The organism is Arthrobacter sp. 147(2020) (genome assembly GCF_013116715.1).
Taxonomy (GTDB): domain Bacteria; phylum Actinomycetota; class Actinomycetes; order Actinomycetales; family Micrococcaceae; genus Arthrobacter_D.
Genome location: NZ_JABFOM010000002.1, coordinates 114120 through 170695 on the forward strand (window position 1 = coordinate 114120; position 56576 = coordinate 170695).

56 protein-coding genes, 1 other RNA gene and 1 riboswitch (2 of these 58 cut by a window edge) are annotated in these 56576 nt (G+C 64.9%); of the genes, 21 read left to right on the top strand and 36 right to left on the bottom strand.

Going from position 1 to position 56576, the window contains the following annotated elements:
- The 4 genes from HMI58_RS02770 to HMI58_RS02785 all read right to left on the bottom strand — a co-directional run.
- On the bottom strand, positions 1–744 hold the 5' portion of the coding sequence (locus tag HMI58_RS02770) for a zinc ABC transporter substrate-binding protein (RefSeq protein WP_171584179.1). 243 nt of this gene lie to the left of the window's left edge; the window shows 744 of its 987 coding nt (coding positions 1–744); it begins with the start codon at positions 742–744; its stop codon lies beyond the left edge, outside the window.
- Between the two features lie 93 nt (positions 745–837).
- The gene (locus HMI58_RS02775) at positions 838–1932 is read right to left on the bottom strand and encodes a hemolysin family protein (RefSeq protein ID WP_171584178.1); all 1095 of its coding nucleotides are present in this window, start codon (positions 1930–1932) and stop codon (positions 838–840) included.
- A complete protein-coding gene (locus HMI58_RS02780) occupies positions 1929–3275 on the bottom strand; it encodes a hemolysin family protein (protein ID WP_171618071.1) in 1347 nt (448 codons plus the stop codon). The genes HMI58_RS02775 and HMI58_RS02780 overlap by 4 nt, the downstream gene beginning before the upstream one ends.
- Before the next feature lie 310 nt (positions 3276–3585).
- Positions 3586–5049 (bottom strand): GuaB1 family IMP dehydrogenase-related protein, encoded by a 1464-nt coding sequence (locus HMI58_RS02785; protein WP_171618072.1) that lies wholly within the window; start codon positions 5047–5049, stop codon positions 3586–3588.
- Positions 5050–5248: 199 nt separating this feature from the next.
- Here HMI58_RS02785 and HMI58_RS02790 point away from each other — a divergent pair, with 199 nt between their 5' ends.
- A complete protein-coding gene (locus HMI58_RS02790; protein ID WP_171618073.1) occupies positions 5249–9154 on the top strand; it encodes a multifunctional oxoglutarate decarboxylase/oxoglutarate dehydrogenase thiamine pyrophosphate-binding subunit/dihydrolipoyllysine-residue succinyltransferase subunit in 3906 nt (1301 codons plus the stop codon).
- A 145-nt stretch (positions 9155–9299) separates the two neighbouring features.
- The gene (locus tag HMI58_RS02795) at positions 9300–9899 is read left to right on the top strand and encodes a GDSL-type esterase/lipase family protein (RefSeq protein ID WP_171584174.1); all 600 of its coding nucleotides are present in this window, start codon (positions 9300–9302) and stop codon (positions 9897–9899) included.
- A 22-nt stretch (positions 9900–9921) separates the two neighbouring features.
- On the opposite strand, the gene HMI58_RS02800 is transcribed toward HMI58_RS02795, so the two are convergent.
- Positions 9922–10344 carry a DUF1810 domain-containing protein gene (locus tag HMI58_RS02800; protein WP_171618074.1) on the bottom strand — a complete coding sequence of 141 codons (423 nt, stop codon included), beginning with the start codon at positions 10342–10344 and terminating at the stop codon, positions 9922–9924.
- 162 nt (positions 10345–10506) lie between these two features.
- On the opposite strand from HMI58_RS02800, the gene HMI58_RS02805 reads away from it, so the two are divergent.
- The 3 genes from HMI58_RS02805 to HMI58_RS02815 all read left to right on the top strand — a co-directional run bounded on the left by HMI58_RS02805 (position 10507) and on the right by HMI58_RS02815 (position 12335).
- On the top strand, positions 10507–11367 hold the full coding sequence (locus tag HMI58_RS02805) for a hypothetical protein (protein ID WP_171618075.1): 861 nt from the start codon (positions 10507–10509) through the stop codon (positions 11365–11367).
- Positions 11367–12008 (top strand): PadR family transcriptional regulator, encoded by a 642-nt coding sequence (locus HMI58_RS02810; RefSeq protein ID WP_171584171.1) that lies wholly within the window; start codon positions 11367–11369, stop codon positions 12006–12008. Before HMI58_RS02805 ends, HMI58_RS02810 begins: the two co-directional genes overlap by 1 nt.
- A 108-nt stretch (positions 12009–12116) precedes the next feature.
- On the top strand, positions 12117–12335 hold the full coding sequence (locus HMI58_RS02815; protein WP_171618076.1) for a hypothetical protein: 219 nt from the start codon (positions 12117–12119) through the stop codon (positions 12333–12335).
- 54 nt (positions 12336–12389) lie between these two features.
- Here HMI58_RS02815 and HMI58_RS02820 read toward each other — a convergent pair whose 3' ends face one another.
- The 3 genes from HMI58_RS02820 to HMI58_RS02830 form a co-directional block, all read right to left on the bottom strand.
- Positions 12390–13358 (bottom strand): zinc-binding dehydrogenase, encoded by a 969-nt coding sequence (locus tag HMI58_RS02820; RefSeq protein ID WP_171584169.1) that lies wholly within the window; start codon positions 13356–13358, stop codon positions 12390–12392.
- Positions 13359–13660: 302 nt separating this feature from the next.
- Positions 13661–13921: a mycothiol system anti-sigma-R factor gene (gene rsrA / locus HMI58_RS02825; protein ID WP_019483104.1), complete on the bottom strand. Its 261-nt coding sequence runs from the start codon at positions 13919–13921 to the stop codon at positions 13661–13663.
- The gene (locus HMI58_RS02830) at positions 13918–14697 is read right to left on the bottom strand and encodes a sigma-70 family RNA polymerase sigma factor (protein WP_171584327.1); all 780 of its coding nucleotides are present in this window, start codon (positions 14695–14697) and stop codon (positions 13918–13920) included. The genes rsrA and HMI58_RS02830 overlap by 4 nt, the downstream gene beginning before the upstream one ends.
- Positions 14698–14925: 228 nt before the next feature.
- On the opposite strand from HMI58_RS02830, the gene HMI58_RS02835 reads away from it, so the two are divergent.
- The 10 genes from HMI58_RS02835 to HMI58_RS02880 all read left to right on the top strand — a co-directional run bounded on the left by HMI58_RS02835 (position 14926) and on the right by HMI58_RS02880 (position 23446).
- Positions 14926–15504, top strand: a complete 579-nt coding sequence (locus HMI58_RS02835) for a DoxX family membrane protein (protein ID WP_171584168.1) — start codon at positions 14926–14928, stop codon at positions 15502–15504.
- A gap of 7 nt (positions 15505–15511) precedes the next feature.
- On the top strand, positions 15512–16852 hold the full coding sequence (aroA, locus tag HMI58_RS02840; RefSeq protein WP_171618077.1) for a 3-phosphoshikimate 1-carboxyvinyltransferase: 1341 nt from the start codon (positions 15512–15514) through the stop codon (positions 16850–16852).
- Between the two features lies 1 nt (position 16853).
- On the top strand, positions 16854–17987 hold the full coding sequence (locus HMI58_RS02845; protein WP_171618078.1) for a ribosome small subunit-dependent GTPase A: 1134 nt from the start codon (positions 16854–16856) through the stop codon (positions 17985–17987).
- Positions 17988–18089: 102 nt separating this feature from the next.
- A complete protein-coding gene (locus HMI58_RS02850; RefSeq protein ID WP_019483099.1) occupies positions 18090–18293 on the top strand; it encodes a cold-shock protein in 204 nt (67 codons plus the stop codon).
- Positions 18294–18428: 135 nt separating this feature from the next.
- Positions 18429–19238: a histidinol-phosphatase gene (gene hisN / locus HMI58_RS02855; protein ID WP_171584165.1), complete on the top strand. Its 810-nt coding sequence runs from the start codon at positions 18429–18431 to the stop codon at positions 19236–19238.
- Positions 19239–19251: 13 nt separating this feature from the next.
- A complete protein-coding gene (locus tag HMI58_RS02860) occupies positions 19252–20010 on the top strand; it encodes a class I SAM-dependent methyltransferase (protein ID WP_171618163.1) in 759 nt (252 codons plus the stop codon).
- A gap of 48 nt (positions 20011–20058) precedes the next feature.
- Positions 20059–20967 (top strand): metal ABC transporter substrate-binding protein, encoded by a 909-nt coding sequence (locus HMI58_RS02865; protein ID WP_171618079.1) that lies wholly within the window; start codon positions 20059–20061, stop codon positions 20965–20967.
- Positions 20964–21791, top strand: coding sequence for a metal ABC transporter ATP-binding protein (locus HMI58_RS02870; RefSeq protein WP_171618080.1), 828 nt, complete (start codon positions 20964–20966; stop codon positions 21789–21791). The genes HMI58_RS02865 and HMI58_RS02870 overlap by 4 nt, the downstream gene beginning before the upstream one ends.
- Positions 21791–22705, top strand: coding sequence for a metal ABC transporter permease (locus HMI58_RS02875; RefSeq protein ID WP_171584162.1), 915 nt, complete (start codon positions 21791–21793; stop codon positions 22703–22705). Before HMI58_RS02870 ends, HMI58_RS02875 begins: the two co-directional genes overlap by 1 nt.
- A gap of 3 nt (positions 22706–22708) precedes the next feature.
- Positions 22709–23446, top strand: coding sequence for a metal-dependent transcriptional regulator (locus HMI58_RS02880; protein ID WP_171584161.1), 738 nt, complete (start codon positions 22709–22711; stop codon positions 23444–23446).
- 18 nt (positions 23447–23464) lie between these two features.
- Here HMI58_RS02880 and HMI58_RS02885 read toward each other — a convergent pair whose 3' ends face one another.
- The 3 genes from HMI58_RS02885 to HMI58_RS02895 are packed head-to-tail and all read right to left on the bottom strand — an operon-like array spanning position 23465 to position 24836.
- Complete coding sequence (locus tag HMI58_RS02885) at positions 23465–23851, bottom strand: CrcB family protein (RefSeq protein WP_171584160.1); 387 nt, start codon at positions 23849–23851, stop codon at positions 23465–23467.
- Positions 23848–24345, bottom strand: coding sequence for a fluoride efflux transporter CrcB (crcB, locus tag HMI58_RS02890; RefSeq protein WP_171618081.1), 498 nt, complete (start codon positions 24343–24345; stop codon positions 23848–23850). Before crcB ends, HMI58_RS02885 begins: the two co-directional genes overlap by 4 nt.
- On the bottom strand, positions 24345–24836 hold the full coding sequence (locus HMI58_RS02895; RefSeq protein ID WP_171618082.1) for a universal stress protein: 492 nt from the start codon (positions 24834–24836) through the stop codon (positions 24345–24347). Before HMI58_RS02895 ends, crcB begins: the two co-directional genes overlap by 1 nt.
- Positions 24837–24858: 22 nt before the next feature.
- Positions 24859–24930, bottom strand: a riboswitch (Fluoride riboswitch).
- An 86-nt stretch (positions 24931–25016) separates the two neighbouring features.
- Here HMI58_RS02895 and HMI58_RS02900 point away from each other — a divergent pair.
- The gene (locus HMI58_RS02900; RefSeq protein WP_171618083.1) at positions 25017–26117 is read left to right on the top strand and encodes a glutamate--cysteine ligase; all 1101 of its coding nucleotides are present in this window, start codon (positions 25017–25019) and stop codon (positions 26115–26117) included.
- Here the strand turns inward: HMI58_RS02900 and HMI58_RS02905 are convergent.
- Genes HMI58_RS02905 through HMI58_RS02915 form a run of 3 tightly spaced genes read right to left on the bottom strand, consistent with a single transcriptional unit; the run spans position 26114 to position 30489 of the window.
- Complete coding sequence (locus HMI58_RS02905; protein ID WP_171584156.1) at positions 26114–26605, bottom strand: YdeI/OmpD-associated family protein; 492 nt, start codon at positions 26603–26605, stop codon at positions 26114–26116. The genes HMI58_RS02900 and HMI58_RS02905 overlap by 4 nt on opposite strands.
- Positions 26606–26627: 22 nt before the next feature.
- Positions 26628–28337, bottom strand: a complete 1710-nt coding sequence (locus HMI58_RS02910; protein WP_171618084.1) for an alpha-glucosidase — start codon at positions 28335–28337, stop codon at positions 26628–26630.
- Between the two features lie 13 nt (positions 28338–28350).
- Positions 28351–30489: an alpha-galactosidase gene (locus HMI58_RS02915; RefSeq protein WP_171618085.1), complete on the bottom strand. Its 2139-nt coding sequence runs from the start codon at positions 30487–30489 to the stop codon at positions 28351–28353.
- Positions 30490–30577: 88 nt separating this feature from the next.
- Between HMI58_RS02915 and HMI58_RS02920 the strand changes: the two genes are divergently transcribed.
- On the top strand, positions 30578–31726 hold the full coding sequence (locus tag HMI58_RS02920) for an ROK family transcriptional regulator (protein ID WP_171618086.1): 1149 nt from the start codon (positions 30578–30580) through the stop codon (positions 31724–31726).
- Between the two features lie 3 nt (positions 31727–31729).
- Here HMI58_RS02920 and HMI58_RS02925 read toward each other — a convergent pair whose 3' ends face one another.
- The 9 genes from HMI58_RS02925 to HMI58_RS02965 form a co-directional block, all read right to left on the bottom strand.
- Positions 31730–31954 carry a hypothetical protein gene (locus HMI58_RS02925; RefSeq protein WP_171618087.1) on the bottom strand — a complete coding sequence of 75 codons (225 nt, stop codon included), beginning with the start codon at positions 31952–31954 and terminating at the stop codon, positions 31730–31732.
- A 136-nt stretch (positions 31955–32090) separates the two neighbouring features.
- Positions 32091–32461: a transfer-messenger RNA gene (gene ssrA / locus HMI58_RS02930) on the bottom strand.
- A 90-nt stretch (positions 32462–32551) separates the two neighbouring features.
- On the bottom strand, positions 32552–32923 hold the full coding sequence (locus HMI58_RS02935) for a hypothetical protein (RefSeq protein WP_171584151.1): 372 nt from the start codon (positions 32921–32923) through the stop codon (positions 32552–32554).
- Positions 32924–32926: 3 nt separating this feature from the next.
- On the bottom strand, positions 32927–33400 hold the full coding sequence (smpB, locus tag HMI58_RS02940) for an SsrA-binding protein SmpB (RefSeq protein WP_171584150.1): 474 nt from the start codon (positions 33398–33400) through the stop codon (positions 32927–32929).
- An 84-nt stretch (positions 33401–33484) separates the two neighbouring features.
- Positions 33485–34996 carry a M23 family metallopeptidase gene (locus tag HMI58_RS02945; protein ID WP_171618088.1) on the bottom strand — a complete coding sequence of 504 codons (1512 nt, stop codon included), beginning with the start codon at positions 34994–34996 and terminating at the stop codon, positions 33485–33487.
- Positions 34997–35024: 28 nt separating this feature from the next.
- Positions 35025–35939: a permease-like cell division protein FtsX gene (gene ftsX / locus HMI58_RS02950; RefSeq protein WP_171618089.1), complete on the bottom strand. Its 915-nt coding sequence runs from the start codon at positions 35937–35939 to the stop codon at positions 35025–35027.
- Positions 35936–36640, bottom strand: a complete 705-nt coding sequence (gene ftsE, locus HMI58_RS02955; protein WP_171618090.1) for a cell division ATP-binding protein FtsE — start codon at positions 36638–36640, stop codon at positions 35936–35938. Before ftsE ends, ftsX begins: the two co-directional genes overlap by 4 nt.
- A gap of 132 nt (positions 36641–36772) precedes the next feature.
- Entirely contained in the window at positions 36773–37891 is a 1119-nt protein-coding gene (gene prfB, locus HMI58_RS02960) for a peptide chain release factor 2 (protein WP_171584146.1), read from the bottom strand.
- A gap of 12 nt (positions 37892–37903) precedes the next feature.
- The gene (locus HMI58_RS02965; RefSeq protein ID WP_171618091.1) at positions 37904–39031 is read right to left on the bottom strand and encodes a glutamate--cysteine ligase; all 1128 of its coding nucleotides are present in this window, start codon (positions 39029–39031) and stop codon (positions 37904–37906) included.
- Between the two features lie 162 nt (positions 39032–39193).
- On the opposite strand from HMI58_RS02965, the gene HMI58_RS02970 reads away from it, so the two are divergent.
- A complete protein-coding gene (locus tag HMI58_RS02970) occupies positions 39194–40258 on the top strand; it encodes an NAD(P)-binding domain-containing protein (protein ID WP_171618092.1) in 1065 nt (354 codons plus the stop codon).
- Positions 40259–40273: 15 nt separating this feature from the next.
- Here HMI58_RS02970 and HMI58_RS02975 read toward each other — a convergent pair whose 3' ends face one another.
- From HMI58_RS02975 to HMI58_RS03010, 8 genes are all read right to left on the bottom strand, one after another.
- A complete protein-coding gene (locus tag HMI58_RS02975; protein ID WP_171618164.1) occupies positions 40274–41860 on the bottom strand; it encodes an FG-GAP-like repeat-containing protein in 1587 nt (528 codons plus the stop codon).
- 87 nt (positions 41861–41947) lie between these two features.
- On the bottom strand, positions 41948–42358 hold the full coding sequence (locus tag HMI58_RS02980; RefSeq protein WP_171584143.1) for a pilus assembly protein TadG-related protein: 411 nt from the start codon (positions 42356–42358) through the stop codon (positions 41948–41950).
- Between the two features lie 62 nt (positions 42359–42420).
- A complete protein-coding gene (locus tag HMI58_RS02985) occupies positions 42421–42864 on the bottom strand; it encodes a hypothetical protein (protein WP_171618093.1) in 444 nt (147 codons plus the stop codon).
- Positions 42830–43264, bottom strand: a complete 435-nt coding sequence (locus HMI58_RS02990; protein WP_171618094.1) for a TadE family protein — start codon at positions 43262–43264, stop codon at positions 42830–42832. Before HMI58_RS02990 ends, HMI58_RS02985 begins: the two co-directional genes overlap by 35 nt.
- A gap of 28 nt (positions 43265–43292) precedes the next feature.
- The gene (locus tag HMI58_RS02995; protein WP_171618095.1) at positions 43293–43535 is read right to left on the bottom strand and encodes a hypothetical protein; all 243 of its coding nucleotides are present in this window, start codon (positions 43533–43535) and stop codon (positions 43293–43295) included.
- A 41-nt stretch (positions 43536–43576) separates the two neighbouring features.
- Positions 43577–44515, bottom strand: coding sequence for a type II secretion system F family protein (locus tag HMI58_RS03000; RefSeq protein WP_171618096.1), 939 nt, complete (start codon positions 44513–44515; stop codon positions 43577–43579).
- Positions 44515–45372 (bottom strand): type II secretion system F family protein, encoded by an 858-nt coding sequence (locus HMI58_RS03005; RefSeq protein WP_171618097.1) that lies wholly within the window; start codon positions 45370–45372, stop codon positions 44515–44517. The genes HMI58_RS03000 and HMI58_RS03005 overlap by 1 nt, the downstream gene beginning before the upstream one ends.
- Positions 45369–46595: an ATPase, T2SS/T4P/T4SS family gene (locus tag HMI58_RS03010; RefSeq protein WP_171618098.1), complete on the bottom strand. Its 1227-nt coding sequence runs from the start codon at positions 46593–46595 to the stop codon at positions 45369–45371. Before HMI58_RS03010 ends, HMI58_RS03005 begins: the two co-directional genes overlap by 4 nt.
- Positions 46596–46842: 247 nt before the next feature.
- Between HMI58_RS03010 and HMI58_RS03015 the strand changes: the two genes are divergently transcribed.
- On the top strand, positions 46843–48786 hold the full coding sequence (locus tag HMI58_RS03015) for a GH25 family lysozyme (RefSeq protein WP_171618099.1): 1944 nt from the start codon (positions 46843–46845) through the stop codon (positions 48784–48786).
- A 95-nt stretch (positions 48787–48881) separates the two neighbouring features.
- Here HMI58_RS03015 and HMI58_RS03020 read toward each other — a convergent pair whose 3' ends face one another.
- Genes HMI58_RS03020 through HMI58_RS03035 form a run of 4 tightly spaced genes read right to left on the bottom strand, consistent with a single transcriptional unit; the run spans position 48882 to position 52979 of the window.
- Positions 48882–50066, bottom strand: a complete 1185-nt coding sequence (locus HMI58_RS03020; RefSeq protein ID WP_171618100.1) for a glycosyltransferase family 1 protein — start codon at positions 50064–50066, stop codon at positions 48882–48884.
- Between the two features lie 48 nt (positions 50067–50114).
- Positions 50115–51914, bottom strand: a complete 1800-nt coding sequence (locus HMI58_RS03025) for an ABC transporter ATP-binding protein (protein ID WP_171618101.1) — start codon at positions 51912–51914, stop codon at positions 50115–50117.
- Between the two features lie 13 nt (positions 51915–51927).
- A complete protein-coding gene (locus tag HMI58_RS03030; protein ID WP_171584135.1) occupies positions 51928–52335 on the bottom strand; it encodes a DUF2304 domain-containing protein in 408 nt (135 codons plus the stop codon).
- Positions 52336–52340: 5 nt separating this feature from the next.
- Positions 52341–52979 (bottom strand): glycosyltransferase family 2 protein, encoded by a 639-nt coding sequence (locus HMI58_RS03035; RefSeq protein WP_171584134.1) that lies wholly within the window; start codon positions 52977–52979, stop codon positions 52341–52343.
- Positions 52980–53113: 134 nt separating this feature from the next.
- On the opposite strand from HMI58_RS03035, the gene HMI58_RS03040 reads away from it, so the two are divergent.
- A complete protein-coding gene (locus HMI58_RS03040) occupies positions 53114–54259 on the top strand; it encodes a glycosyltransferase (protein WP_171618102.1) in 1146 nt (381 codons plus the stop codon).
- A gap of 31 nt (positions 54260–54290) precedes the next feature.
- Positions 54291–56252 (top strand): DUF6541 family protein, encoded by a 1962-nt coding sequence (locus HMI58_RS03045; protein WP_171618103.1) that lies wholly within the window; start codon positions 54291–54293, stop codon positions 56250–56252.
- A gap of 46 nt (positions 56253–56298) precedes the next feature.
- Here HMI58_RS03045 and HMI58_RS03050 read toward each other — a convergent pair whose 3' ends face one another.
- Positions 56299–56576, bottom strand: partial view of an ABC transporter ATP-binding protein gene (locus tag HMI58_RS03050; RefSeq protein ID WP_171584131.1) — the final stretch only. 448 nt of this gene lie beyond the right edge of the window; 278 of the gene's 726 nt are visible here — the last part of the coding sequence; its start codon lies beyond the right edge, outside the window; it ends in the stop codon at positions 56299–56301.

Sequence of the window (56576 nt, forward strand, 5' to 3'; positions counted from 1 at the left end):
TTCGATGGCCTCGCTATAGCCTTCGGGGGTGACGTTCTGAAGTCCTGCCGCCTCCAGGAGGTAGACCGGGACGGGTTCGGTAATCGCGACGGTCTGCCCGTCGGCGGTGCTGCTGAGGTCAGCCAGCCGGTCGGTCAGTGCGCTGATCCCGGTGGTGAAGTCCTCGACGTTGCTCTGGTACGTTTCGGCGTTGTCCGGGTCGAGGCTGGACAGCTTCGACCCGATGTCCTCAGCGACTGTTGCCATCGCCGCAAGGTCGTACCAGACGTGCTCGTTCACGGATCCGTGGGAGTGATCCGAGTGGTCATCCTCGGCGTGGTCGCCGGACTCATCAGCATGGTCGGCGTGTTCCTCCTCGGACTCTTCGTAACCGGACACGGCGACCGCCGAGACAATGTAGTCGTGGTCCATTTCCACTTCGTCTGCCAGCTGGTGGAGGAACGGGTCATACCCTCCACCATTCTCGATCAGCAGCTCCGCCTCGGACACGGCCAGTTTGTCCTGCACCGTTGCCTCGTAGGAGTGCGGGTCCTGTGAGAGCGAGTTCACGATCGAGGTCACCGTGACGAACTCCCCGCCAATGGTCTCGGCAATGTCTCCGTAGACGTTGGTGGAGGACACTACCTGGATGCCTTCGGCGGAGGAGTCAGCAGCGGCCGGGTCACCTGACTGGCCGCACCCGGTCAGGGCAAGTGCCGCCGCTGCTACTCCGACGAAAGCTGTCGATGTGGAAAGACGTCGCATTGTTCCTCGATCTTCAGGGGGTGGGGCCTCGGATGACTACCCGGTGAATTCGAGTCTAACGCAAACGCGAATCATTCGCATATTCTGATGGGGCTACCTGAGACCTCGGTCCACCGTCAGCTCGACGACGCCCTCCCCCGTTCGGCGATGTCCCTGGTTCTGGGTGGCATCGCGGATCTCACCGATCAGCTGCTCAATCACATCCTCGAGGAACAGCACTCCGTGGGTCTCGCCGTCGGGACCGAGCACCCGAGCGAGGTGTGACCCGGTACGCTGCATGGTGCTCAACGCGGTCTCGATTTCGTCATCCAGGAACAGGTTTGCAAGAGTCCGGACCTTGTTCTCAGTGATCGGCTTGGAGTACATCTCCTCCGAGATCGACATGATGTCCTTGAGGTGCATGTAACCGGTGAGGACATCGTTCTCGTCCATCAGCACGAACCGGGAGAACCCTGTCCTGCCGACCGTCTTCTCAAACTCGGCGGGCGTGGAATCGGTCCGAACACTGACCAGTTCATCCAGTGGCACCATGACGGTGCCTGCTGTCTGGCCAGAGAACTCGAGCGCACCGGAGATCAGCCCTGAGCCGTCGTCGACCAACCCGTGCCGGGTGGACTCCTGGACGATTGATTGCACCTCCTCCAGGGTGAAGGACGAGGTCACCTCGTCCTTCGGCTCCACCCTCATGGCGCGCAGGATGTGGTTGGCCAGCCAGTTCAGCGAGCCGATGATCGGGTTCACGATGCGTGCGATCATGACCAGTGGCGGGGCCAGCAGCAAAGCTGCCTTGTCGGCGACCGACACCGAAATGTTCTTCGGAACCATCTCGCCGAACGTCACGTGCAGGAAGGTCACGACGAGCAGGGCAATCGCAAACGCGATGATGTCAGCCGGGCCCGCAGGGATTCCCACCGTCTCCAGGGGAACCACCAGGAGATGATGAATGGCAGGTTCAGCTACCTGGAGGATGAGCAGCGAGCAGACGGTGATACCGAGCTGCGCGCACGCCAGCATCAGGGAGACGTGTTCCATTGCCCACAGCGTGGTTTTCGCCCGCTTGGAGCCCGCATCGGCCAGCGGTTCGATCTGGCTGCGGCGGGCAGACATCACAGCGAATTCGGCGCCGACAAAAAAGGCGTTGCCGATCAGCAGGACAACCAGCCATATGATTCCGGCCCAGTCGCTCATCGTTGGCCTTCCGTTGCTGCGGCGTTTGCAACGCCTGTCTCATCTGCTGGTTGCAGGGGGATGAAACTGACCCGGTCGATCCGGCGGCCATCCATGCGCTCCACTTCGAGGAGCCCACCGGGGACGTCGACCCGGTCGCCAGGAACCGCTATCCGTCCCAGCTCGGCCATGATGTATCCGGCGACTGTCTCGTACCCTGCCTCGTCCGGCACCGCGAGGTTTGGGATCTGGTCGGTAACCTCGTCGGGACGCATGAGTCCGGGGAAGAACCAGTTGCCCGACGCGCTTTGCAGCACTCCTGGCTTCAGCTTGTCGTGTTCGTCGGCGACCTCGCCGACAATTTCCTCGACAAGGTCCTCCAGGGTGACCACGCCAGCGGTTCCACCGTATTCATCCAGCACCACCGCAAGCTGGAGGTTCGCCTCGCGCAGCTCGGCGAGAAGCGAATCCAGGTGGACTGTCTCCGGCACCCGCAGCACCTCGGTCATGATGGTTCCGGCCGGGAGCCCTGCCCGTTTGTTCCGGGGGACGGCAACTGCCTTCTTGACGTGCACCACACCCCTGATGTCGTCGGGTGAGTCGGCAATCAGCGGAAACCGCGAGAACCCGGTCCGACGGGCGAGGTCGACGACGTCGGCAACGCTCTGATCGGAGTCGATGGTTTCCATCCGGATCCGTGGGGTCATGACGTCTGCCGCGGTGCGTTCAGAGAAACTGAAGGTCCGCGCCAGGAAGTTTGCGGTACCGGCGTCGAGGGTCCCCATCTCGGCAGACCGGCGGACCAGCGAGGACAGCTCCGAAGGGGTGCGGGCGCCGGAGATCTCCTCCTTCGCCTCCAGTCCAAAAAGGTTCAGCACGCGGTTCGAGAAGCCGTTGAGGACAATGATCGCGGGTTTGAACACACCGGTGAAGATCAGCTGCGGCCGTGCCAGCAGTTTGCCGATCTTGAAAGGGAGTGCGATCGCGAGATTCTTCGGGACCAGCTCGCCGATCAGCATCGACAACAAGGTGGCGAGGGTCATCGCGATCACCAGGGAAACGGTGCCCAGTACTGCGTCGGGGACGCCGATCGAGGTGAGCGGACCCTGAATCAGTCGCCCGACCGAGGGTTCCATCACATACCCGGTTAACAGGGTGGTGAGGGTGATGCCCAGCTGGCAGCTGGACAGCTGGGTCGAAAGGGACTTCAGGCACTTGAGCAGGGGCACTGCACCCTTGTCTCCGTTGTCCACAGCGCGCTGAACATACGTTTGATCCAGGGCGACCAGGGAGAATTCCACGGCAACGAAGAACCCGGTGCCCAGGATGAGCAGCATGCCAGCTATCAGGAAATAGATCTCCATGGTGCCGTCACCGCCGCCCGGGCGGTATGGCCCTGATCGCTAGGGGAACACAGTGAATAGCCGGGTGACCCCGGTCTAGAAGGCTCCGAAAGCGGCTCGGTGGAACGTGCTGCCGCGATGCCGGACCCATTGGGGTCGGGCTCAGTGGGGCTCAGAGGTGCCGGTAGGTGATGGGCGTAAGTGCGGGGGCTGCCGGCGCAAGTCGATCGTGCTGCGGAGATTCGCTGCGCACGCATCGCGGGCCGGCCCCTAGAGGAACTGTCCATAAGAGCTTCAGTTTACATCAGGGACCGGACCGCACCAGTCCCTGCTACCAGCTCTGTGGCAGCGGCCTGCCTTCTTCATAGCCCGCCGCCGACTGGACGCCCACCACTGCGTTTTCCCGGAACTCGGCGAGGCTGCGCGCACCCGCGTAGGTCATCGAGCTGCGCAAACCGGCGGTGATCATATCCAGGAGATCCTCCACGCCCGGGCGGGCCGGGTCAAGGTACATTTTGGACGTCGAGATTCCCTCTTCGAAAAGTCCCTTCCGTGCCCGTGCGAACACGTCGTCGCGCTGGGTCCGGTTCTGGACGGCGCGTGCCGAAGCCATGCCGAAGCTCTCCTTGTACTGCCGGCCGCTGCTGTCGGTCTGCAGATCACCCGGGCTCTCATACGTGCCAGCGAACCACGAGCCGATCATCACCTGACTGGCACCAGCCGCCAGGGCCAGGGCGACGTCGCGCGGGTACCGGACCCCGCCGTCGGCCCAGACCTGGGCACCGAGGGCTCGCGCCGCCTCGGCGCACTCCTGGACAGCTGAGAACTGGGGACGTCCGACGGCGGTCATCATCCGGGTGGTGCACATGGCACCTGGCCCCACCCCGACCTTCACGATGTTGGCGCCAGCCTCCACCAGGTCCCGGACACCGCCAGCACTCACAACGTTCCCGGCGACGATCGGGACTGGCCGGGCGAGCCCGTTGGCAACGCTGCGGACCACCTTCAGGGCGTCGAGCATCTTGCGCTGGTGCCCGTGGGCGGTATCCACCACCAGGACGTCCACCCCGGCGTCGAGCAGCGCCGAGGCTTTGGCCTCTACATCACCGTTGATTCCGACGGCCGCCGCGACCCGGAGGGCGCCCTTCGCATCCAGTGCCGGCCGGTAGATCGTGGAGCGGAGCGCACCCTTGCGGGTCAGCACGCCCAGGAGTTCACCATCGCGCAGCACGGGGGCCAGGTTGGTGCTGGATGCGTCGAGTTCCTCAAACGCCCGCTGCAGTCCCGCCGCGGGATCTCCCTCGAACCGGGTGGACTCGAAACTGATGAAGCTGGTGCGCATCACCGATTCCAGCGACGCGAACCGGTCGACTCCCTCGCAGTCGGCGGACCGGACCACCCCGACACAGCGGTTCTGTTCATCCACCACCATCACTGCCCCATGAGAGCGCTTGTTGATCAGGTGCAGTGCGTCGATGACGGTGTTGCCCGGCTTCAACCGCAGCGGTGTCTCGTAGACAGCATCGCGGCTCTTCACCCACTGGGTGACCTCCGCGATCACCTCGGACGGGATGTCCTGCGGCAGCACCGCCAGCCCACCGCGGCGGGCGACAGTTTCCACCATCCGCCGTCCCGTCACCGCTGTCATGTTCGCGACGACGAGGGGAATGGTGGTGCCCGAGGAATCGTCACTGGACAGGTCCACATCGAATCTGGAGACCACTTCGGACGCTGACGGGACCAAAAACACGTCCGAATAGGTGAGGTCAGTGGCGGGCTGGTTGATAAAACGCATGGGTGTTGCTCCTGGCTCGGCTTCCCTAAAAGTCTAGGCGGTTCACGCGTCGGCGCGTGATTGCCCCGGTGATTGGCTTGTTACCTCAGACTGTCATTAGACTGGCAGCGGGTCTGTATACAGTTTTATCTAGCGACGAAAAAGCTGCAGGCTGTTCCCACCGGGCTCAGGGCAAACTTACGGAAGAGGCGTATTACTAGTGCCAGAACAACCCAACCACCGTCTACCTGAAGAATTCGGCGGAAACGAGTGGCTTGTCGACGAGTTATACGAGCAGTTCCAGAAGGACCGGAACTCGGTGGACAAGAAGTGGTGGACATTGTTCGACTCCTTTGCCGCCGATGACTCCAAGTCCGGAAACGGGCGCCCCGCACCGAGCAACAGCGGCTCGAAGGACAGCGGCGTCAATAACAGCAGTGGCGAACTCGGCCACAACCCGGCCACCCGCGAACTGCCCGTGGTGAACGCGGAAAGCAGCACCCCCAAAGCATCTGGCGAGTCCCCCGCGAGCTTCGAGGAGTCGGCAAAGCCGCCGGTTCCTAAGGAGACGCACACCAAAGCCGAGATCAAGGCCGAGGACAACGCTGATAAGGCCATGGATAAGGCAGCCAAGGAAAGAGCCGAGAAGCCTGTGTCCAAGCAGTCCGAGAGCGCCAAGGCAGAGAAGCCGGCGACGACGCCCATTCCCGCCCAGTTGCCCAAGTCTGATCGCAGCACCGACATGGACGAGGACACGGTAAAGGTTCTCCGGGGCCCGGCCAAGGCCATCGCTACGAACATGGATGCCAGCCTGACCGTCCCGACCGCGACAAGCGTCCGCGCCATCCCGGCGAAGCTGCTCATCGACAACCGGGTTGTGATCAACAACCATCTGGCGCGCGCCCGCGGCGGGAAGGTGTCCTTCACCCACCTCATCGGCTACGCCATCATCCGCGCGCTGGCCCAGTTCCCTTCCCAGAACGTGTACTACGACGTCGTCGACGGCAAGCCCTCAGCGGTGCAGCCCGCACACGTGAACTTCGGCCTGGCCATCGACATGCCGAAGCCGGACGGCACCCGCCTGCTGGTGGTTCCGAACATCAAGAAGGCCGAGCAGATGAACTTCTCGGACTTCTGGCACGCCTACGAGGACCTGGTCAAGAAGGCCCGCGGCGGCAAGCTGGGTGCGGACGACTACGCGGGGACGACTGTTTCCCTGACCAACCCCGGCGGGATCGGTACCGTCCACTCGGTGCCCCGCCTGTCCAAGGGCCAGGCCTGCATCATCGGCGCCGGTGCCCTGGAGTACCCTGCCGAGTTCCAGGGTTCCAGCGAGAAAACCCTCGCCCAGCACGCCATCAGCAAGACCATCACCCTGACGTCCACCTACGATCACCGCGTGATCCAGGGCGCAGGAAGTGGCGAGTTCCTGCGGATCATCCACCAGCTCCTGCTCGGTGAGCAGAACTTCTACGACGAGATCTTCGAGGCCCTGCGGATCCCCTACGAGCCGGTCCGGTGGAGCGCCGACATCCAGGTTGATCCGATGGATGAGATCAACAAGGTTGCCCGCATCCAGCAGCTGATTCACGCCTACCGGGTACGCGGCCACCTGATGGCCGACACCAACCCGCTGGAGTACGTGCAGCGCAAGCACGCCGACCTCGACGTGCGCACCCACGGACTGACCCTGTGGGACCTGGACCGCGAGTGGCCCACCGGGGGCTTCGGTGGCAAGCCGATGCTCAAGTTCCGGACCATACTCGGAGTGCTGCGTGACGCCTACTGCCGCACCACCGGCATCGAGTACATGCACATCCAGGATCCCGAGGAGCGTCAGTGGTTCCAGGATGAGCTGGAGCACTCTTACTCCAAGCCCAGCCGCGAAGAGCAGATGCGGGTGCTGCATCAGCTCAACGCAGCCGAGGCTTTCGAGACCTTCCTGCAGACGAAGTTCGTCGGCCAGAAGCGGTTCTCCCTTGAGGGTGGCGAATCACTGATTCCGCTGCTGGACTCGATCATTTCCAACGCCGCCGACGACGGCCTCGACGAGGTAGCGATCGGCATGGCACACCGTGGCCGGCTGAACGTCCTGACCAACATTGCCGGCAAGACCTACGGCCAGGTCTTCCGCGAGTTCGAGGGCACCCAGGATCCGCGGTCGGTGCAGGGCTCCGGAGACGTGAAGTACCACCTGGGCACCGAGGGCACCTTCACATCGGACAGCGGCAACGAGACGAAGATCTACCTCGCCGCGAACCCGTCACACCTTGAAGCGGTGGACTCGGTCCTCGAGGGCATCGTCCGGGCCAAGCAGGACCGGCTCGACATGGGCAACGCGTTCCCCGTGCTGCCCATCCAGATCCACGGCGACGCGGCCTTCGCTGGCCAGGGCGTCGTTGCTGAGACACTGAACCTGTCCCAGCTCCGCGGGTACCGCACGGGTGGCACCATCCACATCATCGTGAACAACCAGGTCGGCTTCACCACCTCCCCCACCTCGTCGCGCTCCTCGGTCTACTCGACCGACGTCGCGAAAATGGTGCAGGCGCCGATCTTCCACGTCAACGGTGATGACCCCGAAGCCGTGGTCCGGGTCGGACAGCTGGCGTACCAGTTCCGCCAGAAGTTCAACAAGGATGTTGTGATCGACATGGTGTGCTACCGCCGCCGTGGCCACAACGAGGGCGACGACCCGTCGATGACCCAGCCCATGATGTACAACCTCATCGAAGCGAAGCGGTCCGTCCGCAAGCTGTACACCGAGGCCCTGATCGGCCGCGGCGACATCAGCCAGGACGAGGCCGAGCAGGCGCTGAAGGACTACCAGGAGCGCCTGGAACGGGTGTTCGCCGAGACACACGCAGCCCAGACGTCACCGATCCCAATCGTGACCAAGGATGCGGCTGCCGTGTCGGATATCGAGCGGCCGATTGCGCAGCAGTCCGATACCGGCGTCGGGGTACCCGCCAGCACCGCCATCACCGCTGAGACCCTTGCCCACATTGGCAAGGTGCATACCGCAATTCCCGAGAACTTCACTGTGCATCCGAAGCTGAAGGCGCTGCTGGACAAGCGGGAGCAGATGTCCCGCGAGGGTGGCATCGACTGGGGATTCGGCGAGCTCGCCGCGTTCGGGTCGTTGCTGATGGAGGGTGTCCCCGTCCGCCTGGCAGGCCAGGACTCCCGCCGTGGCACGTTTGTGCAGCGGCACGCGGTGTTCCACGATCGGGCCACCGGCGAGGAATGGCTGCCGCTCGATGATCTCAGTGAGGGCCAGGCCAAGTTCTGGATCTACGATTCGCTGTTGTCCGAATACGCGGCAATGGGCTTCGAGTACGGCTACTCGGTCGAGCGCCCCGATGCGCTCGTCCTATGGGAGGCCCAGTTCGGCGACTTCGTCAACGGCGCCCAGACGATCATTGACGAGTTCATCAGCTCCGCTGAGCAGAAGTGGGGACAGCGCTCTTCCCTGGTCCTGATGCTGCCGCATGGGTACGAGGGCCAGGGCCCCGACCACTCGTCGGCCCGCATTGAACGGTTCCTGCAGATGTGTGCCGAGGACAACATGGTGGTGGCCAACCCCACCACCGCCGCGTCGCACTTCCACCTGCTCCGCCGTCAGGCCTACACCCGGCCGCGCAAGCCGCTGATCATCTTCACCCCGAAGCAGCTGCTTCGGCTGAAGGCCGCCGCAAGCTCGGTGGAGGACTTCACCACCGGCAGCTTCCTGCCCGTCATCCCGGACAAGCAGGAACTCACCGCGAACGACGTCGACCACGTCATCCTCGTCTCCGGACGCCTGTACTACGATCTGCTGGCCGCCCGCCAGAAGACCGGTGACCAGAAGACAGCGATCATCCGGGTGGAGCAGCTGGCGCCGCTCCCGGTGGATGACATCCTCGCCGCCATCGGCAAGTACCCGAACGCCGACCTGGTCTGGGCACAGGATGAACCAGCAAACCAGGGTCCGTGGCCGTTCATTGGCCTGAACCTGCCCGAGCACCTGGACCGCCCCCTGCGGCTGGCATCCCGTCCGGCTTCGGCCTCCACCGCGACAGGCTCGGCCAAGCGTCACGCCGTGGAGCAGGAGATCCTGGTCAAGAAGGCGTTCGAACGCAACTAGCAGGTAACCAACTGCCGGGTACGTATGATGTTGGGTGGGGTGCCAGGCACCCCACCCAACACCAGTTTCAGACTGGATTTTTATACTGGGTTCGAAACGCGGACCGCAGTAGTGCAATCGATGAGCGGACAAAGGTAACCAACCAGTGGAACAACGCAGAATCCGGCTCGCAGCCGTAGGTGACGAACTGCTCGCAGGCCTGGGCGACCCTCGTGCGCTTGGCTGGTTCGGCCGCGTTCTGGCCCGGACCTCTCCCGACGGCGTCTCGCTCCAGGCCTTTACTCTTGCCGCACCCCAGGAGGGTACCGAGGCACTGGCCAACCGCTGGCAGCAGGAAACCGGGCGGAGGTTCGACAACGGGTTCGAGAACCGGCTGGTGATTGGCCTCTCCGACCGGGACCTTGACCTGGACCTGTCCACTGCACGCAGCCGCCTCAATCTTGCCAACATCCTGGATGGCGCAGCCCAGATGAGCATCAAGGTGCTCGTGGTCGGCCCTCCCCCCGGTCTCGACCCCGAACGGAACCGCCGGCTCGCAGACCTGTCGGCTGCCTACGCGGATGTGACCACACGCCGGAAACACGTCTACGTGGATACCTTCACCCCGTTGCAGGCCCATGAGCAATGGCGCAGCGATCTGGCAGCGAACGGCGGCGGACCCGGGCAGGCTGGCTACGGCCTGATGGCCTGGCTTGTCCTCCACCGTGGCTGGTTCCAGTGGCTGGATGTACCTGCGCCTGAGTAGCGCCCGTGGCCGGCACTGACTCCTAAAGGAGCCGATCCGTCAGCGGGTCCGGCTCGCCGTCGAAGTACCGCTCCAGCACCTGGTCAAAGACCCGCTGCTCGGGATCCGCCCGCGAAAACAGTGTCATTGAGGATCGTAGCTTCTGCGCGTCCACTGAGCCGAAAATCCGTTGCGCGCTGGTCCCGCTGAGCGACAGCAGTCGCTGGGCGGCAGCCACCAGCCTCGGACCCAGGACGGGGTGCCCCAGGTAGGCCCTGGCCTCGGCAATAGACATCACCGCGTACCGCTGCGCCGTCGGGCTCCTGCCCAGTCCGGCAAGCTGGGGGAAGACAAACCACATCCAGTGGGACTCTTTGCGCCCCGCAGCCAGTTCCTCCATCGCCCGCTCGTAGATTCCCTCGCTGTCCTGGGCCGAGACGAAACGTTGCAGCTCACCAGTGGTCATCGGACATCTCCCTGCTCGGTACCTGGAACCTTCACATCGACTGAGGGTTGCGGACCCAGTCTATTGCGCTCTTTCATAACGCGATATATCGTGTTCCTCAACGCGATATATCGCATCCGGATAATCGCATCAGCTGGAGCAGGACCGGGAAAGGACAGGAAGATGGAAAACCAACAGTGGAGCGTTAACTCCCCGCAAACCATCGAAATCGACGGGGTACAGCGGCTTCGCGCCGGAATCGTCGCCGGGAGGGTGGACATCCTGGTGCACGACGAACCCAGCACCCTGGTGGAGGTGTCGGAGGTGGACGGACAACCCCTGGAACTGACGCTGACGAATGGGCTCCTTGAACTGCGGCACCAGAGTGCCGCGGGCCGCGGCCTGGGATGGCTGGGCTTCCAGGGCCAGATCATGACCGGGCGCACCAGGGAAACCGCTGTCATCAGTATCGCGGTGCCCGCCGGCACCCAGGTGGTACTTCACACAGTGACCGGCGATGGCATGGCCTGCGGCACCCAGGACACCAGACTGGACACCGTCTCCGGCTCGATTCTCGCCGACGACACCACCGGCACCCTCACGGTCAGCACCGTCTCCGGTGAGGCAATTGTCCGCCATCACACGGGCACGCTCGCGGCAAAGAGCGTGTCGGGTGAGGTCACTATCTCCGGCTACCTTGAGTCAGCTACAGCCAACACGGTCAGCGGTGGAATGAGCCTTGACCTCCTCGGCACGCCGCGGGAACTGAACGCAAAGACCGTGTCCGGCGAACTCACGGTCAGGGTGCCGGAGGAAGTGGGGATTGACCTCACCTTCAGCTCGGTCTCCGGCGGGGTCACCGTCAACGACCAGTCCCTGAAGGGCAAGGGAAAGACCTTCCACGGTGAGCCCGGCACCACCGGGCAGCGCATGGTCATGCGCACCCGCTCGGTGTCCGGTTCAGTAGCAATCTTCCACCGCACACCGGATACCGGGCGGTTGCGCTCACCGCAGGCCAACGGCCTGAATGATGAGGCTCACTGATGCCGCCAGTCTTTGCCCACGGAGCGCTTCGGCTCTACCTCTTGGCACTCCTGCAGGACGGCCCCAAACACGGTTACGAGGTCATCAAGGCCCTCAGCGACCGGTTCGGCGGCACCTACTCCCCCAGCGCCGGCACGGTCTATCCCCGGCTCACCAAGCTTGAGGGTGAAGGACTGGTGACCACTGAGACCGACGGGCGCCGAACGATCTATCGCATCACCGATGCCGGGAGGCTGGAACTGTCCCGGCGCGCCGATGACCTCGCCGATGTGGAGGAGGACATCTCGGCCTCGGTACGCCGCCTGGCGGACGATCTCCGGGGCGACATCCGCCAGAACATGCGCGGGCTCCGCGCCGAGCTGGCGGCGACCGCGGAGGCGGCCAAACGTTCCGCCCGTCACGCACCCCAGCGCGGCGACGTCCTCGGACAACGTGCCGTCAAGGAACTCGAGCACCTGATCAATGAGTTCCGCGACGATGTGCGGATGGATCTAAGGCGCCACGCGGCCGGACGGCTCGGCGCCCCGGGGGTCAGCGACCTCACCGCCCAGACCATCAGAACGGTGCTGGACCAGGCGCGCATCTCGATTCGCGCCTCTCTGGTGACCGGCGAGCAACCACGGCCCGAGCCCCCCGAATAACCAGCCCGGCCCAGCTCATCGTCCTCTCATGTTCCCTGTGTACGGTGGGGCACTGACCAATAGACCGATCACGCACGACTGATTCATCAGGGAACGGACGTATCCGCCATGAAGACCACCCTTTCGAAAAAAGCCTCGGCAGCCGCTTTCATCCTCGCCGCACTCTTCCTCGTCGGTTGTGACGACACCAACGGTGACAACCAGGAACAGCAGCAGGAAGACAGCGGATCAAACTTCAACAACAACGACAACAATTCAGGTGATGGCGACTCCGACGACGATTCTGACGACGACGGCGACGATGATTCAGACGGCGACGACGACTAGGGCACGATACAGCGGGGACTCAGCCCCGACGCCTCCCGTTCGGTGTCCGGGCGGCTAATGCCTGAAAACGATCTTTCCAAAGACGTCACCGTCGGCCATCTTGCGGAAGCCCTTCTCCGCATCATCGAGCGGCAACACCTCGTCAATTTCCGGACGGACGCCGGTCGCGACCAGGAACCGGGTGAGCCGGAGCAGTTCCTCCCGCGTGCCCATGGTGGACCCCAGCACCTTCAGCTGGAGGAAGAACACCCGGTTCAGGTCCGCGCTGGGTGCCGGACCGCTGGTGGCGCCGCAGGTCACCACAGCACCGCCGGGCTTCAAGGCCTTGAGCGAGTGACTCCAGGTGGCCTCGCCCACTGAATCGAAGACGACGTCCACGCGTTCGGGGAGGCGCGCGCCGTCGTCGAACACTGCCGCTGCACCGAGCGCGAGCGCGCGCTCCTGCTTGGCCTTGCTCCGGCTGGTGGCCCAGACCCTGAATCCGGCCGCGCTTGCCATCGCGATGAGCGCCGTCGCGACCCCGCCTCCAGCCCCCTGCACCAGAAGAGTGGATCCCGGCGCTGCGGGGGAAACGGTGAACAGCATCCGGTAGGCGGTGAGCCATGACGTGGGCAGGCAGGCTGCCTCCTCGAAGCTGAGCTCGGCAGGCTTGGGGACCAGGTTGCGTGCCGGGACCCACACCACATCAGCCATGGCGCCAGGCAACTTCTCGGACAATAGGGTCCGGCGGGGATCGAGGGTTTCGTCGCCCTCCCAGCCTGGCGAGGAAATGACCCCATGCACGATGACCTCGTTGCCGTCGTCGTCGACGCCCGCTGCGTCACAGCCGAGAATCATCGGTAGCTTGTCCTCGCCCAGGCCCACCCCACGGAGGGACCACAGGTCGTGGTGGTTCAGCGCGGAGGCACGAACGGTGACCCGCCGGTACCCCTCGGGGGGCTCGCTGACCGGCCGGTCGCCGATCACCAGCCCAGCCAGCGGGTCGTCAGCGGAAAATGACTCAACGTATACGGCGCGGGTCACGTGATGCTCCTTTGGATCGACAGTCCTTCCATCCTAGGACTCCCGGCACCGGGGATGGCGGAATTGACGGTTGGCCTCTGTGAAGTGTGGGAGACTGGATGGTAGTCCACATACTTAAGAAGCAAGGAGGCAGCCATGAGCAAGCGAGCACGCAAGAAGCGCGACCGCAAGAAGGGCGGCGCTAACCACGGTAAGCGCCCCAACGCCTGAGCAGTCGGGCTAGCACCATAAAGAGAGCCCCCGCGCCGATCATCGGCTGCGGGGGCTCTCTTTTTGTCTGGTGCAGACTGTGCTCCTGTGAGCTAGTGCTCAGCGGTCTTGATCTGGCTGATCCGGTCCAGGATGCTGGTCTTGAGAGTGGTGGGTGCCACCTCGGTGCAGGACCTCTTCACCACTGAGCGGATGACGCACTCCAGGTCGTGCTCTTCCGCGCACTCGGGGCAGTCTTCAAGGTGGTTCTTGATTTCCACCAGATCGTCGTGGGACAGTGCCCCATCTAGGTAGTCGTACAGGCGCTCGATCCGGGAATCGGCGCAGTCGCCAAGGCTCTGACAATCGCTCATTTTCCACCCTCCTGTGTCTTTGCCGTGCCGCTACCCGCCGCCATCTTCGCGGCCCCCAGGCCGCGTTCGTGAGCATATTCGGCAAGCAGTTCACGCAACAGCTTGCGCCCACGGTGCAGCCGCGACATTACGGTGCCAATGGGCGTGTTCATGATTTCTGAAATTTCCTTGTACGCGTACCCCTCCACATCGGAGAAGTAGACGGCCAGCCGGAACTCTTCCGGGATGGCCTGCAGCGCCTGTTTCACGTCCGAATCCGGAAGGTGGTCAAGCGCCTCCACCTCGGCAGACCGCAGGCCCGTGGGAGTGTGCTCGGCGGCCTTCGCCAGCTGCCAGTCCTCGATCGTGTCCGAGTGGGACTGCAACGGTTCGCGCTGACGCTTCCGGTACAGGTTGATATACGTGTTCGTCAGAATGCGGTACAGCCACGCCTTCAGGTTGGTCCCGGGCTTGTACTGGTGGAACGCCGAAAAAGCCTTCGTGTAGGCCTCCTGCACCAGGTCCTCGGCATCAGCGGGATTGCGGGCCATACGCATCGCAGCTGAGTACAGCTGATCCACGTACTGCATGGCATCCCGCTCGAAGCGGATCTTCCGATCCGCATCCGACTCGGTCGACACATCCAGTTGGGCGTCTTCGGCTGGGACACTGCCCGCCGCGGCTGTTGTATTCATTGATGAAAAGTCTACGCGCCCGGCCCTAGCCGGCCGGACGGGATCCACCGTCAGCTGGAAATCGGGCGTTTGACTGACTGTCGCGGCTGGTGCCGTCATTATCCGCCTCTCGTGAGCTTGCAGTTGGTTCTGCCGTACCTATTCGGTCTCTGCTGGACATAACCGCTACCCCCAGGTGGTTATTCCTCACTGATCGTTCGTTCCCGATCGGCGCAGGGCGCCGCCGTCGCGCCTTTGGGCGCCACCCGCCGATACCCATGTCGCCTTACCAATTTAAAAGTGCAAAACTAGAACCCAAGTGCCCGATCAGTCCACTGCCAGGAGGCAATCATGACCCTTGTTCGCGTAGTAGCCCGCCCAATGCTTGCAAGTTCGTTCGTGGTGGCCGGTATTGACCGGCTGCGGAACGCCGAAGCAGCAGGCACGCAGCTCCGTCCCACCCTTGACCGGATCACCAAGGCTGTCCCTTCAGCCTCGTCGGTCACCGCCAACGAAAAGGTAGTGGCGCAGGCCCTCGGCGCAGCGCAGGTCGGTGCTGCGGCACTGCTGGGCATCGGACGGTTCTCCCGGGTTGCTGCGCTGGTACTCGTCGGCACCGCAGGCCTGAACACCCTCGTTGACTACAAGTCAGCCGACTCCTCCACCTCCGAGGCGCGCAAGGCCCGCCGCAACCAGCTCCTGAAGAACGTCTCGCTGCTGGGCGCCGTCCTGCTGGCCTCCGTGGACACGAACGGTCGCCCGGGCCTCGCCTGGCGCGCCGAGCACTTCGCGTCCGACGCGAAGCGCAACGCGAAGGCCCTCAGCCACGACACGCGCAAGAGCGCCAAGTCCATTGCCAAGGACACCGAGAAGCAGCTGAAGAAGGCCAACAAGTCTGTTCGCAAGACCGCCACCGATCTGGTGGGCTAGCAAAAACGTGACCCACGTGGAACTGTCGCATTGGCCCGCACCCTTCGCTACCTCGCCGGTCGATGCGACAGTTCAGGTTCCCGGCTCCAAATCACTCACCAACCGGTTCCTCGTCCTTGCCGCACTGGCCGACGGCCCGTCACGGCTGCGCGCCCCGCTGATCTCCCGCGACTCCGCGCTGATGGTGCAGGCTCTGACCGCTCTGGGCGCAGGGTTCACCGAGGTGGCCGGGGACGGTGCCTTCGGCCCGGATCTTCTCGTCACACCGCTGGATCCTGCCGCCACGGGCGACGTGTCCATTGACTGCGGCCTGGCAGGGACAGTCATGCGGTTCGTTCCACCCCTGGCCGCGCTGCGCACCGGGTCCGCCTCCTTCGACGGTGATCCGCATGCCCGTCAGCGCCCGATGGGTGCTGTTATCCAGGCCCTAAGGGGTCTGGGGATCGCTGTCGACGACGACGGCGACGGGCAGCTCCCGTTCACCGTCGCCGGTACCGGCTCAGTCCCCGGAGGAAAGCTGGTGGTGGACGCCAGCGCCTCGTCCCAGTTCATTTCCGCGCTACTCCTGGTCGGCGCCCGGTTCACCGATGGACTGCACTTGGAGCACGTGGGGCCGCCCGTTCCGAGCCTCGACCACATCGCCATGACGGTGCGGGTGCTGCGCGAGGTGGGCGTTGACGTCGACGATTCACTTCCAAACCAGTGGCGGGTCTCCCCCGGCAGCATCAGCGCCTTCGACGTCCGGATCGAACAAGACCTCTCCAATGCTGGCCCCTTCCTCGCGGCAGCCCTGGTCACCGGCGGCACTGTGAGGATTCCCAACTGGCCCTTGGGCACCACCCAGGTCGGCGATCAGTGGCGGGACATCCTGACACAGCTCGGTGCCAAGGTGGATCTGGCCGAGGGGACTCTCACGGTGACCGGTGGGGCCCGCATCCGCGGAGCACACCTGGCCGACACCAGTGAACTCGCCCCCACCGTCGCGGCACTTTGCGCGCTGGCCGACTCGCCGTCGACCCTGAGCGGGATTGCCCACCTGCGTGGCCACGAGACCGACCGGCTCAAGGCATTGGCGACTGAGATCAACCGGCTGGGTGGCGACGTGACTGAGACAGACGACGGGCTGTCGATCAGCCCGGCACCACTGCACGGCGGCGTATTCATGACCTATGAGGACCACCGGATGGCGACCGCCGGGGCGATCATCGGGTTGGCCACTGAGGGCGTCGAGGTGGAGAACATCGGGACCACCGCCAAGACCATGCCCCAGTTCCCCGAACTCTGGGCGGACCTCGCGGCGACCGGGCGCACCACTGCAGCCGAACCCGTCCCCGGCGGCGGGCGCTGACGTGGCCACCGGAGGAAATCGCGGCGGCGCACGGTCCTGGGACGAATCCGACATCAGGGTACGACCCAACAAGAAGGGCACCCGTCCCCGCACCAAGGACCGGCCGGCCTATGACGACGCTGTCACCGGACGGATCGTCACCGTCGACCGCGGACGCTACACCGCCGTCGTCGACGAGGATGGCGCCGACGAGCGAATTGTTATTGCCGCCCGGGCCCGGGAGCTGCGGCGCACCCCCGTCGTTGCCGGGGACCTGGTGGCCCTGGTGGGTGACCTCACCGGCGGACCCGACGCACTCGCCAGGCTGGTTCGGGTCGAAGAGCGGCGGACGCTGCTCCGGCGCAGCGCCGACGATACCGATCCGGTGGAGCGTGCCGTCGTCGCCAACGCCGACCAGCTGGTGATCGTCGTTGCCGCCGCCAACCCGGAGCCGCGCACCGGGTTCATTGACCGGGCACTGGTGGCAGCATACGACTCAGGTATTCAGCCCATCCTCTGTGTGACCAAAGCAGACCTGAAGGACCCATCCGAGCTGCTCGATAACTACCGGCATCTTGATCTTCCGGTCATCATCAGCCGGACCGCGGCCGACGACGACGGGGTGGACAGCACGTCCGACGACGGGTTATCCGCCCGGTTGCTCGGTGACGCGGTCAACCAGCTTCGGTCGCACCTCGACGGGAAGGTCAGCGTGCTGTTGGGACACTCAGGGGTGGGTAAATCCACGATGGTCAACGCGTTGACCGGATCAAACCGGGCAACCGGCGGCGTGAACGCCGTGACCGGCCGGGGCAGGCATACGTCGTCGTCGGCAATCGCGCTGAAAGCCGGGGATTCCCTGCCTGGCACCTGGATCATCGACACCCCCGGGATCCGTTCGTTCGGGCTGGCCCATGTGGACCCCGACCGGATCCTTCAGGCGTTCCCGGACCTGGAACCCGGGACGGCAGACTGCGCGAAGGGCTGCCGCCACGACCGGACGGCAGTGAAGTGCGGGTTGGACCCCTGGGTGCGCGATGGGCTGGCTGGCACCTCGGGGCCGGTGCGGCTCGCGTCCCTCCGACGGTTGCTTGGCTCCAGTATTCCTGAGGCGAAAGGAAATACTCAGGAAGCCAAAGAGCTGGGCGAACAGTAGACCTGATAGGCTTAAACCAGTTGTGGCGTTGCGCACGTTGTAGCACTGCAACGAGAACCCCGAAGCACGGGGGGATTCTCACACACAAGGAATATGAAAAAAATGGCAACAGGTACAGTCAAATGGTTCAACGCTGAAAAGGGCTTTGGATTCATTGCTCCTGACGACGGCGGCGCGGATGTATTCGCCCACTTCTCGGCAATCAACTCCAGCGGGTTCCGCGCGCTCGAAGAGAACCAGAAGGTCAACTTCGAGACCACGCAGGGCCCCAAGGGACCGCAGGCCGAGAACATCACCGTTATCTAGTAACCCAGATACGTAGGCCGCCCCACTGGGCGGCTCCCCCACAGGACACTGACGCGGCACTATGCCGCCGGTGTCCTGTGGTGTTTAACGGCAGGGCCTCCCGCACTCTGCGAGGGAAGGCGATAGGTTGAAGGTATGAACCACCGCCAAAGTTATAACGATGATCTGCGCCTTGCCCACGTGATGGCCGATTCTGTTGACGACCAGACCATGTCGCGATTCAAGGCTTTGGATCTGGTGGTGGAAACGAAACCTGACCTCACTCCGGTGACCGATGCTGACAAGGCCGCCGAGGAATCGATCCGCGGCCAGCTCTCCCGTGCACGCCCCCGCGACGCAGTGCTGGGCGAGGAATTCGGTAGCACCGGCGCCGGATCGCGACGCTGGATCATCGACCCCATTGACGGCACCAAAAGCTTTGTCCGCGGCGTCCCGGTCTGGGCCACCCTGATCGCCCTCGTCGACGAGGGACAGCCCGTAGTGGGCCTGGTCAGTGCGCCGGCCCTGGGGAAACGCTGGTGGGCGGCCACCGGAACCGGCGCCTACATGGGCAAATCGCTCGCCGCGGCGAGCCGGTTGAAAGTCTCGAACGTCTCCCGGCTTGAGGACGCTTCCCTGTCCTACTCGAGCCTCTCCGGCTGGAAGGAGCGCGGGAACCTGCCCGAGTTCATGTCGCTGACCGAAAAGGTCTGGCGTAGCCGGGCGTACGGCGATTTCTGGTCCTACTGCATGGTCGCCGAGGGTGCTGTCGACATCGCCTGCGAACCTGTTCTGAACCTCTATGACATGGCCGCACTGGTGCCGATCATCACCGAGGCTGGCGGACGTTTCACCTCCCTCGAAGGCACCGATGGGCCTTTCGGTGGCAACGCCCTCGCCACCAACAGCACGCTCCACAACGATGTGCTCCAGATCCTCAACCCCGATGTGGATGACCTCCTGTAGGAATCCGATGACCATGCCCCGCGGCGGCCCGCGCCTGTACCAGAACCGACGAGTCCATCTCGCGGGTGGCTATCTCGCCGGCGGCGAACAGTATGACCGGGTCAGACCCGGGTATCCGTCCGAAAGCGTCGACTGGTCGGTGCCGGACGGTGCGGGAGCCGCAGTCGATCTGGGAGCGGGTACCGGCCTCTTCACCGCCGAGCTGGTGAAGCGCGGGCTCCGGGTGACCGCCGTCGACCCGTCCAGCGACATGCTGGGGGTGCTCAGCGCGAAGCTCCCCCAGGTCACCACTGTGGTGGGGACCGCCGAGTCGACCGGCCTCGCCGCCGCCTCCACCGACCTTGTGACGATCGCACAGGCCTGGCACTGGCTGGATCCGGTCGCGGCATCGGCGGAAGTGGCCCGCATCCTGGTTCCCGGCGGCCGGATCGCCCTGCTCTGGAACCAGCTCGACGTGTCGGTCCCCTGGGTACACCGGCTCAGCCGCATCATGCATGCCGGGGATGTGTATACCCCCGAGTACCGGCCGGGGATCGGCCCCGGGTTCGGGGTAGCCGAGCACCTGACAACCCGGTGGAACCAGCAGTTGGGCACGTCCGACATCGTTGAACTGGCAAAGTCCCGCAGCTACTATCGTCGCGCCAGCCCTGCCATCCGCCTCAAGGTGGAGACCAATCTGGACTGGTACCTGCACGAGCATCTGGGGTTTGACTCCGACGCAGCGGTGGACCTGCCCTACTTCACCCATTCCTGGCGGGCAGCCCGCAACTGATCGGACCTTTTCATACTGTTAAGGCATGCCTATGAGTTAGATTTAGGTATGCCGAAATATTGTCTTCCGCTGGTGCTGGCGACGCTGCTGGCGGTCGCTGGCTGTGGCGCCAGTCCGGCGGCCCAGGCGCGGCCGGCCGGCGACGATGAACGCCCCATGGTGCTGACCACCTTTACCGTTCTCGCCGATCTCGCCGACCAGGTCGGTGGAGGGCACGTCCGGGTCGAGTCCATCACCAAGGTCGGCGCGGAGATCCACGGCTACGATCCCACCCCTTCGGACCTCGTGAATGCGCAGGATGCCGACCTGATCCTGGACAACGGCCTCGGTCTTGAACGGTGGTTCGAGCGGTTCCTACTCTCCGTTGACGCTCCACACGCCGTGCTGTCCGAGGGCGTGGAACCGGTCGATATCCGGTCCGGCAACTACAGTGGGCTGGCCAACCCGCACGCCTGGATGTCGCCCCGCGCCGCACAGACCTATGTGGACAACATCGTTGCGGCGCTCACCGACCTCGATCCCGCCCACGCCAGGGACTTCGAGGCGAACGGTGGGCGGATCAAGGCCGAGCTGCAGGGAATGCTCGACGATCTTGAAGCTGCGTTCGCCGACGGCGGCACACCCGCCCTGGTTACCTGCGAGGGCGCCTTCTCCTACCTGGCGCGGGACGCGGGTCTCGACGAGGCGTTCATCTGGCCGGTCAACTCCGACGCCGAGGGCACTCCCCGGCAGATCAAGGAGGTTATCGGTTTCGTCGAGGCCAACGAGGTGCCCACGGTGTTCTGCGAATCGACGGTGAACCCCTCAGCGCAGGAACAGGTGGCGCTGGCCACCGGGGCGGACCTGTCGGGGCCCCTGTATGTCGATTCGCTCTCGGGACCGGACGGCCCGGTACCCACCTTCCTCGACCTCCTGCGCTACGACATTGCCCTGATCACCGAAGGACTCGCCCCATGAGCTGGTACGCCCCCACACATCCCGCGCCGGCGCCCGGTGACCATGACCGGGTGGCCGCCCTCTCCGTGTCCGGACTCAGTGTGAGCTACAACGAGGTACGGGCGCTGATCGACGTCGATCTGACTGTCGAGCGGGCCAGAATCTGCGGTCTGATCGGTGTCAACGGCTCAGGCAAGTCAACACTCTTCAAGTGCCTGATGGGCCTGGTCCAGCCCTCCGTGGGAACGGTGGCTCTGTTCGGCAAGGATCACCGCACCGCGCGGCGCACCAACCTGGTGGCCTATGTCCCCCAGTCGGAGGATGTTGACTGGACCTTCCCCCTTTCGGTACAGGACGTGGTCCTGATGGGCCGGTACGGGCGGATGGGGCCGTCCCGCCGCGCCAGCCGTGCCGACCGGGACGCTGTCGACGAGGCACTGGACCGGGTGGGGCTGACCGCCCAGCGGGGACGGCAGATCGGTGAGCTTTCCGGCGGGCAGAAAAAGCGTGCGTTCGTCGCCCGGAGCATCGCCCAGGACGCCCAGCTGCTCCTCCTGGATGAGCCGTTCGCCGGGGTGGACAAGTCCAGCGAAGCCACGTTGATCAGCCTGCTCCAGGAGCTCCGGGACGAGGGACGGACGGCGCTGATCTCCACCCACGACCTCGCGGGGATCCCCGAGCTCTGCGACGAGGCGGTACTCCTGCATAACCGGGTCCTTGCCCATGGCCCCCCCGCCGAGGTGCTGACCCACGAAAAGCTGGCCCTCGCGTTCGGGCCGCTTCCCGCGGCCGGGCCCGACCCGCGCCGTCCCTCCCCGGCCGCCGAACAAAACCAGGAGCAGTGATGGAATTCCTGTCCTTCCTGACCGAGCCGTTGCAGTATGGCTTTCTTACCCGCGCCCTGGTGGTCACGGTGTGCGCGGCGGTAGTCGCGTCGGTGCTCTCCTGCTGGCTGATCCTGATGGGCTGGTCGCTGATGGGCGACGCCGTCTCGCACGCCGTCCTGCCGGGGGTCGCCCTGGCCTACATCATCGGGATCCCATTCTCGATCGGCGCGTTCGTCTTCGGTGCGGGAGCCGTCGCCCTGATCGGTGTGGTGAAATCGACGACCAAGCTGAAGTCGGACACGGTGATCGGCGTCGTCTTCACCGGATTGTTCGCGGTCGGGCTGGCGATCGTGTCCCGGACCCCGTCCCAGGTGGACCTCATGCATATCCTCTTCGGCAACGTCCTGGGTGTGACAGACGGTGAACTCTGGCAGGTGGTCATCCTCGGCGCGCTGACCCTCGCCGTCGTGTTGTACAAACGCCGGGACCTGACCCTGTTCGCCTTTGACCGCACCCACGCCCACGTGATCGGGCTGAACACCCGGGCGCTGTCCACACTCCTGCTGGGCCTGATGGCGCTCAGCGTCGTCGTCGGGCTGCAGGCGGTCGGCATCATCCTGGTGGTGGCCATGCTCATCACCCCCGGGGCGACGGCGTTCCTGCTGACCCGCAGCTTCGACCTGATGCTGATCCTCGCCGCGAGCATCACCACTGTGGCGTCGGTGGCCGGAATCTACGCCAGCTACTACCTGGATATCTCGACGGGCGCGGCAGTGGTCCTGTCCCAGTCGCTCGTCTTTGTGCTCGTCTACCTATTTGCCCGCCGGACGGGGATCATCTGGCAGGCCGTCACCCGGCGTCGGCTGCGCCGGACCACCCCGCCGGACGACGTCGGGAAACCGGCCAGTCTGCAACCGACAGGAAGGGCCTGACCCATGGCCAAACGCACCGCCGCCACCCTGAGCGCCGGGTCCTCCAGCGTGCAGGACTATGTAAAGGTCATCTACTCGTTCACTGAATGGCACAATCGCCCAGTCACCGCCTCACAGCTGGCCGCCCGATTGTCGGTGGCCAACTCCTCCGTCTCGGAGATGGTGCGCAAGCTCAGGGATCTGGGCCTTGCCCACCACGAGCCCTACGGCGCGGTGGAGCTGACGGGTGACGGGCGGCAGCTGGCCCTGGCGATGGTGCGCCGGCACCGGCTCCTGGAAACCTTTTTGGTCAGCGAGCTGGGCTACAGCTGGGACGAGGTACATGACGAGGCCGAGCTGCTCGAGCACACGGTCTCCGACACCTTCATCGAACGGCTGGACCGGAAACTCTCCCATCCCACCCGTGACCCGCATGGGGATCCCATTCCCACCGCTGACGGAAGAATCACCCTGCCTGCCGCTCACCTGCTACAGGATCTCGACGACGGCCACCCCGGACGGATCACGCGGATCAGCGACGCGAACCCAGACCTGCTGCGGTTCCTCGCCTCGGAATCCATCGACCTGGACACACCGGTCCGCGTGGTGGAGCGTAAACCCTTCGGTGGCCCCCTGGTGGTTGCCGTGGGTGGGACAGCCGACGCGAGGACCTACGACTTCGGCGAGGAGCTGACCCAGGCCCTCTGGATCGAGACGGACGGAACCCACACCGGCTGCAGGCTTCCAGAACCCGCCCGGTAGTAGCCCAGGGACAGTGCGTCAGGCAGCGGCGAGGAGGGTTCCGACGGCGACCCCGGCCCCGGCGGCGAGAAGCGCCAGGGCGGCGGTACCCACCGCATTAATCAGGCCACGACCCACCCGTCCGCTCTGCAGCAGCCTCACGGTTTCCACGCTGGCGGTGCTGAACGTGGTGAACCCGCCCAGGAATCCGACGCCGGCAATCACCTCGGTAGCGGGCGGGATGCCGCCCGCCAGGCCCAGCCCGGCCAGCAGCCCGAGCAGCCCCGAACCGACCACGTTGATCGCCACGGTCCCCCACGGGATGGCTGTCCGGAACCGTGACCTCACCACGCCGTCGAGCATGAATCGGGTCACCGCCCCCAACCCTCCAGCCGCACCCACCAGCAGTACCAGAAGCACACTCATCGGGTAACTCCGCCCTCGCCGGAGCGCGGCCGGCCCGCGCCGCGCCGGTGCAGGACTGACGCCAGGGCAATCCCCGCAAAGCTCAACAGGACCCCGCCGATCAGGCTGATGACTACATACAGAGCCGCCCACCCGGCATCGCCGTCGATCCCCAAGGCGACCGCCTCGACCGCGAACGTGCTGTAGGTGGTGAAACCGCCGAGCAGCCCGGTGCCGAGGAGCAGTCGGGCGGACCGAAGTTTCCCTTGGTCCGGTCCAGCACGCAGGAGCGCTTCCAGCAACAGGCCCAGCAGGAAGGCCCCGAGAAGGTTGATGGCCAGGGTGGGCACCGGGAGTCCCAACGGCCTGGGGACGACCCCCTCCAGCCAGTACCTGCACAGGGTTCCCGCCATTCCTCCGACGAAGACGAGGAGAATGAGGCCCGGCCGCCAGTGGGGACGCCGCTCGGCCGGCGTCGGCGTCGTCGCACTGGAAACGGTTGGATGCGATGCCATCAGCGCCCGCCCCGCGCCCGGGAGGAGGCAGCGGGCACCACCAGGACGGGCGTCGGCTGATGATGCGCGAGGTGAGCGGCCACCGACCCGGTGAGGAGATTCTCCATGCGCCGTGCCACGGTCTGCCGCCGCGCTCCCACAACGATCATGAATGCCCTGGCCGCCTTAGCCGCCTGGGCAAGCTCATCCGCGGCCTCGCCGCGGACCAGCCGGTAGCTCCACCCAATCCCGGAGTCGGCGAGCCCGGCGCTGATCAGGGATTCGAGGTGCGCCGACCGGGAGTCGTCGTCCTCGACGTCGGGGTCAATCGAGGCGAAGCGCTCCCCGCCGTCGGGCTCCTGCACCCGGAACCCGGCGGGATCGACGTAGACGAAGGCGATAGTGGTGTGCGGGGCCTGCGCCAAGGTGATGGCGGTGTCAAGAACCGCCCGGTCCTGCCCCGGTATCACCCCGACCAGGAGGGGGCCTCGAACGGAATTCTCTGTGGTCACGGTGCACCTGCCTCTTGTGAGTGTCAAGGCAGGAACCATCAGCCCTGGTGGCGGTTCGGGCAGTGCCCAGGCGGGATCCATCGCCGTTGCCTCGACTATAGCGGATTGGTCCACCGGATCCCCGGGGGCCGCAGCGCGTCACAGTATTATCGACCGGCCAACAAATGCAATGATCACTACATGACAACGCTGGGGATTGAAGAAGAGTACCTCCTGCTGGACCCGACGTCGGGATTGCCCGTCTATAAGGCCAACGAGGTGCAGGCGTTACTGGAGCAGTCGTCGACGATCGAGGCCGACGACATCCAGCGCGAGCTCCTGAGCTGCCAGCTGGAAACCGCGACGCCGGTCTGCGCCACCCTCACCGAGGCCGAGGAATCCTTGCTGCATTTCCGGCGGCGGATCTCCGCGGCGGCCCGGAAGGCCGGGGTGCGCGCCAGCGGGTCGGCGACAGCCCCGCGGATCGAATCCGCATACCCCACGCTGACCGACAAGCAGCGCTACCACGAGCTCCGCGCGAGCGCCCGCGGGATTGTCGCTGACCAGTTCGTGAACGGCCTGCATGTGCACGTGGGCATCCCGGACAAGGAAACCGGGGTGCAGGCACTGAACCGGATCCGGCCCTGGCTCCCGGTCATCACCGCTCTGAGCACCAATTCTCCGTTCTGGCTGGACCGGGACAGCGGCTTCGCCAGCTGGCGGGTGGTGCACTACCGCCGGTGGCCGGTGCAGGGCTGCCCCCCGGTGTTCGCCGATGCCGCCGATTACGAACGACGGATTGAACGCCTGGTGGCCACCGGCGTCATCATCGACCGCGGCGTGCTGACCTGGATGGCGCGGCTCTCCGACACGTATCCCACCCTTGAGGTGCGGGCCGGCGACGCCCAGCTGGAGGCACAGGATTCGGTGTTGCAGGCGGCCCTGGTCCGGGGGCTGGTATCCACGGCCATCCGGGAGGCGGAGGCTGGACTGCCGTTCCTGGATCCGGACCCGGAGTTGCTCGATGCGGCCATGTGGCAGGCCGCCCGCCACGGGCTTGCCGGAGACCTGGTGGACCTCACCACGGGCGATCTCATTCCTGCACGTGAGCAGATGGACCGGTTGCTGGGCTACACCTCTGACGCCGTGGACAAGGAGGGCGACGCCGACTGGATCGCCGCTGGCCTGGCGACGGTCTGGGAGCGCGGAACGGGCGCTGAACGGCAGCGCAGGGCGATGGAGAGCGGCGGAATGGCTGCGCTGCTGGATCTGTACAGCGAAACCCTCACCGCCGAACGCTAACCCGGCTTCTGGTTGGCCTTGCCCTCCGCAAGGCGCTGTACCGTCCGTTGGATGCGCGCCTCCCTGGTCGCTGGCCGTTTGGCCGCCGCGATCCACAGGGCGTACTCGCGCTGGCGGGAGTAGGACAGTGCCCTGAACGCATCCACTTCGCCGCCCGCGACCAGGGCCGCCGATACGTCGTCGGCCAGGGCCACTACCCGTTCACTGGTGTCGAGAGTGAGGGACACCCGCACCGTGTCGCCGGCGGCTTTCCCGATTTCTTCCTGCACATCGGAACGCACCAGCAACAGGTGCGCGTCGCCGTAGGTGACCAGCGAGCCGCGGTAGCCGACGCCGTCGAACGCCGCCATCACCGGCACGCGGCCGCTTGCGCCGAAGGTTTCCGGCACGCTGTGCGGGAACTCGACGTACGCTGCCGAACCGATGACAGCAGAGCGCTGGATAACCGCGTCGAACTCGATGGGGCCGGGATCTCGGTATTGGGCCATTTCAGAAGCTTAGCGAACCCGTCTACCGAACGGTCGTCCGCAACACGCGTGCTTCCCAGGGTTGGAGTCGCAGCGCCTCCCGGGCCGGGTAGTTTCCCAGCACCCATTCGCCCTGGCCGAACTCCGGTGGCAGCGTGAGCTCCTCCCCCGACACGTTGCCGAGCACTGTCAGCGTCTCGCCGTCGTGGGTGCGGGTGAAGGCGTACAGGGTGCGGTGGGATTCCTCGATCAGCGTGTTGGTTCCGAGCCGGACGACAGCGCTGTCGTGGCGCAGCCTGATGAGCTTTTGGTAGAACCGGTAGATGGACTGGTCGCCTGATCGATCGGAGTCGGCGTTGATGGTCGGGTAGTTCGGGTTGAGAGCCAGCCATGGTTCACCGGTGGTGAATCCCGCCTGCGGGCCGGCCGTCCACTGCATTGGGGTGCGGGCGTTGTCCCGACTCATGATGCGGATTTTTGCCAGCACCTCTTCAGGGTCACGTCCCAGCGCAATGGTGGCTTCGTTGTAGTAGTTGATGGATTCGAGGTCCTGGAAGTCCTCGATCGAGGTGAACGGGACGTTGGTCATCCCCAGTTCCTCCCCCTGGTAGATGTAGGGGGTCCCCCGCTGGAGGTGGAGCAACGTAGCCCACAGGGTGGCCGATTCGTACCGGTAGCGGAAGTCGTCGCCGAACCGGGACACCAGCCGCGGCTGGTCATGGTTGTTCAGGTAGAGGCTGTTCCAGCCGGTGTCAGCCAAACCCTTCTGCCAGCGGTTCCAGGACGTTTTCAGGTCCCGGAGGTCCAGCCCGCGGTAATCCCATTTCCCGCCTGGCCCGTAGTCGAGTCCCACGTGCTCGAACTGGAAGATCATGTCCAGTTCCTTGCGGGCCGGATCGGTGAAGAGCCGCGCCTCGTCGAGGGTGGCACCGGGCATCTCGCCCACCGTGATCAGGTCGGCGGTCCTGCCGCTAAACACTTCGCGGTGCATCTCCTGGAGGTAGTCGTGGATCCGCGGCCCGGAGATGAAATGTGGACCTCCGTCGCCCCAGAGCCCACCGGCGGGCACCACGCCGTCGGGCAGGGAGGGGTCCTTGGAGATGTAGTTGATGACGTCCATCCGGAAACCGTCGACGCCCAGGTCAAGCCACCAGTTCATCATGTCGTACACGGCGGACCGGACGTCGGCGTTTTCCCAGTTGAGATCCGGCTGCTGGGGCGCGAACAGGTGCAGGTAGTACTGTCCGGAGGCCTGATCGAGCGTCCAGGCCGGTCCGCTGAAGGCCGACCCCCAGTTGGTCGGTTCGGCACCCGGCTCCCCCGCGGCAAAACCGTCCCGCGGATCGCGCCACCAGTACCAGTCCCGCTTGGGCGAGTCGACCGAGGAGGACGCCTCCCTGAACCACTCGTGTTCATGGGAGGTGTGGTTGACCACCAGATCCATCACCAGTTTCATGCCCCGCTGATGCGCCCCGTCCAGCAGCTCGCTGAACTGCTCGAGGGTGCCGAACGTGGGGTCGATGCTGCGGTAGTCGCTGATGTCGTAGCCGTTGTCGTGCTGTGGCGACTGGTAGATGGGAGACAGCCAGAGCACGTCCACCCCGAGTTCAGCCAGATAATCGAGCTTGCCGATGATCCCGCCCAGGTCGCCGACGCCGTCGTTGTTGGAATCAGCGAAGCTGCGTGGATACACCTGATAGACGACGGCGTGGGTCCACCAGGCGGGCTGGTCCTGTACTGGGTCGGTGTTCATGGGGTCGATCCTCTCACGGGACCTGCCGGACCTCGATCAGGACCGACTGTTCGGGAAACAGCACCGGTGCCTGGACCCCACTCGAACCCAGGAGCCTGCCCGAGAGGACCAGGGGTGTTCCGCCCAGCGCGGCCTCGACCCAGTCCAGGCGTGACTGGCCGGCGTCGGGATGCTCCAGTGCGCCCGCGGCCGGCGCCACTGTATACCTCGCGGTGGGGTCAAGGCCCGGGAACCGGATCCGTCCGGGTGGGTAGGAGGCACTGGATCCGGTGAGGGTGTAGGCAAACAATGCAGCGGTGCGGTCCTGGCCGACAATCCCGCGCAGGTCCATCGCTGGGTCCGGGAGGTCGGCGTGGACCACTTGACCGGTGTGGAGCAGTCCCCGCCACCGCTGGTGCAGGGCAATCCACGATGCCAGCTCGGCGGTGTCCTGTTCGTCCAGGTCGGCAATATCCCACTCGACGCCGTAGTGCCCGAATACCGCGGTGGCCGCCCTGAACGGCAGTGAGTGGGCCCGGTGGGTGGAGTGGGACACCGGACCACCGATGTGCATCCCCATGAGTTCCGGCGCGACCAGTAGCCCGGTGTATTTCTGGATCACCAACCGCTCCAGCGGGTCGATGCAGTCACTCGTCCAGATCCGGTCGGTGCGGGCGAGGATCCCCAGGTCCACCCGGCCACCGCCCGAGGCGCAACTTTCGATCTCCAGCGCCGGGTGCCGCCGTTTAAGCTCGTCAAGCAACCGATACAGTGCCAGCACGTTGCGGTGGACTGCTGCACCACCCGATCCGGCGGTGGCCGCCTCCATCAGGTCCCGGTTGTGGTCCCACTTGATGTAGGCAATATCGTGGGCAGCCAGGATCGCGTCCATCCGCTCCAGGATGTAGTCCCAGGCCTCGGGAATGGCGAGGTTGAGCACCTGCTGTTGGCGGGCCGACGGCGGCAGCCGCCCCGCAGCCTGCAGAATCCAGTCCGGGTGCTCGCGGGCGAGGTCGGAGTCCGGGTTGATCATCTCGGGTTCGAACCACAGCCCAAACTCCATGCCGAGTGAGCGCACGTGGTCGATCAGGGGGTCGAGCCCGTCGGGCCAGACGCCGTCGTCGACAAACCAGTCCCCCAGGCCGGCCGTGTCATCGCGCCGCCCCCGGAACCAGCCGTCGTCGAGCACAAACCGCTCGATACCCACCCTGGCCGCCTGGTCCGCAAGCCGGGTGAGCCGGGAGAGGTCGTGATCGAAATAGACGGCTTCCCAGGTGTTCAGCGTGACCGGCCGTGCACGGCGTGGGTGGGAGGGCCGGGTCCGCTGCTCCTGATGGAACCGCTGCGCCAGCTGGTTGAGTCCGTTCCCCCAGGAGGCGAGGGCGTCCGGAGCGGCATAGGTTTCGCCGGGTTCAAGCACTATCTCCCGTGGCAGGAGCAACTCTCCGGCGGCGATGAACTCGGCCCCCGTGGGAGTCTTTTCCACCAGCAGCTGATGGTTCCCGCTCCACGCGCAGTGCACGGCGTGCACCTGGCCGGATTCGAAGCCGAAGGCCGTCTCGCCCGCAGCCAGCAGGAGGGTCGCGTCGAGCCCGGGGCGGCCCCGGCGGCTCTCCCGCCGATAGGTTCCGGTGGTGAGGGTGTGCCGCTGGGGGCTGCGTTCGCGGAGGTGGCGGCCGGTGGTGTCGAGGACTTCCACTGCCGAGGACGGCACCGGGAACACGGCCAGCAGCGATCCGACCTCGCAGGGGGTCGGGCCTTCGTTCGTCAGGTGGAGCCGCTGCCGGAGCAGCCCCGCCCCGGTGACACTGATGATGGCGTCGAGGCGAAGGCCGGCGCCGGGATCCGCCGCGGTGAACCGCAGCTCGCTCCCCGTCGAGGACATGTCGGTAGTGGTGAGCCGGGGGAACAACGCCAGGCCTTCGCGGGTGCCGGTGAGGCCGGGGGTCCCCTGCCAGCCGAACGACTCCTGCGGCACGAGGGTGAGCTGGGCCGGGGTGTCGAGACCGCCCGAGACCCGCTGCGGCCGGGAGGCGGTGGCGAAGTCCTCAAGGCTCCCCTGCTCTCCTAAGCCCTCACCCCAGTACAGGATCGCGGGGAGGCCGGCGGATGAGGCGTCGATGATGACACTGGTGCCACCGTTCGTGAGGTGGAAGACAGTCGAGGGATCCATTGGTTATTTTTATCGTAAAAGTAATTGGGGGGTCAAGGTAGATTGGTTTTCGTAGCCATCGAAAACCAGTGAGGTCGGGGGTAAGGGCGTGAAGGAAGTGTTGCCGCTGCCTGCGGACAGCCCCGCCCGCATTGTCGCCCGCGAGGTGCTGGTCCGCGGACCGATCTCACGGTCGGAGCTGGCCCGCACCCTGGGCCTGTCCGCAGCGAGCCTGACCCGGTTGAGCAGGCCGCTGCTGGAAGCTGGCATCCTGCAGGAGGGCATCGATGTGCAGGCGGGGCAGGTGGGCCGCCCTACCCGGCCGCTTGACATCCGCCCGGAGGCCCACCGGTTTGTCGGGATCAAACTCACGGGTGATACCGCCAGCGGAGTCGCAACCGATCTGCGGTGCCGTCCCACCGCGTCCTCGGCACGCCCCCTGGACAGCCACGCGGTGGACGACGTCGTCGACGTCATCTGCGCTTTGATCGGTGACCTGTCCGCTGGCGGGGGCTTCAGCGGCATCGGGATCAGCCTTGGGGGCAAGGTGGGATCCGGTGAAGCCTCCGGGGTGGTGCAGCGGGCCCCCTTCCTGGGCTGGCGGGAGGTGCCATTGGCCCGGCTGGTGCAGGAACGCCTCGGGATACCGGTGGTACTGGCGAACGACGTCGTCGCGCTCACCGTCGCCCAACAATGGTTTGGCGCGGGACGCGGGATTCCCAACTTCGCCGTCCTGACCATCGGTGCCGGGGTGGGCTATGGACTGGTGATCAACGACCGGGTTATTGCCCCACCGGATGCGGGACTGGGCCTCGTCGGCCACTACCCCCTGAGTTCCTCAGGCCCCCTGTGCTCAGTAGGCCACCGGGGGTGTTCAACGGCGATGCTCACCATGCCGGGCATCACGGAGCAGCTGGCGCCGTCCACGGGTATTGCCCCTTCGTACGCCGAGGTGCTCCAGCAGGCCCGCGACAACCACCCGGAGGCGCTGTCGGTCATCACCAGCGCCGGAACGGCCCTCGGCACCCTCATCGCGGCGATCGCCAACCTCACCATGGTTCAGACAGTGATCCTCTCGGGGGAGGGAATGGATCTGGCCGCAGTGGCAGCCGAACCGATTGACGCCGCACTCAGTGCGCACCGCGACCCCGAGGCACACCCCATCCAGCTGGTCCGGGAACCGGCGGACTTCGGCCAGTGGGCGCGCGGAGCGGCCGCCGTCGTGATTCAGCAGTCGATCGTGGGAGCCCTCACCTGACGGTCAACGGCCTTCGTTGCGCCTGACCATCCCGATGATGAGGAAGATCAAGCCGAGAGCCAGCGGGATCAAGGTGAACAGGGTATGGGTGCCACCGATGAAGCTCATGTAGAAAATGAAAATGAAGGTCCCGATCACCAGGATCAAGCCTGTGGTGACCAGTGCGCGGCCACGATTGGGCGGCGGCAGCGGAGGAAGCCACGGTGGCGGATCATCCGTCCAGTTCATACAGGTCAGTCTACGGCTGGCAGCCGGGTGTTGACGCCACAGAGGCGTTGCCGCTGCGGGTCCTGCGCCTTAACGACAAAACGTCCCTCCCCCAAAGGGTAAGGACGTTTTGTCTGTAGCTCCAGACGGAGCCGGGGTGTGGAGATGGCGGGAATTGAACCCGCGTCCGATGCAGTGTAGTCAGGGCTTCTCCGGGCGCAGTTTGCGTCGGTTTTTCTCAGCTCCAGCAGTTCTGCAAACAGACTGCTGCCAAGCTCAGTTACATAAGAGTCCCCCTGAAACCTGTAACGAGTTTCAGGAGCAGTGGCCCTCTAAATGACGCCAGGATCCGGGACGAGAGCATTCCCGGGCTGACGGACTTGGTCTTACTGCTTAGGCAGCGAGAGCGAAGTCAGTGCGTTTTTGTTCGGCACTTATATTTTTACAAGGAGCGTTTACGAGTTAACCTTGTAAATCCTCGGCCCGCTTCCCCTGTCGCGACTAACATCGTCGAAACCTGTCATCCCCGTGTGTAGTTATCAACTGTGGTGCAGTCCGGTTACCCCGGATATCCAAGTGTAACGCACCGTTACACGCGGTGTATTCCCGGCGGACCGGCTAGAGGGTGATCCCGAAGATGACGATCGGGGACTGCCACAGTGACACCACCACGAAAGACACCACCACGAACGCGAGCCCGACGGCGGCCAGCGCGGTGGTCGCCGCCTGCTTGCGCTTGAAGCTCCACCAGAACACCACCACGTTCATCACGATGAGCAGCGGGGCGACCCAGATGATCAGCTGCGCCAGGTACAGGTAGATCAGGAAGAAGAAGGGGATCAGCGCAAAGATCCCTACCGGGACGATCGCGAGCAGGAGCAACAGGTCGATCAGGGCGACGACGGTGACCCACCAGGGTCTGCGGTACCGCAGCTCGGACTCGTCGGGATCCTCGACAGGTTCCTGGGCATCCCAGAAAACATCGCTCATCCCTCAGGTGCCCCGGTTTTTTTCACGCATATCCCGCAGTGCCTCGCGGTTGTCCTGCTTCTCCCGCAGGGTCTGTCGCTTGTCGTAGTCCCGCTTACCGCGGGCGACGGCGATTTCCACCTTCGCGCGGCCGTTCAGGAAGTACAGCTGCAGCGGCACCAGGGTGAACCCGCTCTCGCGGATCCGCTGTGAGATGCGGGTGAGCTCGTCACGGTGCAGCAGCAGCTTGCGACGACGTCGGGCGGCATGATTGGTCCAGCTGCCCTGCGTGTACTCGGGGATGTGGATGCCCTCGAGCCAGAGTTCATCGTTGTAGAAGATCGCGAACCCGTCCATCAGGGAGGCGCGTCCGGCGCGGAGGGACTTCACCTCGGTGCCCATCAGGGCAAGGCCAGCCTCATAGGTGTCCAGCACCTCATAGTCGTGCCGGGCCTTCCGATTGGTGGCCACTACTTTTCGGCCACTTTCCTTGGGCACGGTACAACTCCTTTTGCAGGTGGGCGGCTCCACGGCATACCACCGGGGGCGACGAACAGTCCCTCCAGTCTAGTGTGTCGGTCCCTACAGCAGGCCCAGCGGGTCGACGAGGCTGCCGTTGAGCTGCGTTTCGAAGTGTAGGTGGCAGCCGTTGGAGTTACCGGTGGTACCGGTGCGGCCAATCAATTGGCCGGCACTGACCTTCTGCCCTACCGACACGTTGAAGCTGGACAGGTGGTAGTAGTTGGTCGCGAGGGCGTTCCCCTGCAGGACGCCATGGTTGATGACGATGCGGTTACCTGCCCCGGTGATTGCGTTGGAGTCGGCGTACCAGATCTCGCCAGCCGCCGCAGCGTACAGCGGTGTGCCGCACCCCACGCCGTAGTCGATCCCGGTGTGCGTGTAACCGCCGGAGCCGTCGAAGTCGATCGTGCCTACCGGCGTCGCCCGCCAACCGAAGCCGGAAGAGATGGGACCGTTGACCGGTGCCCGCAGCCCGAAGGCCGAGGGATTACCGGACTGGACGGGACCGATCGGGCCGACCGTCGCGGGAACAACTGCGGCTGGCTCCACGGGTGCCGGTGCCGGCTGGCGTGCCGCGGCGGCGGCCGCGGCTGCTGCCGCGTTCTCTGCCGCGGCCTTGTCAGCCGCGGCCTGGGCACGGCGTTCGGTTTCGATCCGGGCCCGCTCCTCGGCCTCGGCACGGAGCCGGGCTTCCTCGCGCTTGCGTGCTTCCTCGATCAGCCGCGCCTGCCGCGCAGCGATGTCAGCGGTGACCTTCTGGTGGGCGGATTCCACCTCGGCCAGCTGTGCCTCGATCACCGGCTTCTGTTCCTGGAGTTCGTCGGACAGTTCAGAGGTGTCGGCCACCAGGGTGTCGACTTTACTTTTCTGCGCCGCTGCCTCGTCGCGGGCTACCTGTTCGGCGGCGAGTGCCTCCTCCGCCTGCGTCTTGAGATCGAGGATCTCTGCCTCGATAGCGATCAGGCGCGCCTCCGAATTGACGTTGGTCGCGTTTTGTTGGGAAAGCTGGTCCATGGCGGCGTTCTGGCTGCGCAGCGCCTGGTCGACCATGTCAATTGAGTCTGTGAGGCTCTCCGAACCTTCAGCACCAAACAACAGGGAGAGGTTCGAGGGCACTCCCCCGTTCTTGTAGGCCTGGGTGGCGATCTGCCCGATCATCTCCCGGGTTTCGCCCATCGCCTCACGATCGAGGTCGATCTGCTCGTTGATCTTGTTCTTTCGTTCCTGCGCAAGATCGACCCGCTGGGTCAGAGCGGCGACCTGGCCGGTGGCCGATTCGACGCGCCCCTGGGCATCCGCGAGAGCCTGCTGCGCGGCGGGTAACTGGCCCTGGTACACCCGGAGCTGGGCAATGGTCTTCGTGATGTCGGCATCGAGGTACTCGATTGACTGCTGGACATCCTCGATTTCCTGCTCTAGTGCGCTCTGCCGGTTATCCAGTTCATCAGCGAAGACGGGTGCGCTGAAGCCCAGTGCCAACGCCACAATCACCGCGACGGAGGTACCGGCAGCGGCCTTGGTCGCGACTGATTGTTTGGCCGGTTTGAACGACCAGGATTTTAGGGCAGGCATAGGCTCTCTTTCTTTCCTGGACATCACTCTAAACCCTCAAATAGCGTCTGAGAGTAAGAAGTGATGACACTCCGGCAAGAACTCCACCCAACAAAATGAGAAGTGGGGCCAAGAGAAGCACCTCCGACGAGGAAATAAATGCGGTTTCCGGATACATTTCAGCGAGCACGCCATTGAGGGCGAAGTGGGCGACGGCCCACAGGGTAACAGTGGCCAACAGCCCACCAATCACCGCCGCAATCACCCCCTCCAGGACAAACGGAAGCTGGATGACTGCCTTGCTGGCACCCACCAGCCGCATGATTCCGGTCTCGCGGCGTCGGCTAAACGCCGAAAGCCGAATAGTAGTTGCCACCAGCAACACAGCACAGAGCAGCATTACGCCGGCTATGGTCAAGGCGATTGCCGACGCTACATTCATGTAGGTGAAAAGCCGTTCCAGCAATTCCCTTTGGTCGCTGACCACATCAACGCCGGGCGTCGAGGAAAAGGCTTCGTTGATGACCTCATACTTCTCGGGGTCCACCAGATTGACCCTGAAAGATTCGGGCAGCTGATCCGCGGTGACCGAATCCACGATCGGTGAATTGGCAAACTGATCCTGGAAATGGCCGAGGGCCTCTTCCTGCGATTCGTATTCGACAGTCGAGACGTACTCACTAAAAGAGGCCGATTCGAGGGTCGCTTTGATGTCCTCACGCTGGTCATCGGTGACCGGGCCGGCGGCGCAGCTCGGAGAGGTGGAGTTATCCACGCAGAGGAACACGGCAACCTGAACGCGGTCGTACCAGTAGCCCTTCATCTGGTTGATCTGCAGTTGCAGGAGGCCTGCCGCTCCCACGAAGGTCAGGGAAATAAAGGTGACGAGGATAATCGACACGACCATGGCAAGGTTCCGGCGCAGTCCGGATCCCAGCTCGCCGAGGACGAAAGCGAACCTCATTGCGCTGACACCCCGGTCTCGCCGACATAGATGCCCTGGGCGTCGTCGCGCACTACCGACCCGTTGCGGAGCTCGACCACGCGCTTGCGCATCGTATTCACAATGTCGTCGTCGTGGGTGGCCATCACCACTGTGGTGCCGTTGGAGTTGATCTTGTCCAACACCTTCATAATGCCCATGGATGTCGTGGGGTCGAGGTTACCCGTGGGCTCATCGGCCAGGAGGATGCCCGGCCGGTTCACGATGGCCCGGGCAATCGCGACGCGTTGCTGTTCGCCACCGGAGAGCTCATGGGGCATCCTGTTGTTCTTGCCTTCCAGTCCCACGGTCTGCAAAACGTCAGGCACTGTCTCCCGGATGACGGCACGGCTCTTTCCGATCACCTGCATGGCGAACGCGACATTGGCGAAAACTGTCTTGTTGGGCAGCAGCCGGAAGTCCTGGAACACGACCCCGATCCCGCGGCGCAGCTTGGGGACGCGCCAGCTGGGAATGTTGGCGACGTTCTGACCGGCGACGTATACGGCACCGTGCGATACCCGGTCCTCCTTGAGCACCAGGCGGATGAACGTGGACTTGCCGGAGCCCGAGGCGCCGACCAGAAAAACGAACTCCCCACGGTCCACTTCGAGGCTGACAGCGTCGAGAGCTGGCCGTGAATTGTTGTCGTAGACCTTGGTGACAGTGTCAAATCTAATCATGACTACTTTGCGCCCATAGGAAGCTGCCAGTGCACGGGCATTTGCTGGGGGGAAGAAGTACCGGCTTCTAGACTATAGCGACGCCGGTGTGCGTTGACTGCTCAACCACACGGTGTGTCGCTTGGTATCGGTCTACTCCGCTGGAGCGCTGCGGTTGTTGGCCCGCCACCGGATTCCGGCGTCGATGAAGTCGTCGATCTCGCCGTCGAACACCGCCGAGGTGTTGCCCACCTCGTGCTCGGTTCGCAGGTCCTTGACCATCTGGTAGGGGTTGAGCACGTAAGAGCGCATCTGGTCCCCCCACGACGCCTTCACATCACCGGCCATCGCCTTCTTCTCAGCGTTTTCCGCCTCCTGCATCTGCAGCAGCAGTCGGGACTGGAGCACCCGCAGTGCCGCGGCACGGTTCTGCAGCTGGGATTTCTCGTTCTGCATCGACACCACAATGCCCGTGGGGATGTGGGTCAGGCGGACCGCCGAGTCGGTGGTGTTCACTGACTGGCCGCCGGGTCCGGAGGACCTGAAGACGTCCACCTTGATCTCGTTGTCGGGGATTTCCACCGAGTCGGTCTGTTCGATGAGCGGGATGACCTCGACGGCTGCGAAGGAGGTCTGCCGGCGTCCCTGGTTGTCGAAGGGGCTGATCCTGACGAGGCGGTGCGTTCCGGCTTCCACGGAGAGGGTGCCGAAGGCGTAGGGCGCCTTCACCTCGAAGGTGGCGGACTTCAGCCCGGCCTCCTCCGCGTAGGAGGTGTCCAGCACCTGGGTGGGGTACCCGTGGCGTTCGGCCCAGCGCAGGTACATGCGCAGCAGCATTTCGGCGAAGTCGGCGGCGTCCACCCCGCCGGCACCGGAGCGGATGCTGACCACCGCTTCCCGCTCGTCGTACTCCCCGGCCAGCAGGGTGACCACCTCGAGCCGATCCAGGGAGGCACTCAACGAGGTGAGTTCCCTGACGGATTCCTCGCGGGAGGCCTCGTCGTCCTCGTCCTGGGCGAGTTCCACCAGGACCTCGAGGTCTTCGATGCGTGAGTGGAGGGTTTCCAGCCGCTCCAGTGCCGACTGCCGGTGGGACAGCCGGGAGGTGATTTTCTGGGCGGCAGCAGGATCGTCCCACAGGTTGGGCTCCCCCGCCTGTTCGCTGAGCTCAGCAATGTCGGTACGGATCGCCTCAACATCGGCGACCTGTTCGATGTTGGCGTACTTGGTGCGGAGCGCGCGGATCTCTGCGGGAAAATCGATGTTTGCCATGATTGATCCAGCCTACAGGGGGCTCAGGTGGGTGCGGGCCATGGCATCGGCGACGACGACAGCCGGGCCCTCACGCATCAGGTACCGCTGATGGTCGGCGCCCGTCCCACGTTGCTCGATCTGGCGCAGCAATCCGTTCACCGTGGCCTCGTCGTCGTACTCCCGCAGGACCGGTTGAACCCGGGTGATCAGCAGGTTGATTGCGTCGGCTGCGTCGCAGAGCCCGCCCGCCACCGGGTTGACGAGCGGGCCCCGAAGCCCGTATCTGCTGGCCGTCCAGCTGGCGGCCCGGAGGTCCGCTGCGGTGGCGACGGGGGCCGGCTCCCCTGTCCGCCACGCCCGTGCCGCGTCTTCGACCAGCGCCCGGGTCAGTGCCGCGATCAGGACGGCGTCGCCCGCGTAGAGGCAGACGTCGCAGACCCTCACCTCCACCGTTGGGTGTTTGCGGGCCAACCGTGCGTCGGTGTACACCATTCCCTCATCAAGGATCACACCGTCGTTGAGACGTGCCTGAATCATCTTCTGGTACGCCCACACCGAGCCGAACGGCTCGTAGGTACCTGAGGTGGGCCAGCGGAGGTTCAAGGGGTACCGGTAGCTGGCATACCCGCTGTCCACGCCGTTCCAGTAGGGCGAATTGGCGCTGAGCGCCAGCAGGATCGGCAGCCAGACCCGGATCCGGTCCAGGACGGCGACCCCCTCCTCGGGGGACTCAATCGACACGTGCACATGGAACCCGCAGGTGAGGTGCTCGGCGAGCGCCAGCCCATAGAGGTCCCGCATCCGTTCATACCGCCCATCGGGGGCCAGCCTGAGCGCCGCCGGGTGGACGCTGGTGGCTAGCGCTGCCACCCTGGCCCCAAACTGGCGGGCAGCACGGTCCGCCTGGCGGCGTCCGCTGTGGATTGCCGCGGCCAGATCCCTCAGTTCGGTGTAGGGCTGGCTGATCACCTCCAGCTGTTGTTGCTGCAGTTCCAGTGACAACTCGCTGGCGTCGTCGTCGGACGCCACCTCGGAAAGAACCAGGGGTGAGAGAGGCGTGGGGCGCCCGGTGTGCTCGTCGAGGAGGAGGAGTTCCTCCTCCACGCCGAAAGTCCTTGCCGGCCGCGTGCCGGTAGGGGTGACATTTGCTGTGGGCACTGCCTCCCCTCCTCTTCTTCGTGCCGGGGGTGCTGGGTGCTGACAAATCGAGAGCTTAGGAAGAAGCGTCCTCAGAACTGGAAAGGGTGTCAAGGGTCGCCGGAATAAGCACCCCGGCCCACCCGTTCCACGGGTATCGATGATCGGGGCGAGAGGGGCAGCATGCTGAAGACTGTGGTGATTGGCGCCGGCCAGGCCGGCCTCTCGGCCGCCTACCATCTGCGACGGCAGGGACTCGAACCCGAAAAGGACTTTGTGGTGCTGGATGCCAATTACGGGCCCGGCGGTGCGTGGCGGCACCGTTGGCCGTCGCTCACCTTCGGCACTGCGCACAACATTCATGACCTGCCGGGTCTCGCCCTCGGCGTACCCGACCCGACCGAACCGGCGTCGGAGGTGGTCAGCCGCTACTACGGCGACTATGAGCGGCAGTTTGAGCTGCCGGTGCACCGCCCGGAGGCGGTCCGGGAAGTCGTGTCCGACTCCCCGGATAGTCCGTTGCGGGTCATCACCGGGTCAGCGACCTGGGACACCGAGCTGATCATCAACGGCACCGGCACCTGGGACCGCCCCTACTGGCCGTACTATCCGGGCCGCGAACTGTTCCTCGGCACCCAGCTCCACACCCACGACTTCCGGTCGGCGGAGGAGTTCACTGGGCTCCACGTGGTGGTAGTGGGCGCCGGGACCTCGGCCGCACAGTTCCTCCTCCAGCTCACCGCGGCGGGCGCCACCACCACCTGGGTCACCCGCCGGCCGCCACTCTTCACCGGACGCGAGTTCAACGCCGAGTGGGGCAGGGAGGTGGAGGCGACCGTCAACGAACGGACGGCGGCTGGCCTTCCCCCGGCCAGCGTGGTCTCGACCACCGGGCTACCGCTGACCCGCCAGTACCAGGACGGGATCGACGCCGGGATCCTGGTCTCGGCCGGTGGGATGCGTTCGGTTACGCCCGAGGGTGTCCTCCTCGACAGCGGGGACGAAGTCCGGGCCGACGTCATCCTGTGGGCCACCGGATTCAGGGCGGCCCTTGACCATCTGGCCCCGTTGAAACTGCGGGAGCCCGGCGGCGGGATCCGGATGGACGGGGTCCACGTGCTCAAGGATCCCCGAGTGCTGTTGGTGGGCTACGGCGCCTCCGCCTCCACCCTGGGAGCCACCCGTGCCGGCAGGGCCGCCGCTATTGCGGCCGTGAAACGGCTCGACACGGTCAACGCTGGTACCTGACGTTTTGCCCTCCGGTTAGAAGATGGCGTTCAGCCCGTTCCAGCCGGTGCCCACCTGCACCCGTGGGAGCCAGGCGCCAGAGCCGTTGCCCGGGTAGAGCCACAGGATGCCCCGTGAATCCCTTGCCAGGAGGTCAGTGGTGCGGTCACCGTTGAAGTCGCCCGGACTCATCAGGGCGGTCATCGAGTTCCAGCTGGTCCCCACCCGGACTCTCGGAAGCCACCGGCCGGCGCCGTTGCCCGGATACAGCCACAGGTAGCCGGTCGCTGATTCCCGGGCCAGAATGTCGGAGCGGCCATCACCGTTGAAGTCTCCCGGGGCGACAATCGCGCTGAACGCGTTCCAGTCACTGCCGACCCGCTGGCGAGGCAACCACCCACCGGCACCGTTCCCCGGGTAGAGCCAGAGGTCGCCGGTAGTCCTCTCGCGGGCGAGGACGTCGACGAACTGGTCGCCAGTGAAGTCGCCCGGCCCGACGATGGAGTTGAACGAGTTCCAGCCGTGGCCGACTCGCACGCGAGGCAGCCATCCCCCAGTGCCGTTCCCCCGGTACAACCAGAGGTATCCGGTGGCTGCTTCACGTGCGAGTACATCGGAGGGACCGTCACCGTTGAAATCGCCTGGAGTTTCGAGTGCGTTCATCGGTCCCCAGTCCACGCCGATGCGGACTCCTCCCCAGGCGGTGCCGTTCCCCTTCCCCCGGTACAGTCGCAGGTCGCCCGTTGAGGTGACGCGGGCCAGAATGTCGTTGTTCCAGTCGCCGTTGAACTCTGCAGTGGATCGCGACAGCGTCGATGCAGGGATGGCCAGCGGGGTAAAGGTGTAGGGCTCGCACGTGAGGTCGTAGTCCCGGGTGTCGTCGTACCACTGGGAAATAAAGACGCGCCCGCCGGAGAAGCTCGGTTGCCGGCAGCGATCAAGTGCTTCGTTGGGGTAGTCCAGCCGGCCGGCGGTCGCCCAGACAGGTACACCCGGCAACCGCCAGGAGCCGGTGATTTCAGCCCATCCTGCCGCGTAGGAGTAGAGACCGTAGGAGAAGCCGGCGTCGCGCAGACCCCTCATCAGCCCCTCGATGACGAGCCGGTTATCCCGCTGCTGGGCTGCCGTGCTGCTGGGCCAGGGCTGGGCGGGCCGGGGTTCGACGTCGATCCAGACGACCGGGGGCCGGAACCCGATCCTGGTCATGCTTGCGACGGCGTATTGCGCTTCGGAGTAGCCCACATTGGAGAGTCGCCCGGCGCGGGTATTGCTGGTCCACGGACCCCGTGAGCCATAGGTGCTCAGCTGACCGGCGGTGGGGTAGCCCGCCATCGCATAGCCATGGGCTTTTTTGTTGTTGGTTTTGGTCCAGTTGACCTGGCTTGCCAGACAAGGGTTCTCGGTGAACGGCAGCCCCCTGGTCAGCCCCACAATCACGAACTGGGTCGAGGTGGGCGGCAGGGGCAAACCGAACCCGCCCTGCGCCGTCGAACACTGGGGCCACGAAATGTCGTGGCCATACAGCGGTGCGGCCTGGGCAGGCGGTGCGACAGTCAGGAAACCGAGCAGGAGCGCGAGTGAGGTCAGCAGGGCAATTGCCATCCGCCGGAGCGAGCGAATCATCACGCAGACCACCTCATCCAACCGGCACCATTTTACCGCCGCTGAAGAAATAAAGAGCCTGCTCAAAGGCACCAATCTCAGTCAGGTCTAACGGGTCAGCTCGGACCTGGCATCAGCTGTCACGACGATCGGAATACCCTCCGGAACAAGGAAATTCACCACCGGAGGGTGTACTACGGCGGTGAGCACCACCCTTGCCGTGCGGTTATCCGGGGCTCCTGTCGCCGGGTCGACCGACAACCCGTTGAAGCGTGCTCCAGCACCGGTCAGTTCCAGGTAATTCTGCACCGAGGTACGCACCGTACCCGAGTCAAGTTCCGGCAGCGGAGCCGTGGCATCCGGTGCCGGCTCAGCCAGCCCGAACGTATCCGCGGCGCTCAAAGCCGCCCCATCAGCAACCGATAAAAGCTTCTGCCGATCAAGGTAGACCGCCGACGCTGCCAACACCACCGTGAGCGTCAGTAGGGACAGCAGAACGTAGCCGATCACCATCACCATAATCTGCCCTTCCTCACCAGCCGGTGATGCGCGGCGATATCTGGGATGAGGAGGAAATCCGCTCACCGGTAACGCTCCACGAGCTGGGTTGCTGACGCGTCGACAACGATCGCCGAACCGTTCGCACCGCTTCCCGAAGGCATCAGGGGCAGCCCTACGTCAAGCCGAACCTCGACGGTCACACCCGACCCGGGTGCCAGACACTCACTCAAACACCGGATCTGAACCTCCGCTGCAGCTGCATCGAACCCGAAATCATCCAGCACCAACAGCGCCGCCTGCTGTGCACCCGCAGCTGCATCCGGCACTGATTCCTCGCTCACATAAACCTTTGCAGCCTGATCCGCCGCACCAACGACGGCGAAGGACCCGGCCTGGAGCTGGGAGAGCGTCAGGACGAAGTAGACAACTGGCACCAGGAGCAGCAGCCCGAGGAAGACGAACTCCACCACCGCACTTCCGGATTCCCGACTATTGGTCCGCTGAAGCGTTCGAAAGCGCAGCATGTCCTGTCACCTCCAACACCCCGGCAGGACCGATGAGCCCGATCACCGGTAACGGTGCACGCACCGTCACGGCCAACATCGACACACCGTCCCGATCGATCTCCTCCACCGAGATGTTCTCCGCATAGGCCCCATTCAGGGCGCTGGAAAGAATGATCCCCGTACGTGCGGCCGCGTCATCGGCGGAGCGGTCGGCGAGTGCGCCGTAGCGTGCCCCAGCGGACGCGGCGTCGATGAGAGTGTTGCGGACATGAAGGACCAAAGTCAGCTGCAGGACCGCGATGAAGATGACCGTGAGGAGGCCCCCCACCAAGGCGAAATCCACCACCGCGGCCCCACGCTCGGGTCCCTCAGCAGCCCCAGTGCGATTGGCGTGCCGCCACCCCGGCCCGGAGTCCATCCGGCGGATCTCCGCGATGCCCGATACTTCAGGGACTGACGCGACTGATCGCGTCGTTGAACAGGTTCTCCAGGGCCGGGCCAGCAAGGGCAAGCAACGCTGCCACCAGCACTGCTGACATCAGCGTGATCATGACCCAGCCGGGTACGTCACCGCGCTCGGGCGGATCGTCATCGGTGCCACGCACTCCGTGAACCAAACGGGTCAGGGTGAGAGCAACGATGAGGTGAAGGGCTGGAAGGATCCGATGGATGGGCGGGTGCGGTTTCATTCTGTACCTCTTCCGGTCGACTTCAGTTGATTTGCTGTGGATCACAACCCCAGGCTGATCAGTGCGATGCCCGGGTAAACGGCGAAAAGCACCGTCAGGGGAAGCACGCCAAACACCAGGGGAATCATCATGGCGATTTCCTTCTTTCCGGCGGATTCCATCAGTTCCCGCTTGGACACATCGCGGACGTCCTGGGCCTGAGCCCTGAGGACATCCGCCAAGGGTGTGCCGCGCTGAACTGCCACCGAAACCCCATCGACAAACCGCACCAGCGGTGTGAGTCTGGTCCGGTTGGAGAACTGCTGCAGGGCTGCGATAAGTGGGGTCCCAGCCCTGGTTTCCGCGAGGACCCGTTCGAACTCCCGCGCCAGCTCCCCATGTGCGGTACGGCAGATTCGCTCCAACGCCCCCGTTGCACTCTCGCCCGCGCTTACCGCCAGGGCCATCAGCTCGGCCAGGCTGGGAAACTCAGCGAGCATCCTGGCCTCACGCCGTTTGATCTGCACGGACAACACGTAGTCCCTTAGTAGGTACCCACCGGCTGTGCATCCGCCGACGGCTAGCGCAGCCGGGAACGTGCCGACGGCACCCGAGAGGGTCATCATTACAGCGACACCCGCGGAGAGGATGAAGGCAACCGCCGCCCAGAGAATTTGCTCAGCCCGAAAGTCGACGACCCTTTGGTCCTTGCCCGCCTGGGCCAGCCGTTTTGCCAACATGGTCGATGCCGGATTGAACCGACCGAGCCAGGCGACGACGTCGTTCACCACAGGGCGAGCAATGCGCTCAATGGGACCAAAGGGAGTCAAGAGCGCCGGAGCTCCATCCAACAAACGGGAACGCACCTCGACGGACTTCAGTTGAGGCGCCACCCGGTCGACAAACCGCGTCGTCCGCATCACCGGAACTCTCACCAGGACCAGCCACAGACCGACACCCAGTACACAACCGGCGAGCGCTGCGAGCGCATGGGTGTCCATCACCGGAGCACCCTCTCGTCCTGAGGCAACGCACCGATGCGAAGCATGATCCGGTAGCAGACCACCGAAATGACCAGTCCCCCAAGAAGAACTGCTGCTCCCGTCGGAGTGTTGTACGCCCTGACCGCCTCAGGCCGGGTTGCAAGGAGCATCAGAACCAGCCAGGGCGCGGCCACCGCCAGACGGGCTGCATTGATGGTCCACGATTGGCGCGCCTCAAGCTCACTTCTCGTCCGGGCGCTGTCCCGCAGGAAGTCGGCCAATGTGCCGAGGAGCCGGCCAAGATCCGAGCCACCCACTTCACGCGTCATCCGCAAAGCTTCGATGATGCGGTCGGCCACCGGATCCGCGAGTCTGGTCTTCAACCGACCGAGCGCATCATCGAACCGAGCTCCTGCGCGGTAATCAGCGCCGAATGCGGAGAATGCCTGGCGTAGCTCGACCGGGCCCTTGTCGCCCAGCTGGGTGATCGCTTCCGGTAGCGACAACCCAGCCCGGATCGCCGATCGCAGGTGGTCAACAACGTCGGGCCACAGCTCCCGAAGCGCCGCCGCGCGCCGGTGCGCCCTCCACCTGACGACGCCCGTGGGAAGGAACGCCGCAAACAGTGAAAAGCAGGCCGCAATAGGCGGAGACCCGGTAAGAACAAAGATTGTGAGAAAGCACAGCACCCCTATCCCCGCTGAGGATGCCATCAGGCCCCCTACTGAAACCTTCTCGATCCCGGCGCGGAGGAGAAGTTCCTCGACCCGTCCGACCTGTTGAATAGTCGGCCTGCTCCGCCGCGGTTCGGTCCAGCAAGACCACCAGAAGAGGTACAGCCCCGCCCCGAGTGCAGCCCCAATCGCCGCCGTCATGTGACTGGTTCCAATAGTCGTGACACCTGGAAACCCGCGCTGGCGAACTTCTCCTCGGCGGGCATGGCCGAGGCCGTGACGACGAGGTCTCCTTCGACCCTCCGGAAGACAGACGAGGACTCGATGATGCCGTTCTCCACACGTCGCCCAAGGCACAGGATTTCGGTGATCCACCGCCGTCCGTCCCGGACGCGTTCGCAATGGACAACCAGATCGATGCAGGACGCAACGGTCGGCACAACGAAGGCACTGGAAATGTTGTCGCCAGCGAGCAGCGGGAGCGTGCAAATCTTCGTCACCGCATCGTGGGCACTATTGGCATGGACGCTACACATGCCGGGCAATCCCGAATTAAGCGCAACAAGCATGTCCAGACTTTCGGCTTCACGTACCTCGCCGACGATCAGCCGATCGGGACGCATCCGCAGGGCCTCCTTGACCAGCCTCCGCAGCGGAATCTCGCCCTGACCCTCCAGATTCGGCGGACGGCACTGCATCCCCACCACATCCCTGAGTGGCAGCTTCAGCTCAAAGATCTCCTCCACGGTAACCACCCGCTCCCGCGACCCGATGCTCGAGCCGAGACAGTTCAGCAGTGTGGTCTTTCCTGCCTGGGTGGCACCCGAAACAAGGATGTTCAACCCACTCGCGACCGCTGCATCCAGGAAGCGGGCGGCCTGCGGGGTCAGGGTACCCAGCTCGACCAGATGGTCCAGCCGGGTGGCCTTCGCGATGAACTTGCGAATGTTCACCGACCAGTGGCGCCGGGTGACGTCCGGAATGACCACGTGCAGTCGGGAACCATCGGGCAATGCCGCATCCACAAAGGGTGATGAAAGATCCAGCCGCCTGCCGGAGGACTTCAGCATTCGCTCCACCAGGTCATGGATCTGTTGCTCTGCAAGGACCAGGGAGGTCAACTCCGACTCGCCAGACCTCGCCACGTAGATCTCCGACGGGGAGTTGATCCACAGCTCTTCGACCGTTGGATCGTCCAGCAGCGGCTGCAGGGCACCGAAACCCGCGACAGCGTCAAAGACATGCTTCCGCGCCAGGTCCAGCTGTCCCAGTTGCGGGAGCGTCCCGACCACTGAACGCTCGTCGTAGTCATTTACGGCAGCCTCCACCAGGCTCAGCACCTCACCGCTTTGGCGGCTCGGATCAAGACCACGGCGGCGAATCAGCTCGCGCACCTCGTCCTCGATAATCCGAACGGCGTCCATAGGACTCCCTGATGTCAGAGCGCACCGACCCTTCGGCCGGAACGCCTGAGACCGTGGCTGGTACCGGTGAATTCGTCCTAGGGTAGGGGAATCCACGATCCGTGCCTAGCCTCCACAACACCTTGTGTGGATAACTCTTTACTCCCAGGTAACACCCGTACCTGTAGTAACATCCATCACAGTCAGCTATTCTCGAAGGGACGACGCCCTCCTCTCGCCTTGGGCTCGCATTACCCGGAGAAATTCTGTGACTCACTCTCGTGCCTCCACTGTCCTTGCCGCCGTCCTCCTCACCGCAGCGATGGCCGCCGGAACAATGCCCGCCATCGCCGCGCCGCAGCCCGTCCCTCCGGCACCCGCCATCGCGGAACCAGCCGAATCCGTACCGGTCGAATCTGCGCCCACGGACCCGACCGGCACCAGCACTGTGCCAGTCGACACAACGGTTCCAGTCCCTGCCGCCACGGACCCGGCTGAACCAGCCGCCGTCGATCCGGCAACAGTCCCTGAACCAGCTGAACCAGCTGAGACGACAGAAGCGGTCGAACCCGCAGCAAAGGCGCCGGAGGAACTCACCGCCGCCGAGCTCGCCGCGGACCCCGAAGCGCTCGCCAAGCTGATCGGCCCCCATGGCGCCACCCTCGGCCAGGGCGTCGAAAGGATCGCTGAATCCGGCAACCCACAGGTCCCCACCGCCCGGGAGCTCCAGGACCAGAAGGAACTGAGCGACGCACCCGCTGCTGCGGCTGACCCGTCGGTCAACCTGTGGCGCCCCCAGGGCATCCTGGGCATTGACGTCAGCAGCCATCAGGGCAACGTCAACTGGGCGGCAGCCTGGAACCAGGGTTCACGGTTCGCCTACACCAAGGCCACCGAAGCCCTGAGCTACAAGAACCCCAACTACAACCAGCAGTACACGGGGTCGGCAAACGTCGGAATGGTCCGCGGTGCCTACCACTTCGCCATCCCCAGCATCTCCACCGGGGCGGCACAGGCCAACTACTTCATCAACAACGGCGGCGGGTGGACCGCCGATGGCAGGACTCTCCCACCCCTGCTCGACGTCGAGTACAACCCCTATTCCTCGCTCGGGAACGATTGCTACAACATGAGCGCCACCGCGATGGTCAACTGGATCCGGGACTTCTCCAACACCATGTTGAACCGGACCGGCCGCGTCCCCATGATCTACACCACCACCGACTGGTGGAACCGCTGCACCGGCAACTCCACCGCGTTCGCTGACCACCCGCTGCACATTGCCAACTACAACAATGTGGGTGCCGGAAGGTTGCCTGCCGGCTGGAACACGTACAGCCTCTGGCAGTACACCCACGAGGGCCCGGTAGTGGGCGACTGGAACGTCTGGAACGGCACCTCCGCGGCACTGGCCAACTTCGCCCGCAACTCTGCCCCGGTGGTAGCAGCACCTCGCCCCACGGGTCCGTCCATCCGCTCGTCCGCCGATGTCATCGCCATCGACAGTGCCGGCCGGCTCTTCAACTACCCCGGCACCGGGAACGGGTCTGTCTCCTCGAAGGTGCAGATCGGTCACGGCTGGTCCAACACCCGAACCATCCACTCGGTGGACTGGAACGGCGACGGCGTCATCGACATCCTCGCGCAGTGGGCCAACGGCCGTCTGACCGTCTACCTGGGCCGGACCACTGGCGGCTTTTACCCAGCGCAGGTCCTGGCCACGTCGGGTTGGGGCGGCATGAAAATGACAGTCGGCCCGTGGCTCCGCGGTGCCCGACCCACCATCATCGGCACCCGTTCCGACGGCACCCTTCACTACTGGCCGCAGAATAACAATGGCACCCTGATGTCGCCCCGCAAGATCGGCCACGGCTTCGGCTCCATGTCGGTGGTGATGACCGACTTCGACGGCGACGGACGCCAGGACCTGCTGGCCCGCAACACCGCCTCCAAGCTGGCACTGTACCGGGGGGTGGGCACCGGCGGATTCCAGTATGAGACCCGGCGCCTGGTCGGCACCGGCTGGCACACCACCCACACCATGGACAGTGTCTCGGGTTTCGCTGGCACGGGAAGCCGGGGCATCATCGCCAAACGCCACGATGGGACGCTTCACTACTACCCCATCAGGACCGGGGGCGTCTGGGGCACCTGGGCCCAGTTCGGCCACGGCTGGTCGACGCTGACCGTCGCCGGGACCCGGCTGCACTAGGCCTCCCCACCAACCACAACAGGCCCCGTCTCCTTCAGCTGAAGGGGACGGGGCCTGTCTGGTGTCAGGCCAGCGGACGGCCAATGACCAGGAGTCTAGGCGACGCCGGCAAGCTTCTTCACTGCTGCAATCCAGGGTGCCGCAACATTCTCGGCGCTGAGGGTACGGGCTGCCTTGTGCGAGGCCTCCTTCATTTCGGCGACCTGCTCCGGGGTCAGACCGATCAGGACCTGGGCGGCCGACTCGGCATCGAAATCCTTCGACACCACACCGAACCCGTGTTCCTCGACCACACGCTTCATCTCCGGTGAGGGGCCGATGAGGACCGCGAGGCGCGCCTGGACGAATTCGAACAGTTTGTTCGGCAACGCGTGCAGCATGTTGAAGTTCGCGGGCGGGCACAGGTAGAAGCCAATGTCGTAGCCGTGCAGCAGCCCGACAATCTCCTCAAACTTCACTGGTGGCAGCATCCTGATCACGCCGCCCGGCACCGCAGCAGCCTTCACGGCCAGCTCGTCGATGTAGTCCTGCTCGCCGGGAACCAGCACGACGTCGAAGGTGACGCTGCCAGGCTTCAGCTCGTTGGCACGGGCGACGGCGTCCATCATGATCTCGATCTTGCGCCCCCGGCCAGCGGCTCCGGCGTGGATCAGGCGCAGCGGCGAGTGGACCGGTGAGGGGCTGTACCGGTCATCGTAGTAGGAGGCGTTCGGGACGACAGCGGGTTCGGGAATCCGGTAGACGGCTGCATACTCCTCAGCAATCCCCTTGGCCACGGTCGACACGGAATCGGCCTTCGTAACGTATTTGCGGCACGCCCAGTCCATCAGGGGGCCCACGAGGAGCTTCCACTGCAGCTTGTCCTCGCCCTGCCGGGGCGCGTACTCGTGCAGGTCGGCGTGGATGCCCTTGCGGGGGCGCAGCGCGACAGCAGCGGGGACAGCCAGTGCGTCATTCGCGACGATCACGTCGACACTGCCGGCGGGGATGTTTTTCAGAACGTGCTTCACCCGGTCGGAGTCGAAGTAGAGGCGTTCGTGGAAGCGCGCACCGAGGAGCACAGCCACCTTCTTGAAGTCCGGACGCCACGGCTTGTACTCGACCGGGATCTCGACGTGGTCCACCACTCCCTCGGGTGCAGCACCATAGCCACAGGACATCACGTCGGCGAACTCGCTGAAGAACTGGATCTGCCGCAGGACCCGGGGATCCCGGTGGATGGGCGAGAACGAGAGCACAAGAATGCGCGGACGGGCTCCGGGAAGGTTTCCCTCGGTCATGGTTTTACTCCAGGTGTGGGTTGGTTGAAGAGTGGTGGACAGTGCCGGCTAGGTGAGGCCGGCCAGGGCGGCCTGCTCGGCGAAGTCAGGCATTTGTGCGATGACTTCGGCGAAGGTTCCCTGGGCGGCCAGCTTGCCATCGGCGAAGAAGAAGACCACGTCGCTGTCCCTGATGGTCGACAGACGGTGGGCAACGGTGATGGTGGTGACGCTGCCGGTGAGGTTGCGGACGGCCTGGGTGACCGCCGCCTCGGTGGCGGTGTCGAGGGCACTGGTGGCCTCGTCCATCACCAGCACCGCCGGATCGGCGTAGAGTCCGCGGGCAATGCCAAGTCTTTGCCGCTGCCCACCGGACAGCGCCATTCCGCGTTCTCCGACCGCGCCGAGGATGCCGTCGGGACGCTTCTCAACGGTCTCCAGCATCTGGGCCCGCTCCAGTGCGCGGCGAACCCTGTCCTCGTCCACCTGTTCGGGATCCCAGGTCAGGGCTACGTTCTGGGCGATTGACGCGTCGAACAGTGAGACTTCCTGGGGCACGTAGCCCACACGGGAACGCCAGGAGTGAAGCACGGCGCGCATCGGCACTCCCCCGACCAGCACCTGCCCCGAGCTCGGCAGCAGCAGTCCGAGCAGCAGGTCGATCAGGGTGGACTTGCCGGCACCCGACGATCCCACCACTGCGACGCGTGACCCGGACGGGATGGTCATCGTGACGCCGCTCAGCGCAGGGGTTTCCGCGCCGGGGTAGGTGAAGGACACGTCCTTGAGCACGACGTCGGGCACACCCTGGGGCAGCTCCGACTGGTCGGGCTCCTCCTGGTCCTTGGCGCTGGCCTCGGATTCCTTGATGTCGGCGAGCACCTGTTCGGCGAACGGTGAGTTGGAGTGCACCATCGACAGGATCGCCTGGAAACGTGTCAGGGACGGGATGATCCTGAACCCCGCAACGCCGAAGAGCGCGACGGCGGCCAGGGCGTTGGTAACCGGGTCGACGCCCGACGGGCTGGTGAGCAGCCCCACCCCGCCGACCAGCATGAAGCCGCCGATCAGACCGGCCTCGAGCACAAACCGCGGCACCTGGCCGAGGAAGATTGCCAGCGCCCGGGCTTTCGAGGAGTGGATGCGGTTGTTGTGGACTGCCTTTTCGACGTCCGGTGAGGCACCGCGCAGGGTGACCTCCTTCAGCGCGCCCACTGCTTCCGTCAGCAGTCGGACGGTCCTGAACGAGAACTGCCGGTTGCGCCGTCCGTTGGCGACGGCCCGCTTGGAGATTCCGCGGGAGAGCAGGAGGGCGATCAGGCCCAGATAGATGATGGCGGTGACGGCAGTGATCCAGTTGCTCACGAACAAAACACTGACGACGGCGATCACGGAGACGATCTCGCCGGCCAGACCCATCGACGGCATCAATACGCCGGACACGGTCAGCGACACACCTGAGTCGACTGAGCGGACCAGCTCCGCGGAATTGCGCTTCAGGCGGTCCACCCAGGGCGCACGCATGTAGGCGGCCAACAGCCGGTCACCGATGGCCACCTCGTGGGAGGCGAAGCGGGAGGTTGCGTAGCGCAGCAGCAGGATGTTCAGCCCGCTCTTGATGATCACCAGGGTGCAGAAGACCGCGAGCACGGTGATGTAGTGGGAGACCTCGTCGATTCGGCCGAACGGGCCCAGGTTGACCGGGCTGCCGGTGATGATGCTCGACATGACGATGGCGAGCAAACCCAGGGCCACCACGTCGATCAGTGAGAGCAGCGACGAGAGGATGGCGTAGCGCAGGAGGAAGCGGCGTGCGCTGGGCGGGAGGACCGCCAGAAGCTGACGGTTAATACTGATAAGTGATTTCATGGCTCCCGCAAGATTAGCTTAGTTGGGTCCGCGGAGGGTCGTCGGAGGGGGCTCCGGGCAGGCTGGGATTGCTGGTCTCCGTCTCCCAGACGCGGGGCGTCTCATCGAGCGCAACCCGGCGGGCGAGCCGCGTCAGGGATTCCTCCATGTGCCGGTGGCGCTGGGCGGAGGAGGCCATGAAGACCATGAAGCAGACGATAAACCCGTACAGGACCAGGTCGGTGCCCCGGCCGATGCCGAACAGGTTCGCCAGCCCGGTCAGGAGCTCCGGCAGGAAAATCGACAGCGCGGCGATCAGGGCGAAGGCCAGCAGCAGGATCCGGCGGATGGCGAGGTGGCTGGCGTTGGCGCCGCCCCTCATCAGCACCAGTGAGCCGAGGATCACAGCAAGGACAAGGACAATCTGGACGATAAAGAGCATGGGGTTCACCTGAAGAAGAGATCGGCGAGAATATTGACGCCGTTGAGCAAGGACTGGCCTTTGGCCTTCGAGTAGTCGGTGTAGATGATCTCGACGGGGTGCTCCGCGAGCCGCGGCTTCAGCTCTGCCAGCTGGTGGATCAGTTCGGACGCGTGGGCCATCCGGTTCTGCTTCAGGTGAATGCGGCGCGCGACCCCGGCGTTGATGACCCGGAGACCGTTGTGCGCGTCGGTCAGTTCCAGACCGGTCGACATCCTCGACTGGAAGGCGACGGTTCTCAAGACCAGCCGCTTCAGCGGCGAAATCTTGGTGCGCCCGTCCAGGAACCGGGATCCGAGCACCACTTCCAGCTCGCCGGACTGCACCCGGGCGAGCATTTCCTGGGCATCCTGCACACGGTGCTGGTTATCGGCGTCGAACGTGATGACCGCGTCCAAGGCGGGATCCTGCAGTGCATACTCCAGGCCCGTCTGCAGGGCAGCACCCTGTCCCAGGTTAAAGGGGTGCCGGACGACGACGGCGCCCGCCGCGGCAGCCGCCTCAGGTGATCCGTCGGTGCTGCCGTCATCCACGCAGACCACGTGGGGAAAATGTGGGAGGAGTCCTTTGATCACGCCACCTACAACGGTGGCTTCGTTATACATTGGTATGACGACCCAGGAGCGACTCACAGGGGTAAGTATTCCATACGTTCCCCGGCCCGCCCCCCAGCTTCGATGCCGGGGGCTCGCCGCCGTGCCGGGCGGCCAGCCCCTGCCGAACCGTTAGGCTTGCGGTCATGACCCTCCGCATTCTCTGCATATCCTTCTCGGACATCAACGCTGATTCCCGGGTACTGCGGCAGGTACAAACCCTCGCAGAATGCGGCACGGTGACGACCGTCAGCTACGGATCGGCCCCTCCCGGGGCCACCACCCACCTCGAAGTGGATTCGGCCCTCCCCTCCCTGCCCCAGACTCCCGCTGGCGTGCTCGGCCTGGCCCTGCGGCGTTTCGCCACCGCAGGCTCGAAGGCACCCGCGGTGCAGCGGGCCCGCGAACTGATCGGGGCGGCGGAGTATGACTTGGTAGTCGCCAACGAGGCGCGCGCCCTCCCCCTCGCACACGAGGTGGCTGGCTCCGCTCCGGTGCTCGGGGACATGCACGAGTGGGCGCCCGAGGAGAGGTCCCACGTGCTGTCCTGGAAAATCCTGGTGAAGCCCTACATGACCTGGGTCTGCAAAACCTACCTCCCCCGCTCGGCCGGGGTTATCACCGTCAACGAGTCGATTGCCCGCCTCTATACCGAACGGTTCGGGTGCCGCACGGAAGTGGTCCGCAATGCGGGTCCGCTGCGCCCGCTGGAGCCCTCCCCCATGGTTGAGGGCCGCATTCGCCTGGTCCACAGCGGCGCGGCAGTGCCGGGCCGCAACCTGGAGGCGATGATCGAGGCGGTCAAGGCGCTGGACGAACGGTTCAGCCTGGACCTGTACCTGGTGAAGGCCCGCGATGGCGGAAAGTATTGGGAAACACTCCGCGCCGCGGCCGGCGCCCAGGAGCGGATCACCTTCCACGACGCCGTCGCCCCGGACGACCTGCCCGCCACCTTGAACGCGTACGACGTCGGGGTGTTCAGCCTTCCCCCGAGGACCACCAACCACGCGCTGATGCTCCCGAACAAGTTCTTCGACTTTGTCCAGGCGCGCCTGGCCATCGTGTTCAGCCCCTCGCCGGAGACGTCTAGACTGATTCAGGACCATCAGCTCGGCGCAGTGACGCAGGGTTTCACGGCCGACGACCTCACCCGGACCCTGTCCGAGCTCACAGAGCAGGAGGTCGCCCAGTTCAAGCGGAACGCCCACACCGCGGCGCCGGAGTTGAGCTCCGCCACCGACGAATCAGTGATTCGGGCCATGGTGCAGCGGCTCACGTCCCCCCGGACCTAGCCGCCATGACCCAAGAAAAGGTGAAGTGTCGATGAGTTGGTGGCAGGCAGCGCCGGTCATCCTGATGACTCTGGTCATTCTGATGGTGCCCGGATTCCTGGTGGCCAGGGCCTGCGGAACCCGCGGGCTGACGTCGGTCGCCCTCGCCGCACCCATTTCGGTGACGCTGGCGTCTGTCGGGGCCATGATCGCGCCCTTCCTCTCCATCCCCTGGTCACCGGCGGTGCTGGTAGGCATGACAGTACTGACGGCAGGCGGAGGGCTCCTGGCCCGCTTCCTCTGGCTGCGATCCCGCGGTGAACCGCTGGTGCTGCTGCACCGGCCGACCCGGGCGGGCCTGCTGACCGGAGCGCTGTGCACGGTCGCCGTCGCCGTCCCCGCACTGATCATCGGTGTCCGGTTTGCCCAGATGTTCATCAGCCCCGAGAACATCTCGCAGACCTACGACAACATCTTCCACCTGAACTCCCTGCAGTACATCCTGGACACCGGATCCGGATCATCCCTGACGCTGGGCAACCTGACCAATGACGGCACCGGACTGAGCTTCTACCCTGCCGCGTGGCACGACCTCGTCACCCTGGTGTCGCTCACCACGGGGGCCCCCATTGCGGTCGCCGTCAACGCGGCAAACATTGCGATCGCCGCGTTCGTGTGGCCGTTGTCCGCCCTGTTCATGGTCACCCGGATCGCTGGCGAAAAGCCTCTCCCGATCCTGCTGACCGGCGCCCTGGCGGCTGCTTACCCGACCTTTCCCTACCTGATGGTGGACTTCGGCGTCCTGTACCCCTATCTGCTCTCCATTGCACTGCTTCCCATTGGCGTCGGACTGGCCGGGACCATGCTGGGAGTGGTTCAGGACCCCCTGAACGGCAGGGTGCTGGCCGGGCTCGGCCTGCTGGCGGTGCTGCCCGCCATCGCCCTGTCCCACCCAAGTACCATGATCGCCCTGTTCCTGTTCGTGGTGCCGTTGGCCGCCCTCGTGCTGTGGCGCACCACCAGGTATCTGGTCCGCCGGGGTGCACCCTGGTACCGCCATCTCGCGGCGCCCGCCATGTTTCTGGGTTATCTCGGGTTCACCTACTACTTCTGGATCTCCTTCAGGCCCTCCCTGCAGAACTCGCTCTGGGAGCCGTTCCTCAGTCCCACCCACGCGGTCGGCGAGGCCCTGGCTGTCGCCCCTATGCGCAGCGGGATCAGCTGGATTCTGCTGGTGCTGACCCTGGTCGGTCTGGCAGTCACCATCAACGCCCGGCGCTATTGGTGGGTGCTCGGAATCTTCACAGCCAGCGCACTGCTGTATGTGAACGTGGCCAGCACAGAAATCGGCGAAGTCCGCCACTTCTTCACCGGGCTCTGGTACAACGACAGCAACCGCCTGGCGGCGCTGCTCCCGGTCGCAGCCCTACCGCTCGCTGTGCTCGGAGGGACCGCCATGCTCACCGCGTTCGTCCGCCGTACCGCCAACCGCCGGTACCAGAATGCCGCCACCTGGGTGATCATTATCGCCGGCTGCACGATCGTCGGACTTCTGGGGCAGGGCAAGTCGGTCGACAACGCCGAGGCCAAGGCACGCGCGGAGTACGTCCTGGACCGGTCTTCGGCACTACTCACCAGCGACGAGCTGGCCCTGCTGGATCGGCTGGATCAGTCGGTGCCCGAGGGCGCCGTCGTCGTCGGGAACCCGTGGACGGGTGCATCCCTCGCGTACGCCCTCGGCGGGAGGGACGTGCTGCTGACGCACGCGTCCAGCCGGGTGGCCGACGACGACCTACTCCTGATGGACCGGATCGATGAGGCAGCGACGTCCCCCGACGTCTGCCGCGCGGTGCAGGAACTGGATGCTTTCTACGTCCTGGACTTCGGAGACCAGGAACTGCACGGCGGGTCCCAGCCCTATCGGGGCTTCGATAACCTCGCGACAGCTCCGGGGATCGAGCTAATCGACAGGGAAGGCCAGGCACGGCTCTACGAAGTCACAGCCTGCCGCTAGCCGCGGTAACGTAGAGAGACCCCGCCGGCGCGGTGTGCCCAGTGCGCTAGCTGCGCATCCTGGACACCACTTCGTCGACCGGTGCGTCCATGACAATCCGCCCGTGCTCGAGGAGCACGCCGCGTTCGCAGACCTGGGCCACCAGGTCCAGGTCGTGGCTGACGACCACGAGGGTCTTCCCCGCCGCAGCGAGTTCCATGATCTTGGCGATGCACTTCTTCTGGAAGGGCTCGTCCCCGACGGCGAGAATCTCATCAACCAGAAACACCTCCGGGTTGGTGTGCACAGCCACCGAGAACGCGAGGCGCAGGTACATGCCCGAGG

What these genes read in the sequence shown, in the direction of transcription:
- hisN (WP_171584165.1), top strand. Translation starts at nt 18,429, where the DNA reads ATGAACCACCGCCAAAGTTATAACGATGATCTGCGCCTTGCCCACGTG.
- HMI58_RS02925 (WP_171618087.1), bottom strand. Translation starts at nt 31,954, where the DNA reads ATGAACTGGACGGATGATCCGCCACCGTGGCTTCCTCCGCTGCCGCCG.
- HMI58_RS02815 (WP_171618076.1), top strand. Translation starts at nt 12,117, where the DNA reads ATGAAGACCACCCTTTCGAAAAAAGCCTCGGCAGCCGCTTTCATCCTC.
- HMI58_RS02935 (WP_171584151.1), bottom strand. Translation starts at nt 32,923, where the DNA reads ATGAGCGATGTTTTCTGGGATGCCCAGGAACCTGTCGAGGATCCCGAC.
- HMI58_RS02875 (WP_171584162.1), top strand. Translation starts at nt 21,791, where the DNA reads ATGGAATTCCTGTCCTTCCTGACCGAGCCGTTGCAGTATGGCTTTCTT.
- HMI58_RS03025 (WP_171618101.1), bottom strand. Translation starts at nt 51,914, where the DNA reads ATGAAATCACTTATCAGTATTAACCGTCAGCTTCTGGCGGTCCTCCCG.
- HMI58_RS02800 (WP_171618074.1), bottom strand. Translation starts at nt 10,344, where the DNA reads ATGACCACTGGTGAGCTGCAACGTTTCGTCTCGGCCCAGGACAGCGAG.
- HMI58_RS03000 (WP_171618096.1), bottom strand. Translation starts at nt 44,515, where the DNA reads ATGGACACCCATGCGCTCGCAGCGCTCGCCGGTTGTGTACTGGGTGTC.
- HMI58_RS02810 (WP_171584171.1), top strand. Translation starts at nt 11,367, where the DNA reads ATGCCGCCAGTCTTTGCCCACGGAGCGCTTCGGCTCTACCTCTTGGCA.
- HMI58_RS02910 (WP_171618084.1), bottom strand. Translation starts at nt 28,337, where the DNA reads ATGAACACCGACCCAGTACAGGACCAGCCCGCCTGGTGGACCCACGCC.
- HMI58_RS02980 (WP_171584143.1), bottom strand. Translation starts at nt 42,358, where the DNA reads ATGGTGATGGTGATCGGCTACGTTCTGCTGTCCCTACTGACGCTCACG.
- HMI58_RS03045 (WP_171618103.1), top strand. Translation starts at nt 54,291, where the DNA reads ATGAGTTGGTGGCAGGCAGCGCCGGTCATCCTGATGACTCTGGTCATT.
- HMI58_RS03020 (WP_171618100.1), bottom strand. Translation starts at nt 50,066, where the DNA reads ATGACCGAGGGAAACCTTCCCGGAGCCCGTCCGCGCATTCTTGTGCTC.
- HMI58_RS02870 (WP_171618080.1), top strand. Translation starts at nt 20,964, where the DNA reads ATGAGCTGGTACGCCCCCACACATCCCGCGCCGGCGCCCGGTGACCAT.
- HMI58_RS03005 (WP_171618097.1), bottom strand. Translation starts at nt 45,372, where the DNA reads ATGACGGCGGCGATTGGGGCTGCACTCGGGGCGGGGCTGTACCTCTTC.
- HMI58_RS02880 (WP_171584161.1), top strand. Translation starts at nt 22,709, where the DNA reads ATGGCCAAACGCACCGCCGCCACCCTGAGCGCCGGGTCCTCCAGCGTG.
- HMI58_RS02865 (WP_171618079.1), top strand. Translation starts at nt 20,059, where the DNA reads ATGCCGAAATATTGTCTTCCGCTGGTGCTGGCGACGCTGCTGGCGGTC.
- HMI58_RS03040 (WP_171618102.1), top strand. Translation starts at nt 53,114, where the DNA reads ATGACCCTCCGCATTCTCTGCATATCCTTCTCGGACATCAACGCTGAT.
- HMI58_RS02905 (WP_171584156.1), bottom strand. Translation starts at nt 26,605, where the DNA reads ATGGCCCAATACCGAGATCCCGGCCCCATCGAGTTCGACGCGGTTATC.
- HMI58_RS02785 (WP_171618072.1), bottom strand. Translation starts at nt 5,049, where the DNA reads ATGCGTTTTATCAACCAGCCCGCCACTGACCTCACCTATTCGGACGTG.
- HMI58_RS02990 (WP_171618094.1), bottom strand. Translation starts at nt 43,264, where the DNA reads ATGGACTCCGGGCCGGGGTGGCGGCACGCCAATCGCACTGGGGCTGCT.
- HMI58_RS02970 (WP_171618092.1), top strand. Translation starts at nt 39,194, where the DNA reads ATGCTGAAGACTGTGGTGATTGGCGCCGGCCAGGCCGGCCTCTCGGCC.
- HMI58_RS02900 (WP_171618083.1), top strand. Translation starts at nt 25,017, where the DNA reads ATGACAACGCTGGGGATTGAAGAAGAGTACCTCCTGCTGGACCCGACG.
- HMI58_RS02885 (WP_171584160.1), bottom strand. Translation starts at nt 23,851, where the DNA reads ATGAGTGTGCTTCTGGTACTGCTGGTGGGTGCGGCTGGAGGGTTGGGG.
- HMI58_RS02835 (WP_171584168.1), top strand. Translation starts at nt 14,926, where the DNA reads ATGACCCTTGTTCGCGTAGTAGCCCGCCCAATGCTTGCAAGTTCGTTC.
- HMI58_RS03030 (WP_171584135.1), bottom strand. Translation starts at nt 52,335, where the DNA reads ATGCTCTTTATCGTCCAGATTGTCCTTGTCCTTGCTGTGATCCTCGGC.
- HMI58_RS02850 (WP_019483099.1), top strand. Translation starts at nt 18,090, where the DNA reads ATGGCAACAGGTACAGTCAAATGGTTCAACGCTGAAAAGGGCTTTGGA.
- HMI58_RS02985 (WP_171618093.1), bottom strand. Translation starts at nt 42,864, where the DNA reads ATGCTGCGCTTTCGAACGCTTCAGCGGACCAATAGTCGGGAATCCGGA.
- HMI58_RS02860 (WP_171618163.1), top strand. Translation starts at nt 19,252, where the DNA reads ATGCCCCGCGGCGGCCCGCGCCTGTACCAGAACCGACGAGTCCATCTC.
- crcB (WP_171618081.1), bottom strand. Translation starts at nt 24,345, where the DNA reads ATGGCATCGCATCCAACCGTTTCCAGTGCGACGACGCCGACGCCGGCC.
- HMI58_RS03035 (WP_171584134.1), bottom strand. Translation starts at nt 52,979, where the DNA reads ATGTATAACGAAGCCACCGTTGTAGGTGGCGTGATCAAAGGACTCCTC.
- HMI58_RS03010 (WP_171618098.1), bottom strand. Translation starts at nt 46,595, where the DNA reads ATGGACGCCGTTCGGATTATCGAGGACGAGGTGCGCGAGCTGATTCGC.
- HMI58_RS02995 (WP_171618095.1), bottom strand. Translation starts at nt 43,535, where the DNA reads ATGAAACCGCACCCGCCCATCCATCGGATCCTTCCAGCCCTTCACCTC.
- HMI58_RS02975 (WP_171618164.1), bottom strand. Translation starts at nt 41,860, where the DNA reads ATGATTCGCTCGCTCCGGCGGATGGCAATTGCCCTGCTGACCTCACTC.
- HMI58_RS02780 (WP_171618071.1), bottom strand. Translation starts at nt 3,275, where the DNA reads ATGGAGATCTATTTCCTGATAGCTGGCATGCTGCTCATCCTGGGCACC.
- ftsX (WP_171618089.1), bottom strand. Translation starts at nt 35,939, where the DNA reads ATGAGGTTCGCTTTCGTCCTCGGCGAGCTGGGATCCGGACTGCGCCGG.
- HMI58_RS02915 (WP_171618085.1), bottom strand. Translation starts at nt 30,489, where the DNA reads ATGGATCCCTCGACTGTCTTCCACCTCACGAACGGTGGCACCAGTGTC.
- HMI58_RS02775 (WP_171584178.1), bottom strand. Translation starts at nt 1,932, where the DNA reads ATGAGCGACTGGGCCGGAATCATATGGCTGGTTGTCCTGCTGATCGGC.
- rsrA (WP_019483104.1), bottom strand. Translation starts at nt 13,921, where the DNA reads ATGAGCGATTGTCAGAGCCTTGGCGACTGCGCCGATTCCCGGATCGAG.
- HMI58_RS02945 (WP_171618088.1), bottom strand. Translation starts at nt 34,996, where the DNA reads ATGCCTGCCCTAAAATCCTGGTCGTTCAAACCGGCCAAACAATCAGTC.
- prfB (WP_171584146.1), bottom strand. Translation starts at nt 37,891, where the DNA reads ATGGCAAACATCGATTTTCCCGCAGAGATCCGCGCGCTCCGCACCAAG.
- ftsE (WP_171618090.1), bottom strand. Translation starts at nt 36,640, where the DNA reads ATGATTAGATTTGACACTGTCACCAAGGTCTACGACAACAATTCACGG.
- HMI58_RS02805 (WP_171618075.1), top strand. Translation starts at nt 10,507, where the DNA reads ATGGAAAACCAACAGTGGAGCGTTAACTCCCCGCAAACCATCGAAATC.